The organism is Actinosynnema sp. ALI-1.44, from assembly GCF_001984155.1.
Classification (GTDB): Bacteria; Actinomycetota; Actinomycetes; order Mycobacteriales; family Pseudonocardiaceae; genus Kibdelosporangium.
Window position 1 is genome coordinate 1 of record NZ_MTQO01000028.1, and the last position, 56,127, is coordinate 56,127.

Below are 56,127 nucleotides of genomic sequence, written 5' to 3' on the forward strand. Positions count from 1 at the left end.
GGACTCTCGGCCAGCACACAACGGGCTGGTACGTAACCAACACAGTGCACCCAGCGCCGGAAACCGAACCCCCGGCCGGAAACCGCACTCCAACGCAACCAACAGCGCTAAAGCAATCAGACATTATCCGTTAAACCCAGCCCCAGCGACAAGCAGGCCACAAGTAGGCAGACCGTAACTCAACCGTGGCCACCGCTGGAAAAAAAGCACTGTTTCCGATAAACTGGACCTATGCCCGAACAGCTCGCTGTTCCATTCCGTCCAGTGGGTCAACCACCACACATCCCGCTCACCGACATGACACGGGATCAAGTTCTCGACTTTTTGGTGGATCGTCACCGGCGACGTAACCAGATCGACGGCGAAATCGTGCAAGCGTACGCCCGGTTCGCGGAACTGACCCCGCCACAACGCAGCGGAATCACCATCGGCGACGGCGCGGCAGAAGAGATCGCGGTGGAACTGGCGGTCAGCCCCCACACCACCGCCAAACATTTGCACGAGGCCCAGGAGTTGGTGACTCGTCTGCCCGGGACGGTGTCAGCGCTGACGGCGGGCGAGATCGACGTCATGCGAGCCAAGGCCGTGCGGGAGTACACCGCCGAATTGGACGACGACCAGGCCGCACAGGTGGAGAAGCGGGTGTTGGCGGGCGGGAAGCAAGAGAACCTGACCCGGTTCAAGCACGTCCTGCGGCGCGAAGTCATCCGGGCGGATCCGCAGGGTGCCGAACAGCGTCGGTTGGCGGTGAAAGCCCAGCGGGATGTGACCCGGTGGCATCGGGCCGACGGGACCTCGAGTCTTACTGTCCATTTGCAGCCGCATGAGGCGGAGTTGGCGTATCAGCACATTAACCTGCTCGCCGGACACGCCACAGGCGCAGGCCGGAATCTCGCGACGGCGCGGGCGGATGTGTTCATGGACTTGATCGGCGGCAAACAGGTCGACCGGCCGCCGGTGAGTGTGAACGTGGTCGTGCCGATGACCACGTTGATGGGATTGAACCAGGAACCCGGAGAGATCAGTGGGGTCGGGCCGATCACCGCTGAGTACGCGCGGGAGTTGGCGCGGAACGCGACCTGGCGGCGGGTGATCACCGACCCCACCGGGCAGGTGCTGGAAGTGTCTCGGCGACGGTTCGCCTCACCCGGGTTGACCCGGTTCGTCCAGGCCCGCGACCGGGTGTGTCGGCAGCCTGGGTGCGCGGTGGTGGCACAGCGGTGCGAGGTCGATCATTCGGTCCCCTACGCCGAGGGTGGCGTGACCGGGGTGGGGAATGTCGCGATGTTGTGTAAGCGCCACAACTTGATGCGGCAGCGCACTACCTGGCGGATGGATCAGGTGATGCCCGGGGTGCTGGCTTTTACCACTCCAGGCCGTAGGACTGTGCTTACCACGCCCGTTGGGTATGACGTTCCGCCGTTTTAGCTGCCTGCTTTCCAGCGGTGGCCACGGTTGAGTTACGGTCTGCCTACTTGTGGCCTGCTTGTCGCCGGGGCTGGGTTTAACGGATAATGTCTGATTGCTTTGCGCTGTTGGTTGCGTTGGAGTGCGGTTTCCAGCCCGGGGTTCGGTTTCCGGCGCTGGGTGCACTGTGTTGGTTACGTACCAGCCCGTTGTTTGCTGGCCGAGAGTCCCTGACAGAAGATTTTGACGTGTCGGTAGCCGAGGAACGCCTCGTGGGTGTCGGCTCGGCGATCACGTGGTGCTTGATCCTGGCCGGGTGCGATCGACTGGACTCGGCTCACGATCATGAGCCTTCAGGCACCGCAAGTGATTAGCTTGTTAGCAACTCTTAGCGGTTGCTCAGGCTCAGGGCGAGTTTGGGGCACAGCGTGACCGCTTTGCGCGCGTGCTTGCGCAGTTCCCGCGGCACCGGGGCGTTGGCGAGCACGGGATAGCCCCACTCGTCCAGGCCGATCAGCTCGGGCACCAGTTCGGCGCACACGCCGTGGCCGTCACAGGCGATCATGTCGACTTTCAGCTGCTCGGTCATCGCCAGTCCTCGCTTTCCGCTGGCAACTCGGGAATGGGCAGGACACGGGGGCCGCCGGGGCACGGCTGGCCGGACAGGTGCCGTCGGATGTCCAGCGCGAACGTCTTCAGCGCCGAGTCGACGAACTTCACCACGCCGTCGGGATGCGCGCACGCTCCCCTGCCGTTGACCACACCGAGCCGGAAGCGCAGCCGCTCGTAGGCCGCGCGGGAACAGTCACGGGCGATCATCGCGAAGTCGTCGGCGATCGCGGGCAAGCCCTTGAAACACGGGCCGCACTGGTTGGCTGTCTGCGCCGCCATCCACGAGGCGACCCGGACAGTCTCGAACAGCCCGCACGTCCGCGCGGGCAGCGCCACCACGATCCCCGCGCCGAGCGAGGCACCCAGTGGCGCCAGGCCCTCCGGGGAGAACGGGCGGTGCAGCTGGGTCGGCGGGATCCACGCGCCGCCGTAACCACCGACCAGCAGCGCGGAGATCGGTTCACGGCACCCGTTGGCCACCCGCAGGATCGTCTCGCCGCTGACACCCACCGGCAGTTCGTACACGCCCGGGTTGCGCACCGCGCCGCTGACGGTGAACAGGGCGGTGCCGGGCGCGTCCGCGGTTCCGGCCTGGCGGAACCAGTTCGGGCCGTAGCGGGCGATCAACGCGATGTGCGCAAACGTTTCCACATTGGATACGAGGGTCGGCCGCCCGTCGACCCCGGACACCCTGGCCGAGTCCGCCTTCGGCCGCGCCTCACCGCCGCCGACGAAACCGGCTACGGCGGTCGACTCGCTGGAGACGTACCGGCTCGGCGGCTCGGACACGTCGATCTCGACCTCACCCCACCCGGCCGCGACCCGGTCGGCGATCGCGCTCAGCACGTGACCGGCGAGCCCGGTGCCGCGGTGGACGGCGACCGTGATCCGGTCGGCGCCGACGGCGAGCGCGGCGAGTTCCGCGCCGTCGAGCACCAGGTGCGGAGCCAGGCGCAGCAGCAACTTGTCCTTGCCGGAGGCCGGTTCGCCCTCCATCCCGTTCACCACGACGTACCGGTTGTCCCGGCCGAAGACGGACGCCATCTTGCGCCCGCTGGGAAACCACCCGCCGCCGCGGCCGCGCAGGCCGGACGCGGTGACCAGGTCGATCAGCTGCGGCACGACACTCTTGGGCAGCGGTCCGACAGCACGCATGTGTTCGGCGATGGACGCGGCCTGTCTGCTCAGCAGGCGTGGCCGTCCGTCGTACCGTTGTTGGGGTGCGCTCACAGCGATCGCCGCCGTACCGACACGACGCGCAAGCTGCCGCACCCGAGCACCACCGCGACGCTGGCACCGATGGTGATCAACGCCCAGAGTTGATCCGTGCCGATCCCGATGGTGTGCACGACGGCCACCGGCCAGCTGACGTACGCCGCCCAGTGGATGAACCGCCAGACGCGGTACGGCATCCTCGTGCGCAGGACACCGGTCAGCACCAGGACCAGGATCAGGTCGAGTGCGATCGCGCCGAGCCCGAGGTAGAGCGGCGAGTAGCCGCCGATGAACGGCACGAACACCTCGACGAGGCCGATGGACACGTAGGTGTCGAGCACAACCGAGCCGACGTGGATGGCCAGGAAGATCAGCGAGGCCATGGAGATGTTGCGGTGCAACGACTCGGTCACGAACCGGGGCCACTGCCGCGAGCTCACGCGCCCGGCCGTCAGCAGTCCGAGCGAGACCGCGACGGTGAACAGCACGAGCGAGACGATCCCGCTCCCCCTCGCCAGGTACCAGTAGGTGCTCTCGCCAAGGAACGTCATCACTCCTCCTCAGGCCATTCGGCCACAGTGGTGACGGCACCACCCGTCGCCACGAGGCGCGCGGGGAGCCTGCGCGCGGCAAGCCAGTTCGGTGCGCGGTCGCCGAGCACGAGCGCGGCGGTCGATGCAGTGTTGGCCGCGACGCACGAGGCCGCGGAAACGCTTGCGTACTGCCAGAACCGGGCGGCCGGAAATCCGGTCGCCGGGTCGAGGACGTGGTGCAGCCGCCGGTCACCCCGCTGCCAGGAGCGCACGCTCACGCTCGACGTGGCCAGGCCGCCGGAGTCGATCGCCACCACCTGGCCGCCTTGGTCGCTGGCGTGGTCGGCGGTGACCCGCACGCTCCAGCCGCCGTCCGGCGCTGCACCGGCGACCGCGACGTCGCCGCCGAGGTTCACCAGCACACCGGCACCGGTCTCACCGGCGATCCGCCGGGCGGCGACGTCGGCGGCCCACGCCTTCGCGGTGGCCCCGAGGTCCACTTTGACTCCGCGAGGGACAGTCACAGTGTCGCCGGTGACCGTGATGTCCCGCCACACCTGCCGGGCGGGCGGCGCGTCGATGTCCACAGTGGTCGGTCCGCGTCTCGGGACCTCGGCGAAAGTGCGGTCGTAGCCGAGAGTGATCATGTACGACCCCAGCGCGGGATCGACGAGCCCGCCGGTGTCCTCGGCCGCGCGCAGCGCCACGCCGACCGCCTGGGCCAGCAGCGGATGCGTCGCCGACCCCGTGCGGTTCAACAGGCTCAACGCCGAGTCGGCGCGAAACCGGCTGCACGCCAGGTCGAGTTCGTCGAGCACCCAGCGCGACATCGTTTCCGCGACCGGCAGCGTGTCCGGTCTGGTGACCAGCACGTGCGCGGTGGTGCCGATGGCGTCGAACCGCACCCCGCTGATCATGGCGGTGGTCATGGCAGTTCCGCCTCTCCGAGATTTCGACGCTTGGTCACCTTGGGCTGGCGCCGTTCAGTTCGGTGCGTACCGGTTGGGCCTGGGGGTTGACACAAAGGGGGTCATGACCCACCTGACGACGTGACCGGTGGTTTGGTGGTCGGCTTCGGCTTCGGTTTGGGTGTCTGCTTGCCCTGGGTTCCCGGGTACGACGGCTGGCCGGTCTGCTTCGGCGGCACCTGCCCTTGGGGGACCGTGCCCTGCTGCGATCCGGTGTCCTGCTGCGGATCCGGGGCCTCCGCCGCCTGTTGCGCCTTCGCCTTCTCGGCCTTGACCATGTCGGCGATGCCGTAGCCGAGGCCGATCGTCCCGGCGAGGCTGAGCGAGACGACGCCGGTCGTGATGAGCGTGACCCGGCTGGCCGCCGCGTCCCGTGCGGCCGCGTTCAGTCGCTGCGCCATCGTGTGTCCGCCTCCCCGGTGATCCAACTCGTGTCAGGAGCCCAACTCGCTCCTCACACGTAACCGGGTGGCGCCGGGTTCAAAATTCCTTCGAACAGGTGCCTTGATCAGGGGTCGAGCGGTCCGGTGGCGTAATAGGTCTTGCACACCCCCCGGTCGTAGTCGGTGGTCACCTCCAGCACCGACTTGCCGTCGGTGGACGGCAGCAGTCCGGGACTGAAGTTGCGGCAGCCCTCGTTGTCGACGCCCGCGACGTGGATCGGCGCCGGGATCTCGTACCAGGGCCCCGCACCGGCGTTGTCGTTGGCCAGGATCGTGCCTCCGTTGCCCTCGGCGAGCGCGCCGCCGTTGTGCACCAGCATCTCGGTGATCAGCAGGACCGTGCCCCTCGGGCCGGGGCCGGGACTCCACGCGGGCACCGGGGTGTGCCGTCCCTGTTTGCCGTCGGCCGTCTTCACCAGCGTGCCGAGGTCGCGGGGATCGCCGTAGTCCCAGCCGTCGGACGAGCGGCGGAAGTACGCGCTGCACAGGTGGAGCTTGTCGTTGTTGCAGACCTCGTAGGTCATGAAGTACGTGCCGTCGGGCAGCCGGATCGTGTTGATCATGCCGGGGCGGACGTTCCACTCGTCGCTGACCACGGTCTCCTTGTAGTGCGTCCAGGTGACCCCGTCGACCGACCTGACCTGGACCAGTTTCTGGTCGTGGTTGACCTTGTCGGTCTCGTCGGAGAAGAACGCGACGAGTGCGCCGTCCCCAGCCACCGACAGGCTGGGTTCCCACGTGTTGTGCTCGTTGGGCGCGACCGCGATGTCGGAGAGGAACCGCCAGGTGCGGCCACGGTCGGCGCTGGCCCACAGCCGCTGCTTGGCCCGCTTGGTCTCCCGCGGCGCGGCGTACTCGGCGGTGTTGGCCCACAGCACGGTTCCCTTGGCCAACGAGCCGAGCGGCGACGGCATCTCGAACAGGGTCGAGCAGCAGATCCCACGGCCTGCCGCGGCGGCGGGATCCCGAATGGCGGCGATCTGCGTGAACGAATGCCCGCCGTCGTCGCTCGCCATGATGACGCCCACGCCCTGTGCGCCGTCATTGGTGGTGACACTGGCCAGGATCCGGCCGTTGTCCAGGCGGATGACTCGGGGGTAACTGCTGCCACCGTCGTACAGCACGTGTCTTTGCTGGTCAGCCGTTCCGGGGAGTGCCATCAGCACCAGGGTGATCATCAGGACGGCCAGGCGGCGCACGGCATCCTCCGATCACACCGGGTAACGGCGGAATCGTAGCCCGGCTCAGGCGTCCCGCATCTAGTGTGAACCACAATGCGCACGAACGGGTTATCCCCAGAGGTCGCCTGCGATGAGTCCGGCTCGGAAGGCAGCAATCTCATCGACGGGATAACTGACGTGTTCGCCCACGCGAGCGTGTTGCTCCCGACCGAGGCGGCTGAGGCGTGCGTTCTCGAACTGCGGGCGCGAATTCGTTCACCGGCACTCGAGTACAAAGCCAATCACCTGCTGCGGGAAAAACACCGCGCGGTGCTGCTGTGGCTGCTCGGCCCGGCCGGTCCGATGCTCGGGCACGCCGCGGTGCACCTGACCGAGAAGGCGTTCTTCGTCGCGGGCAAGATCGTCGAGTTGCTGACACCGGGCGAAGAGGTGCTGTCGATCTACCACGCCGACCGTTCGGTGCTGCGTACTTACACCGATGTACTTCGCGCCGGGCACCGGGATCAACTGGATCTGCTCATCCCGGCCATTGTGCGCGCGGTGGACAGGTGGGGCGGCGGCGAGCCGGTCAGCGTCGTGCACGACCGGCAGAACCTGTTGACCGACGACCGGATCGCGCAGTTGCGGCGGATCCTGGGTGCCCGGCTGGCCGGGCTGCGGTTCGTGGATTCCCGCGACGACGCCCGTGTGCAGATCGCCGACTTCCTCGCGGGCGTCGCCCGGCGGATCGCGTCCGACGAACTCAACGGCCACGGCGACGGCGAACTCGTGGACGCGCTGCGGCCCTATGTGGATCCGTTGTCGATCTGGGGAGACACGCGCGGTCGACTGCTATGAGGCTGCCGGGAGCATCATCCGGATGCCCTCGGTCAACTCGTCCGCGCCGCCCCACCGCCGGGCCTCGTTCTCCAAGGGGCGCAGGCGATCCCGCACTCGCACGGACTTGATCGACCGGCTGTGCCGCAGGGCCTCGCGGCCGACGTCCACCGCTCTGTCGACGTCGTGCAGCAGCAGCCGGCCGATCGCCAGGGAGATCAGGCAGAACGTGCGGCTGCGCGCCATCCCGTCACCGTATGAGCCGACAGCGGCTTCGAGCGCGGGCACGGCGTGCTTGGCGTAGCGGTGATCGACGAACCGGGCGAGATCGATGTGGACGGACCCGATCATGGCGACCACGTCGGTCTCGGTGAAGAACGCCGCCCAGCCGGGGACGTGGAACCCGTTCGCGGCCTCGAACTCGGTGCGGGAGGTCGCCAGCCCCTCGATCGCCTCCTCGGCCCGCCCGAGTCTGGCGTAGGCCCATGCCTGGTTGGCCGCCAGGATGGCGGCCGCGATCGTGCAGTTGGACGCCATCGCGGCGGCCCGGCCCCGGTCGAACTCCGCGAGCGCGCGTCCTGCGGCGTTGTAGTGCAGGTGCACCCGGCCCATCCGGTAACGGATGTTGGCGATCATCGCCTTGTCCCCGGCCCGGGTGGCGAGGTCCAGCGCGGCGGTGAAGTGGTGCAGCGCCGCCGTGGCGTCGCCGTTGTCGAACAACGTCCAACCGGCCACGTTGTGCATGTCCGCGACCGCCGCGTCGAGCCTGCGTGTCAGCCGCACGGGGACTGTGCCGGCGAGCATGGCTCGCGTGTTGGGCAGTTTCGACAGCACGGTGCCGTGACAGCTGCCGCCGCCGTACTGGTAGTCCAACGCTCGCAGATCCCGCACGGCCTGCTCGACCCGCTCGACGTCCGCGATCCCGATCCGCGCCGGTGCGCCAGCTGGACGGCTCCGGTACATGGCACCTCCAAGGGTCGTCCCCCTATCGGGTTGCCACGGCGCGGGGGTCTAAACGGCGGGCGAAAGCCACCGGTAAAGTCCATGGTGGACGGTGACACGCCGAGGAGAAACGCATCTGGGCCTATCGCTGTCATTGCGACAGGGCTACCGTGGATCGCGGCAGTTCCGGCCACCGTTCGGTGGCCATGTTCGGGAGGCTCTCTTGACAGCTACCTCGGCCACAAGGCGCGCGGTGGCCGTTCCGGCGCAGCAGTCGTCGCCCGTGCGGCACCGGCCCCGTGTCACGATCGGAACAGACGGCTCCACTTGGGGTGACGCGGCGCTGGAGTGGGCGCTGCGACACGCATGGCTGGTGAACGCGGGGTTGAAGGTCTATTCGGCGAAGACCAGCGACGACCAGGCGATAGCCAAACGACTGGACGTCTACCGGTGGCTGCACGCCTCGGTGACGACCTCGGAGGAAACCCCGGAGCACACCCTGCTGACCGCGAGCGCGGACACGGACCTGCTGGTGTTGGGGCACCACGGGCACAGCCACCACAATCTGGGAATCGGGCACCTGGTGCTGCCGGTGGTGACCGGAAGCCGATGCGACACCGTGGTCGTGCGCGGAGAGCCACGAGCAGTCAGAGCAGAACACGGATGGGTGACAGCGGCGGTCGGCGGACGCCACGATGAGTCAATCATCCGGCGGGCAACGGAAATCGCGACGCGATACCGGGACGGCCTGCGGATCGTGCACGCTTGGCCGCTTCCCGGGCCGCGGGCGGTGGCCGCGGACGGCCAGCCGAACGAGGTCCTGGATTGGGCTCGGCGGTTGGTGACGAAGGTGTCCCCTACGCTCACGCCCAGTTTGCACCTGGTCAGGAGTCGGCCTCATGAGGCCGTGGAGACGTGTGCGCGGAGCGATTTGCTGGTGATGGGGCCGGGTAGTCATCCCGGTCGGCTTTCTCCTGTCACCCGGACCGCTCTGCACCTTTCTCCTTGTCCGGTTCTGGTTGTCCGTCCCACCTGAGTTGGGTTGCAACCAATGTGGCCTTTGTTGCGTTTTTCGCACCGAATGCCACATTGGTTGCCAAGCAGCTACCGAACCCCGGCGGGCCGGAACTGAACGCTGATCCGAGGCCCGACAACGCGACTGCTCTTGGGCACGGCATGCTCCCACGTCCGCTGACAGGATCCACCCATCACCAGCAGATCCCCATGCCCCACCGAGAATCGCAGAGTCTCGCCACCCCCACGAGGCCGCAGCCACAGACCCCGGGCAGCGCCGACGGAAAGGATCGCGACCATCGTGTCCTCTGTGGCGCCCCGACCGATGCGATCACCGTGCCAAGCGACGCTGTCGTTGGCATCGCGGTAGTAGCACAGGCCCGCCGTACGGAACGGCTCTCGCAGTTCCGGCTCGTAGTGCGAAGTCAGCGCGGCACGAGCCTCGTTCAGCACCGGGTGCGGTAAGGCGTCGGTCTCCCGGTAGAAGCACAGCAGTCTGGGGACCGCCACCACTCGGTCGTACATCTGGCGTTTCTCCGCGTACCAAGGCACGTCCCGCGCCAGGTCCTCGTAGAGCTCGTCCGCTCCGCTGAGCCAGCCTGGCAGGAGATCGACCCATGCTCCGTGCGCCAGCGGGGTCCTCCGCAGGCCGGTCAGCGGGCGGAGGCTGACGGTGTCCGCCATGTCGAACAGTGATCCCTGCACACCCGTCAGCCTACACCCTCGTCGAACACCCGTTCGAGTCATTCGATCGGCAGGACCAGGACCTTTCCTGTTCGCGGGCCGTTCGTCAGCCGGTCCAGGTTCTCCGCGACGCCTTCGGCCATCCGCCATTCCGCGGTCAGGATGAACAGGTTTCCGCCGCCGATCGCCATGGCGAACGGGGCACGGTCCTCGTCGAGCGTCACCCGGTCGAGGACTTCGCCTCCTTCCGCCACTCGGACCACCTCGTTGGCACCCGTCGACGTCCAGACCGCGCCTGCCCCGTCCAGGCATATCCCGTCGGGGCCCAGGCCGTCGGCGAAGACCCTCCGGTTCGACAGGCCGCCGTCCGGGTCGATGTCGAACGCGGTCAGCCGTCCGGCGAACGACTCGGCGATGATCAGCGTCCTGCCGTCGGGTGTGATGACCATGCCGTTGGGGAACTGGATGTCGTCGGCGACCTGGCGGATCTCCCCGTCCGGCCGGACCAGCCTGATCCACCCGGGCCGGGGTGCCTCGCCACCGGCGAAGTCGAAGTCCGCGCCGTTCAGGTAGATGGCGCCGCTGCCGCTGTGCACGACGATCTCGTTGGCGCCCTGGTCGGTCATCACCGCCGTCGACCCGTCCGGCTCGACGCGGCGGAGTTTGTCCCCTGTCGTGAGCAGCGTGCCGTCCGGCAGCCAGTCGATGGACCAGCCCATCAGGCGGTCCACCGGAGCCGGGACGACTTCCGTCGCCCCGGTCGGGTCCACGGCCACGATCCGTTGCGCGATCCAGTCGCAGAACCACAGCCTCCCGTCACGCCACCGGCCCGACTCGGGGATTCCCAGACCACTCAGCAGGACCTTCGGTTCGGACATCAGGACACCTCGTTCGTCGAAGTCGGCTCTTGGCACCTCCTACACGAACGAGGATCCGTCAGATCGACACCGGCGGCCTGCGGATCACCTCGATCAACGACGACACGCTGTCGTCCTTGTACCCGGCCGCCACCGCGCGCCGCAGCACCTCGTGCATCCCCTCCTGCCAGGAGGTGTCCAGGCCGAACTCCGCCGCCACGGACGCGTCGTGGTCGATTCCCGCCTCGAACAGGCCGACCGCGGACGCCGGGTCGCCGTACCGGCCCGAGTCGATCTCCTCCGCGAGGCTCGGCAGCACCGACGCGATCATCTCCAGCCACTTCACCGTGAACCGCACCATGCTCGCGGCGGGCAACCCGCGCGCGGTGACCACGGCAGCGCCCTGGAAGAAACCGAGCAGTGCGGGCAACAGCGTCCCGCCGACCGCGTATTCGTACAAGGCGGCGAGGTCCGGTTCCGGCCCGAGATAGACCGTGTCGCCGCCCAGTACTCGCAGAACCGGGAAATACTGGTCGTACACGGCTCGGGAACCGCTGTAGTACAGCAGTGTGTCCGGTGCTCCCACCGCGGCGGGCACATTCTTCACCGCGCCGTCCAGGAAAGCCGCTCCTCGCTCCGCCGCCCAGGCAGCCATTTCCCGCGCACCGGCCGGGTCGCCGGAGTTCAGGGTGACCAGCGTACGGCCCGCCAGGTCCGCGGGGGCGAGGGCGGACATCGTGGCGTCATAGGTGGTCAGGCAGGCGATGACCAGCGGGCCGGCCGCGACGGCCGAGGAAACGTCGGCGGCCTCGTGGTCGCGCAGCCCGGGGACTTTGCCCGCCGTGCGATTCCACACCGTTGTGGGGTGTCCTGCTTTGATGTACGCCTCCGCCAGCGCCCTTCCCATTGAGCCGAGGCCGATCACCGTCACCGGTGTGTGTTGATCCATGCCGTGAATCTCCACCTTTACAGACATTCTCTCAAGTACCTACAATTTTGTTGGGTACTGACATTTTTGTAAGGGGGTCCGGTGCTGAAGAGGCGCACGTACACGTGCGGGCTGGATGCCGCGCTGGACGTGATGGGCGGCAAGTGGAAGGCGCTGATCCTGTGGGAGCTGACGGACGGCGCGCTGCGGTTCGGTGAGCTGCGCCGCCGGGTCGACGGCATCTCCGAGCGCGTGCTCATCCTGCAGCTGAAGGAACTCCAGGCGTGCGGGCTCGTGCATCGCGAGCTGTACCACCAGGTTCCGCCGAAGGTCGAGTACACGCTCACCGGACTCGGCGAGTCGCTGATCACGGCGATGACGCCGCTCGGCGCGTGGGGTGAGCGGCACATGTCGACCATCGAGGCGCTGGATCGGGGCGACTGATGCGGTTCGGCATCCTCGGCGGCGTCGAAATCCGCTCGGCCCAGGGGGAATCCCTGCCCGTCGGCGGGCCGAGGCAACGTGCCCTGCTCGCCATGCTGCTGCTCGACGCCGGGCGGGTCGTGCCCGTCGAGCGGTTGCTGGACGGCCTGTACGGCGACCAGCCGCCGAACGGCGCGACAGCCGCGTTGCAGTCCCAGGTCTCGCGGCTGCGCCGGACCCTGCCGGACGGGCTGATCGAGTTCCACCCCGCCGGGTACCGGATCGCCGTCGACAGGGAAACCGTTGACGTGCACCAGTTCGAGCGCCTGGCCGAAGACGGCGCACGAGCGCTGGCCCAGGGCGACCCGGCGACGGCCGCCAGCGTGCTCGGCGAAGCGCTGGCGTTGTGGCGCGGGCCGGTGGTCGCGGTGGGCGACGCGGTCGCGGCGCGGCTGGCCGAGCTGAAGCACGCCGCCACCGAGGACCTGTTCGAAGCCCGGCTCGCGCTGGGACAGCACTCGGCTGTGATCCCCGAACTGCGGGCCCACATCGAGCGGCACCCGTTGCGTGAACGCCCACGCGGCCAGCTCATGTTGGCGCTGCGAGCCGCGGGCCGCCCGGCCGAAGCGCTCGCCGAGTTCGACAACACGCGGCGCACACTGGCCGACGAGCTGGGCGCGGACCCGTCCGCCGAACTGGCGGGCATCCACTTGGCGGTGCTCAAGGGCGAACAACGGCCGGGCTCGACCATTCCGGCCCAGTTGACCAGTTTCGTCGGCCGGACAGCGGAACTCGACCGGATCGCCGAGCTGTTCACCGGCACGAGGCTGGTCACGGTCACCGGCCCCGGCGGCGCGGGCAAGACCCGGCTGGCCATCGAGGTCGCCGCCCACCAGGCCGGGGAAACGTGCTTCATCGACCTCGCGGCGTTGACACACGGCGCCGACATCCCCCAGGCGGTGCTGACCGCGTTGGGCGCACGCGACACGGGCCTGCTGACCGCGGCGGGCCAGGACCCGGTGAACCGCGTGATCGCGGCGCTCGCGGACCGGCACGTGCTGCTGATCATGGACAACTGCGAGCACGTGATCGCCGACGCGGCCGCGTTCGTCCACCGGCTGCTCGGTGCCTGCCCGGACGCGCGCGTACTCGCCACCAGCAGGGAAGCGCTCGCCATCACCGGCGAACACCTGTGCCCGCTGCCGTCACTGCCGGACCAGGCGGCCATGCAGCTGTTCGCCGAACGCGCGGTGGCGATCTCCCCCGGTTTCCACGTCACGGACCAGAACGCCGACACGGTACGGCGGATCTGCGCCGCGCTGGACGGTATCCCGCTGGCGATCGAACTGGCCGCGGCCCGGCTGCGCGCGCTGGAGATCACCGAGATCGCCGCCCGCCTGGACGACCGGTTCGCGTTGCTGTCACGGGGAGAGCGCACGGCCGCGCCGAGGCACCGCACGCTGCGGGCGGCCGTGGAGTGGAGCTGGGATCTGCTGGACCCGGCGGAGCGACTGCTGGCCGCGCGGCTCACGGTGTTCACCGGCGGTGCGACGCTGGCCGCCGCCGAACGGGTCTGCCAGGTCCCCGGCACCGCGGACCTCCTGGCCGGCCTGGTGGACAAGTCGTTGGTGGAGAACGCGGGCGGCCGCTACCGGATGCTGGACACGATCCACGCGTTCTGCGCCGAGCACCTCACCGAGCCCCTGGCAGCCGCGCACGCCCGGTACTTCCACGACCTGGCCGAGCAGGCCAACCCGCACCTGCGCCGCGGCGAGCAACTGGAATGGCTCGACCGGCTGGACGCCGACCGCGGCAACCTCCACGCCGCGCTGCGCTGGGCCGTCGCCAACGACACGACGCTGGCCCTGCGCATGTTCGGCGCGTTCTCGTTGTACTGGTACCTGCGGGGGCTACGCGGCCTCGCCGCGCCGCTGGCCGTGGACCTGCTCGCCGTGATCGGCACGCACCCGCCCGCGGACCTCGACGAGGAATACGTGCTGTGCGTGCTGCAGGCGGCGTGGGGCAGGCTCGACGCGGCCGAGTGGCAGGACCACCTCAAGCACGCCGAGGAGTTCATGACGTCGCCGCGTGGCGCGCTCCGGCGGGCGCACAGCGCGTTCCTGTGGGCGGCGGCGACCGGGCCGCCGAAGGGCGCGCCGGCGAGGCCCCTGCTGGACGACGACCTCTGGGCGGAGGCGTTCACCCGGCTCGGTGCCGCGATACTGCACTTCGTCGACGGCGAGGTCGACCACGCGGAGGCCAAGACGCGCCAGGCGCTGGCCGAGTTCCGGGAGCTCGGCGACCGGTTCGGCATGGTGCTGGCGTTGGACGCCCTGGCGAACGTGGCCGACAGCCGGGGCGACGGGCAGGCGTTCGTCGAGGTGCTGACCGAGGCCATGGACCTGGTCGGCCAGCTCGGGTCGATCGACGACGAGGTGTCGTTGTTGTGCAGTCGCGCGGAACACCTGGCGCGCGGCGGTGACCTGGATCTGGCGCGGGCCGACTACGAGCGGGCGCTGACACTGGCCCGGCGCAACGGCACGCTCGAGAACCTGGCGTTGGCGTACAGCGGGCTGGGGGAGATCGCGCGGTTCGAAGGCGATCTCACCACCGCGCGCCGCCTCCAGGAGCTCGCGCTGAGCAAATGCACGACCGGCCCGTTCGGTCTGCACGAGTACCGGGCCCGTGCGCTGATCGCGCTGGCGCGGCTGGCGGAGCTGCGGGACGACGTCCCGGCGGCAAGGCGGCACTACGACGACGCGATCAGGGCCGCCATCGCCTGCCGGTCGCTGCCGTTCGTGGCCAGGGCGGCTGCCGGGTTCGCGGGGCTGGCGCTGCGCGACGGCGACGGCTGGCTGGCCGCGTTGCTGCTGGGTGCGGGCGTCGCGCTCAAGGGCATGCCGTTCGCCGGTGACCCGGAGATCGCCGCGCTGATCGCCGACGTCCGCGCGTTGGCAGGCGCTGAGGCGTTCGACGACGCGTTCGGCCGCGGCACACGGATGACGCAGGCCGAGGCACTGGACGTGGTCGGCGCACGCCGTCAGCGAGATCGCCAGGGGACCGTCAGCGTTCGGTGAGTGGACGGTAAGCGAGCGGCGTCACCCTCATGACCTGGAGGGAAGCCATGACAAACGTGCTCGACGAGACCATCAGTCCCAGCCCGACGCCCGGCCGCAAGTGGTGGCGCAAGCCCTGGATCGTGCCACTGGGCTTCGTCGCGGTGGCGTTCATCGCGTTCTCGCTGCCGAGGTACCTGACCTTCGACCGCGCCCAGTCCCAGGTACAGCAGCCGGAGTTCGCCTGGCACTACCCGCTGCTGGTGATCCACGTGATCTTCGCGTCCATCGCCATGCTCACCTGCGTGCTGCAGGTGTGGCCGTGGTTGCGCGCCCGCTACCGGCACATCCACCGGCTCGCCGGGCGGGTCTACGTGTTCGCGGGCGTGCTGCCCGCCGGTGTGACCGCGCTCGCGATCGGTGCCATCACGCCGTTCGGCCCGGCCGCGTTGTCCAGTGGCCTGGTGATGGCCCCGCTGTGGCTGTTGTTCACCTACAAGGGTTACCGCACAGCGCGGGAACGGCTGTTCGTCGATCACCGCAAGTGGATGATCCGCAGCTTCGCGCTGACCATGTCGATCATCACCAACCGGATCTGGGCCGCCGTGCTCGCGGTCTGGCTCGGGCCGCAGTTCGACACCACGTTCATGGGCAGCGAGAAGCTGTTCACGTATTCGCTCTCCGGGGCGACGACGTGGCTGGGCTGGGTGATCCCGCTGCTGATCGCCGAGTGGTGGCTGCAGCGCGACGAGGTGGCGCGGCGCAGGCGCAAAGCGCGAGTATAAATAGTCGGCGTGAGCGGTAGAGATGTGTCAGCACCCGGCAGAGTCGCGGAAGCCACCGACGCGCTGGAGGACGTGGAACTGCTGTTGCCCGCGCTGGCCGCCGAGGAGCCGCTCGAGACGGCCTTGCAACGCCTGGTCGAGACAGCGCTGAAGGTGGTCGGCGGTGCCGACGCGGTGAGCGTGACCGCCCTTTCCGGAGCCGGACCGCGGACCGTGGCGTCGACGCACGAGTGGGCGGTCACAGTGGACGACAACCAGTACGCGGCCGGTGACGGCCCCTGCCTCGAGGCAGCACGGCAGCGGGAACCCGTTCTGGTGGCCGGTGCCGAGGCGTTCGAGCGGTGGCCGCGGTTCGCCGCGGACGCGGCCGAGTTCGGCGTGCTCGCCTACCTGTCCGCTCCGCTGGCGTTGGCGGGCACGGGCGACACGGATCTGATCGGGGCGCTGAACGTCTACGGCTTCCGCCTCGACTCGTTCGACCGGTTGGACGAGGCGTTGCTGCGGCTGGTCGCCACGACCGCCACGATCACCATCAACAACGCGCAGCGCTACACGAAGATGCGGGACCTGGCCGACAACATGCGGATCGCGATGGCGTCCCGCGCCGAGATCGAGCAGGCCAAAGGAGTCCTGATGGCCGTGCACGGGATCAGTGCGGAAGAGGCGTTCACCCGGCTGGTCGGCCAGTCGCAGCAGACCAACACCAAGCTCGCGGTCGTCGCCCGCGAGCTGCTGGCGTCGTTGCGTCAAACGTGAGCACGACCTGCGGATATACCCACCTCAGAGCGTGTGGATACCCCCAACCGACCAGTTCTAACCACTTCGTCTCCCCCAGTTGTGCCCAGGTCACGGCCTCCGTACGGTTGAAGGATCACCACGGTTGAACACACAGCCGCGCTGACGTGTTGCACAACCGGAAGGATCCCCGTGAGCACCTCAGACCCACGTCCCAGCATCGAGCCGGGCGCGTTGCTCACCGTCGACGTCCAGCCGCACCCCCGCGGGGTCCCGCTGATGCGGGTGCTCGGTGACGTGGACCTCGCGACAGCGCCGGTGTTCCAGAAAGCAGTGCTGGACCAGCTGGCTCAGCGGCAGAAGTTCGTCGTGGACATGGACGGCGTCGACTTCCTGTCGTCAGCGGGCCTCGCCGTGCTCGTGGACCTGCGCCAGCAGATGGCCGACCAGAACCTCAAATGGGCCGTGGTGGCCGCTCGGCAGACAGTGACCAGACCGCTGGAGATCACCGGCCTGCTGACCATCCTGCCGATCTTCGAGACCGTGCCGGCCGCGGTCGACGCGATCGCGAGCTGATCGACCGCTAGTCGGGCCTGTCGGACCCGCCTCGGTGTGCCGAGGCGAGGTCACCGAGCCAGCGCGGCCTCGGCACGTCGTGATCGTCACACCAGTCGATCATGCCGATCGTCCACAGCAGAACGTGCGCGAGCACCTCGATGGTCGCCTTCAGCTCGGTGTCCCGCAACGCGAGCTCCACCTGGAACCGCGCCTCGTCGGCGTGGGTGTTGAGCTTGGCGAGCAACGCCCGCACAGCGGCGCGCACCGGCGGGCTTGTCTCGTCGATGTTCAACTGCGTGTCGTCGTCACCGGTCAGCTCAAGCCCGTAGGTGTTGTCCTCCTCGGACGAGCCGGACGCGGTGAGCATCATCGTGGCCAGTGCCGAGATCAGCTCGGTCACGATCACGTGTGATTCGCGGCCCCCGTTGGCCCGGTCGGCGGTGAGCCTGGCCATCTCCAGGACGAGGCTCTCGTCGTCGCCGACACGCATCACGCCGATCAGGTGCCTGATCCGTGATCGTGGTGTGCTGTCAGTCATCGGTCTTGGCTCACCCCTGTGTTCGCAGCCCCAGCGTTGGTCAACTCATGCGGCGGTGGTCGCCTCGGGACTCGACCCGGACCGCAGCGCGGCGACGAACTCGGCCACCGCTGCGGGTGGCGGCGTCGTCTCGCCGTCCAGCCTGGCCACCACGTCGAGGTCCCGGCCCATGTCCGGTTCCGTCGCGATCGACCAGCCGGTCGCGGCGTCCCATAACAACGCGACGTCACGCCCGGATAACCGCCAGTCCAGGGCCACATAGCCCCACGCGGGCGCCTCCGAGCCCCAGCAGCACGATTCCAGTCCGATACCGAGTTCCGCGCTGACCGCGGCGAGATAGTCCCTGAGCTCATCGATCACAGCTGCAGGATGGACAGTTCCATGGGTGGTCAAACCTCGCATCCGTGTTACGTCAGGCTCACGCGGGTAGTCGGGAGGCATGACCAACGCACTCACAGGGCGTCGGGTCGCCGTGCTCGCGGCGGACGGCGTCGAACAAGTCGAACTCGTCGAACCCGTCAAGGCAGTACGCGCGGCAGGCGCGACGACGGAGCTGCTGTCCATCGACGACGGCTCGATCCAGGCGATGAACCACGACGTCGAGAAGGCGGACACGTTCCCGGTGGACAAGAAGGTCGCCGAGGCGGCCGTCGACGACTACGACGCGCTCATCCTGCCCGGCGGCACCACCAACCCCGACAAACTGCGCATGGACGCCGATGCCGTGGCCTTCGTGAGGGCGTTCGTGGAGTCGGGCAAGCCCGTCGGCGTGATCTGCCACGGCCCGTGGACCCTGGTCGAGGCCGACGTGGTCCGCGGCCGCACGCTCACCTCGTGGCCGAGCGTCCGCACCGACATCCGCAACGCTGGTGGCCGGGTGGTGGACAGGGAAGTGGTCGTGGACGGCAACCTCACGTCCAGCCGCAACCCGGACGACCTGCCCGCCTTCTGCCGCGAGGTGGTCACCCAGTTCGCCCAGGGCCGGCTGCACGCCGCGACCTGACCCCGCCATGACAGCCAACACCATGGCGACGCAGCGCTACCGGCGCGCCTGCGACTACCTCGCGGCGAGCATGATCTACCTGCGCGACAACGTCCTGCTGCGGGAACCCCTGAAACCCGAGCACATCAAGCCGCGTCTGCTCGGCCATTGGGGAACCTGTCCCGGCATCACGTACGTGTACGCCGGGTTGAACGGCATGATCACGCGGACGAGCCAGCGGACGCTGCTGGTGACCGGACCAGGCCACGGCGCTCCGGCCGTGCACGCGAACCTGTGGATGGAAGGCACGCACGCGCTGCACGACCCGTCGTTGTCGCTCGACGAAGCCGGAATGACGGAGTTGGTGAAGCGGTTCTCCTGGCCTGGCGGGTTTCCCAGCCACCTCTCGCCGCACGTTCCCGGCGTCATCCATGAGGGCGGCGAACTGGGGTACGCGCTGCCGACGGCGGTCGGAGCCGCTCTGGACGACCCTGATCTGCTGGTCGCCTGCGTGATCGGCGACGGCGAGGCCGAGACGGGCGCCACCGCGGCGGCATGGCACGCCAACAAGTTCCTCAACCCACGTACCGACGGCCGGGTGCTGCCGATCCTGCACCTGAACGGGTACAAGATCTCCTCGCCGACCATCTACGGGTCGATGAGCGACGAGGAGCTGATCTCCTACTTCCTCGGCGCGGGCTGGTCACCGACCATTGTGGACGTCCGGCGGGACGCGGACCCCGATCTCGAACTGGCGGAGGCGTTCGACCTCGCGCTCGCGACGCCCCGGCCGATGCTGGTCGTGCGGTCGCCGAAGGGGTGGGGCCTGCCGAGCCAGGACGCGCACGGCACCCCGCTGGCGGGGACTTTCCACGCGCACCAGGTTCCGCTCGAAGACGTGGCCGACGACCCGGAGCAACTCGCGGTGCTGGAAAGGTGGCTGCGGTCCTACCGGCCGCAGGAGCTGTTCGACGACAACGGCCGCCCCCGCGACGACCTGCTCGGTGTGTTACCGCCGGAGAAGCTGCGGATGGGCCGGGTTCCGCAGGCCAACGGCGGCGCTGTGCGGCGTGACCTGCCGTTGCCGCCGTTGACCGGGCACCGTGTGGAGGTCCGCGAACCCGGCGGCGACGACGCGAGCGCGAACGCGGTGCTCGCGGGCTGGCTCGCGGAGCTGTTCGGCACCACCGAGGATCGCAGGGACTTCCGGATCGTCTGCCCGGACGAGCTGGAATCCAACAAGCTCGGTGCCGTGCTCGACGTGACCGACCGCCAGTTCACCTGGCCGGTCAACGGGTACGCCGAGCACGTCAGCCCCGGCGGTCGCGTGATCGAGGTGCTCTCCGAGCACCTGTGCCAGGGTTTCCTGCAGGGCTATCTGCTCACCGGCAGGCACGGGCTGTTCCCGTGCTACGAGGCGTTCGCCTCCATTGTGGACTCGATGGTCAACCAGTACGCCAAGTTCCTCAAGATGTCGGCCGAGGTGCCGTGGCGCGCACCGGTCGCGAGCCTGAACTACCTGCTGACCAGCGAGGGCTGGCGGCAGGAGCACAACGGCTACAGCCACCAGGGTCCCGGCTTCATCAACAACATCCTGACCAGGAAGGCGTCGGTGGCGCGGGTCTACCTGCCGCCGGACGCGAACACGCTGCTGCACACCATGCGGCACTGCCTCGCCGGGACCGACCGGATCAACCTGGTCGTCGCGGGCAAGCAGGAGTATCCGCAGTGGCTGGACTTCGACGCCGCCGGGGCGCACTGCCGTGCGGGCACCGGGGTCTGGGAATGGGCCGCCGACGACGACCAGCCCGAGGTCGTGCTGGCGTCCGCGGGAACCGTGCCGACAGTCGAGGCACTGGCTGCGGTGTCGTTGCTCCGGCAGCACGCGCCGGATCTGCGGATCCGGATGGTCAACATCGTCGACCTGCTGTCGCTGGCGCCGCCCGACCGGCACCCGCACGGACTGGGCAGCGACGCGTTCACCCGCTGTTTCGGCACTGACATCCCGGTCGTGGTGGCGTTCCACGGTTACCCGTCGGCGGTGCACGAAACTCTGCACGGCCGCCGCACACCGCAGCGGTTCCACGTGCACGGGTACCACGAGGAAGGCACGACGACGACTCCGTTCGACTTGCTGGTGGCCAATGGGATGAGCCGGTACGACCTCGCGGCGGACGCCCTTCGGCGTGCGTGGCACAGCAGCGGTGAGCCGCTTGCCACCAAGCTGATCGGTCAACGGGACACCCTGCTGCGGGCGGCGCGGCGCGACAGCGTCGACCCGCCCGAGATCACCGAATGGCGTTGGACGCCATGACCACCGTCCTCACCGTCAACCCCGGTTCGCACAGCTTGCGGCTGCACGTGATCGATTCCGACACTGACGAAGTCCTCGCCGCGACGACCAGCACGGACAAGCCGGACGCCCAATCCGCGGCCAAGGCGTTGCGCGAGTTGCTCGACGACTTCGACAAACCCGTCGCCGCGGTCGGCCACCGGCTCGTCCACGGTGGACCACACCTGCGCTCCCCCACCGTGGTCGACGACTCCGCCGTCGAGCAGGCGCGGACAGCCGCCGAACTGGCGCCCTCGCACGTCCCGATCACCCTGGACATCCTGTCCGTCGCGTGCGAACAACTCCCGGACACACCGCACGTGCTGTGCCCGGACACCGCGTTCCACGCCGGCCTGCCGGATGTGGCGACGACGTACGCGATCCCGGAGCAATGGCGACAGGACTACGGCATCCGCCGGTACGGGTTCCACGGGTTGTCCTACGCCTGGGCGACAGCACGCGCGGCGGAACTGCTCAACCGCCCGGCGGACTCGGTGAACCTCCTGCTCGCGCACCTCGGCGGCGGCTGCTCGGTCTGCGCGGTCCGTGACGGGTCCAGTGTGGACACGTCGATGGGGTTCACGCCGTTGGACGGTGTGCCGATGAGCACACGCTCCGGCGGCGTCGATCCCGGCATGCTGTTGTGGCTACTCGACCGGCTGCCCGCCGGGGAGGTCGCCGACGGCCTGTACCACCGGTCCGGCCTGCTCGGCCTGTCCGGGAGTTCGAGTGACACGAGGGATCTCGTACGAGCCGCGACAGACGGCGACGACCGTGCCCGGCTCGCCATGGACGTGTTCACACGGCGGGTCAGCCAGGCGCTCGCCGCGATGGCGGTGACGTTGCCGCGACTGGACGCGCTGGTGTTCACCGGCGAGATCGGCTGGGACCAACCGGAAGTGCGCCAGGCGGTCTGCCAGGACCTGGCCAGGATCGGTGTGCCCACCACCCTCCCCGTCGGCAACCCGACGGTCGACCGCGTGCTGTCGTCCCCGTTCGCCCCGGTCCTGGTGCTGGCGGTGGAGCCCCGCGAGGAGCTCCAGATCGCGCGGGAAACGTCACGCGCGCTGGTGGTGTGAGCGGGCCACAGCAGGGTAGCCGATGCAAGAAGGGATAACACGAACACTGGAGGCACTCGAGTGACGACCATTCAGGAATCGATCGACGTGCGCGTCCCCGTTTCCACGGCCTACAACCAGTGGACGCAGTTCGAGTCGTTCCCGTACTTCATGGACGGCGTCGAGCGCGTAGTCCAGGTGACCGACACGATGACGCACTGGGAGACCAACATCGGTGGTGTCCACAGGGAGTTCGACGCGGAGATCACCGAGCAGCACCCGGAGGAGCGCGTCGCGTGGCACGCGGTCGACGGGCAGAAGCAGGGCGGTGTGGTGACGTTCCACCGCATCGACGCCGACAACACCCGGGTGAACGTGCAGATGGAGTACGACCCCGACTCGTTCACCGAGAAGGTGGGCGCCGGACTCGGCGTGATCGACCGCAAGGTCAAGGGCGACCTGAAACGGTTCAAGGAGTTCATCGAGAACCGCGGTCAGGAAACAGGAGCATGGCGCGGCGACGTCAACCGCGCACCCCAACACGGCGAATGACCCCAGCCCGAACCTCGTGAGTGTTTGGCCGGTTCCCACCGGCCGAACACTCACGAGGTGTTTCCAAGCTCAGCAAGTGAAGTCCTCACTGGTCGCCGAGCCGATCAGGCGGAACTTGCGCTGGGTGCGTTGGTAGAACGTGGTCCGCCCGAGCCGGACCACCCGCGCCGCGCCCGGCAACGCGGTCAGGTCGATCATCGTCCCGGGCTGGACCCGGCCGATCAGCCGCCCGTCGGCCTCCAGCGCCACCTCGCTGCTGCCCGCCGCCACCTCCAGCGCGAGCTTCTCGGTCGTCGAGAGGAACAACGCGCGGTTGAACGCCGAGTGCGGGGCCGCGGGCGTCACCAGGAGACCTTCGGCGCGCGGGGACACGATCGGTCCCCCCGCCGCGAAGTTGTACGCCGTCGAGCCCGTGGGGGTGGCGACGACGACCGCGTCCGCCGCGTACTCCACGAACGGGTGACCTTCGACGTGCAGCATCACTTCCGTCATGCCGAAGCCGGGCACCCTGACCAGCGCGATGTCGTTGAACGCGACGATGTTCCGCTCCCCCATGGTCGCGCAGAGGGCTGATCTCGTCTCGACCGTGTAGCGGTGGTCGTCGATCGCGTTCAGCGCGCTGCCCAGCTCCGGGACGTCGACTTCGGCCAGGAAGCCGAGCCTGCCGAGGTTCACCCCGAGCACCGGGATCCGGTTGCCGATGCGGAACGCGCGGAGCATGGTGCCGTCGCCGCCGAGGCTGACGATAAGATCCGCCCGCTCGGGGAGTTCGTCCTCGGTCACCGGCTTCACCAAGCCGTTGGCTCTGACGACCTCCTCGGTCAGACCGAACACATCGGTCTGCCGGGCCTGTGCCCAAGCCGTGATTGTCTCGATGACCGGGACGCAGTCCCGGCGAGGGTGAAGGACCAGACCTATGGCGCGGATCAAACGGATCACCTCGGCAAGAATTGGATAACCCTGGCTACCGCAACGCGAGTTGTAATTGGCAAGATACGGCCGTTCGGGTGACGCGCGCGAGGAGGCAGCAGGGTGAACCCGCAGACGACGCAGGTCGATGACCTGCGATTGGTCGCGTTACCAACCGCCGTGAACTGCGCGGACATGTTCGTGAGGTTCGCGCTGACGGAGTGGTCGCTGCGGCAGATGCAGGACGAGGCCAGCGGCGTGGCGTGCGAGCTGGTGCGCGCGGTGGTGCGCGCGAGCGACACGAAAGTGCCAGGTTTCATCACATTGCGGTTACGACTGCACGGTGACGTCCTCGTGATCGAGGTCGAGGACGCCGCCTCGCAGCCGCCTGTGGTGCCGGAGACCCTGGCCGGCCGGAAAAGCGGGGTGATGTCGCTGCAGGGCGGCGGAAACCTGATCTGGTGCGAGGTGGGCCTCCCGGTCGGGATGAACGCCTCAGCGGTGCCGCTACCCCGCCGGGAGCGCCGCAAGCCGCCGCAGAGCGCGGCGTCCGCCGAACCGGAGCCCGCGGACGTGGACGACGAGTTCTTCGAGCGCCTGTTGTCGAAGCTCAACCGCCCTGGAGAGCCACCCAGGGACAACGGCCCGCACGGGCTGCGGTAGAACACCCGTGTGACCAAAGGTTCGACGTCCGACGACCCGTTGCGAGTGGACCGGCGGGTGCTAGGCCCTGCGGTCGTGCTGCACGTGGCCGGCGAGATCGACATGAGCACCGCGCCGATCCTGGCCGAAGCGTGCGACCAGGTGATCGACTCGTCGGCCGACCGGCTGGTCGTCGACCTGACCGACGTGACGTTCTTCGGATCGGCCGGGCTCGCCGTGCTGCTGGACGCCCGCAGGCGCGGCGAGCAGGCAGGCGTCCAGGTCAGGCTGGTCGCGGGCAACCGCCCGGTGCTGCGCTCGATCGAGATCGCGGGTGTGCAGGAGATGCTGCCGGTCTATCCGGACGTGGACGGCGCGTTGGCCTGACCCCCGCCCAGCCACCCCCGTTCTGTGCAACCAATGTGGCCTTCGTTGCGGTTTCCGCTACCAATGTGGCATTGGTAGCCATATTCGTTGCGCTCAGCGCGGATCGGTGGACAGCAGGCCGAACAACAGGTCGTCGGTCCACTCGCCCTTGATCCACGTGTTGCGGCGCAGCAGCCCCTCCCGCTGAAACCCGACTTTCCGGAGCAATCGGGCGGACGCCTCGTTGCGGGCGTCGCATTCGGCGGAGATCCGGTGCAGGCCCCGGTCGGCGAACAGGTGCTCCACGACGCGCCGAACGGCCTCGGTGCCGTAGCCCTTGCCCTGGTGCCCGGCGTCGAGGGTGAAGCCGATCTCGCCCTGCATCAGGTTGTCGTGCACGTTCACGCCGATGTCACCGATGAGCAGGCCGCCGAGGTCGACCGCCCACTGGTACCACCCGCTCGCCACCGGGTCGCCCGCGCCGTACGCCACGACCGTCTCGGCAGCCTGCTCAGGCGTGAGCGGGGTGTCCCACGACTGGTACCTGGCCACCACGGGATCCGAGCGGTACGCGGCGAAAGCCGCCGCGTCCTCCGCCCGGAACGCCCGAATGGCCAGGCGCCCAGTCGTCAGCACAGTCGTCGGCACGTCAGCCGCCCGGCATCACGATCACGTTGGACGGCACCGTGGTGTCGTTGCGCAGCGCCTCGAACAGGGCCTTGGACTTGGCCTCGTCCCACAGGATCACCGACCCGATCTTCGACACGGTCTTGGTACCGCTGAACGGCACGCTCGTGCTCACGGTGGACCCGCTGCTGGCGCCCGCGATGGCGAACCCGAGGCTGGGCAGGTTGTGCAGGTGGTCGCCCTCGCCGAGGGTGATCGCGTCCGGCGCGTCGGCCAGCAGCGGCACCAGCCGGAACGGGTTGAGCACCGTGCCGGGACTGGCGACCTTGTCCATCAGCGCCGAGATGAACTGGCGTTGCCGGATGACGCGGTCGAGATCGGCGCGCGGCCCGACTCGCGTCCGGACGTAGCCCAGCGCGTTGGCCCCGTCGAGCTCCTGGCACCCGGCTGGCAGGTCGATCCCGGCCAGCGGGTCCTTGAGCGGCTTGTCCAGGCACATCTCCACGCCGCCGACCGCGTCGACGACGCTGGCGAACCCGCCGAAGCCGATCTCGATGTAGTGGTCCAGCCGCAGGTTGGTGTTCTTCTCCACGGTCTGCGCCAACAGCTTCGGGCCGCCGAACGCGTACGCGGCGTTCAGCTTGTTCTTGCCCTTGCCCGGGATGTCCACATAGGAGTCCCGCAGCAGGCTGACCATCGTCGGCTTCTCGTTGTTGTCCGGCATGTGCAGCAGCAGCATCGTGTCGGTGCGCTGGCCCTTGGCGTCCCCTGTGGCCAGTCGCTCCTGTTCCTCGACGTCGAGGCCCTGCCTGCTGTCCGAGCCGACGATCAGCCAGTTCGTGCCCTTGCCCGCGGCCGGGCGGCCGGGGTAGTCCTCCAGCGCGTTGACCCGGTTGAAGGACGATTCGAGGTAGATCCACGTCGCCGCGATCAGCACGACGATCGCGAGCAGGATGATCAGCAGGATCCGGCCGACCCGGCGCTTGCGCCGCGGTGGCCGCCCGCTCGACCCGTACTGGGGTACCTGCTGGCCAGGGTCCTGCGGTGGTGGCGGCGGCTGGCGGTAGCCGCCTTGCGGCCGCCGGTCATAGCCCTGGTCCTGCCGACCGTAGCCCTGGTTGTGGCGGTTGTGGTCCTGGCCGCGCTGCGGAGCACCTCCCGGTATGCGGAAGGTTCCTGCCTGGCCGTCCCTCGGACCGTGCGGCTGACTCATCCTCGTCCTCATGTGTGTCCCCCGACTTTTCAAGGATGTTCACAGGACGTGACACCACATGCCGAGGTTGCGTGCACACACCCTACGGAGTCACCTCATCACGCCTCGCGTGAGTGCGCGAGCTGACCCGTGACGAACTCCCGTACCAGGTCACGCCACACCCGGGGCTTGCGCAGCAGGGCGTGCGTCTCGCCGTCGACCCACCGCAGATCCACCCGATCGGTCACCCCTTCGGCCCGCCGCGCGTAATCCCGCGTCTTGCGAGGATCGGTGACCCGGTCGAGCGTGCCGTGTGCGACGAACACAGCCCGCCCGGCCAGCTGCTGAACCGGATCGCTGGGCTCACACCACGGGGCCAACGCGCACACACCGGTGACAGCGGGGTGGTCGGCGACCCGGAAGGCGACCCGCCCGCCCATCGAGTGACCGATGACGACCACGGGAACCCCGGGGAACCTGCCCTGGACCTCGTCGAGGGCCCACCGCGCGTCCACAACGGGGTCGAGCCGCGGCGCGTTCCACCCACGGAGCCGGTTGACCAGCTGGAACACAGCGACGCCGTCGATCCGCGCGAGATCACGGCCGAACAGCGCCATACGCAGGTAGGCCAGCCCGTAGCGGGGCATCGGCTGTTCTCCGTGCTCACGACCGCCGTGCAGCAGGAGGGTGACCACCCGTGGGTCGTTGGAACCGAGCTGGTGCAGATGAGGGCCGGACATATTAGCCACCCTAACCATTCGGCGCCCGGCCCCAGCCGGATTGCGGCGATCCCGGGGGGATACTCGACGAGTGATCGAGCACATCGGGATCAGCACAGACCAGGGCCGCTTCGACGCGTTGGCGGCGGGCCCGGACGACGGACGGGGCGTGCTCCTGCTGCACGGGTTCCCCCAGGCGTCGACGGAATGGGAGCACCAGCTGGCGACCCTGTCGGCGGCGGGCCACCGGGCGATCGCACCGGACCAACGCGGCTACTCCCCCGACGTCCGCCCGGAGCGGCCGGAGGACTACAGCATCGAGGACCTGGCCGCGGACGTGATCAGCATGGCCGACGAACTGGGCTGGACGAAGTTCGACCTGGTCGGCCACGACTGGGGCGGACACGTCGCATGGCACACGGCGGCCGGGCACCCGGACCGGATCCGAACACTGACGGCGGTCTCGATCCCCCACCCGGGTGCCTACGCCCACGCGCTGAAGACCGACGAGGACCAGCGTCAACGCTCCTCCTACATCCCGACACTGCAGAACGTCCGAGGAGCGGAGAAACAACTGCTGGCCAACAACGCGGCGGCACTGAAACAGCTCTACGAAGGCGCAGTCCCCCGCGACCACGTCAGGGAGTACGTCGAACGCCTCTCGGAACCAGGAGCACTGGCAGCGGCCCTGAACTGGTACCGAGGCATCAAGTACAGCGGGAAAACCGACAAGGTGAAGGTCCCGACCCTCTACGTGTGGGGAACGGAGGACGTCGCCTTCGGATCGACGGCGGCACTGGCGACCGAGGACTGGGTGGAAGGCCCCTACCGCTTCGAGATGTTCCAGGACATCGGCCACTGGCTGCCGGAACAGGCGGACGAAGGCCTGAGCCGACTCCTGCTGGAACACCTGTCCCAGCATGGCTGAAACACGGGTGGCGGGCCTGGTCCTGGCGGCCGGAGCGGGCAGTAGATACGGAATGCCCAAGGCAAGAGTCCACTTCCAGGGCGAACTCCTCGTCCAACGAGCGGTCCGAGTGCTGACGGGGGGTGGCTGCTGCCCCGTCCTCGCGGTACTGGGCGCGGACAGCGAGGTGGTCCGCGAAGAAGCACCAGACCTCAACGCCGTCGACAATCCCGACTGGCAACAGGGAATGGGATCGTCACTGAGAGTCGGCTTGAAAACCCTGGGAGAAGCGGACGCGGTGATCATCCTCCCGGTGGACACCCCGGGAATCAGCGCGGAGGCGATCACCCGGCTGCAAAAGCTGGCGAGCCCCGACGCCTTGCTGCGAGCCAGCTACCACGGCGAACCGGGCCACCCGGTCCTGATCGGAAGACAACACTGGGAAGGCGTGTACGAACTGGCAACGGGAGACGCGGGAGCGCGAGAGTACCTGCGCAGGCACAAGCCGGACCTGATCCCCTGCGAGGACGTGGCAGAGGGCTCCGATGTGGACACCCCAGACCAGCTGCCGATGACTCTTGACGCCCACCCCCGAGTGGTATAGACCATTGCGAGGTCGACCGAGGAGGAACCCGAGCATGGCCGTATTCGGCAACCTGGTCAGAGATCACCTGACCCAGGTCGAAAAGCACAACGCCGACGCGTTGAACAACGTCGCCGAACTGTTCCTCGGCAGCATCAGGGCCGGCGGTCTGGTGCTGACCGGCGGTGCCGGTCACTCGCTGGCGGTCGTCGCCGAGACGTTCTACCGCGCGGGCGGCCTGGCCTGCGTGTACCCGCTGTACCACCCCCAGATCCAACCGCTGCACGGCGCCCGCGCGTCCACCAGCGCGGAGCGGATCAGCGGCCTCGCCGACGACGTTTTCGGCAAGGTCGGGCTCAGCGGCCACGACGTGCTGGTGGTCTTCTCCACCTCCGGCGTGAACCCGTACCCGGTCGAACTGGCGATCGCCGCGCAGAACGCGGGCATGCCGGTCGTCGCGGTCACGTCCTCGCATGCCAACGCGGCGGCGCCGCGCCGGGCGGACACCACGCTCGCCGAGAACGCCTCCATCGTGCTGGACACGCTCGTGGCGCCCGGCGACTCCAGCTACCCGCCGGAGGCACCGGTCACCTCGGCGCTGTCCACTGTGGCCAACGCCTTCCTGTGGGGCGAGATCCTCGCCCGCCTGGTCGACAAGGCCACGGCCGCCGGTGTGGAGATCCCGCTGTGGCGCAGCTCCAACGTGCCCGGCGGCGACGAGGCCAACCAGCGCTACCTCGACCTGTACGGGCCCCGCGTCCCGCAGCTCTGACCAGGACGGACATCGGGGTCCCTCATCGAGCAGGGGCCTCGATGCCCGCCCTGGGCCGGGCGAACTGCGTGGTGTGCAGTTCGGCGTACCGGCCGTCGCGGTCGAGCAGTTCGGCGTGGGTGCCGCGCTCGACGATCCGGCCGCCTTCCACCACCAGGATCTGGTCGGCCGCGCGGATGGTGGACAGCCGGTGCGCGATCACGATCGCCGTCCGGCCGTCCAGCGCGTGCACGAGCGCCTCCTGCACCGCCGCCTCCGATTCGGAGTCCAGGTGCGCGGTGGCCTCGTCGAGGATCACCACGCGCTGGTCGGCCAGCAGCAGCCGGGCGATCGTCAGGCGTTGCCTTTCCCCGCCGGACAGCCGGTACCCGCGTTCGCCGACGACCGTGTCCAGGCCGTCCGGCAGTGCGGCGATCAACTCGGTGAGCCTGGCGCGGTCGAGCGCCGAGGCGATCTCCTCGTCGGTGGCTCCCGGGCGGGCGTAGGCCACGTTGGCGCGGATGGTGTCGTGGAACAGGTGCCCGTCCTGGGTCACCACGCCGACGGTGTCCCGCAGCGAGTCGAACGAGAGGTCTCTGACGTCCACACCGGACAGACGAACCGCTCCGCTGTCCACATCGTACAATCGGGGCACCAGCGACGCGATCGTCGACTTGCCTGCGCCCGATGATCCGACGAGTGCGACCATCTGACCGGGCTCGGCGCGGAAGTCGATGCCGTGCAACACTTCCCTGCCACCGCGGGTGTCGAGCGCCGCGACCTCCTCCAGCGACGCCAGCGAGACCTTCTCGGCCGCCGGGTAGGCGAACCGCACAACGTCGAACTCGACCGCGACGCCGCCACCGGCGGGCACCGCGCGGGCGTCCGGCTTCTCGGCGATCATCGGTTCCAGGTCGAGCACCTCGAAGACCCGTTCGAACGACACGAGCGCGGTCATAACGTCGACCCGCACGTTGGCCAGCGCCGTCAACGGCGAGTACAGCCGCGTCAGCAGCAATGCCAGCGCGACGACGGTGCCGGGCGCGAGTTCGCCGCGGATCGCCAGCCACCCCCCGAGGCCGTAGACCAACGCCTGCGCCAATGCGGAAACCAGTGTCAGGCTGGTCATGAACCAGCGGGTCGCCATCGCGTTCTTGATGCCGATGTCCCGGACCCTGCCCGCTTTCGACCCGAATTCCTCCGCCTCCGCCTTCGGGTGGCCGAAAAGCTTGACCAATGTCGCGCCCGGCGCGGAAAAACGTTCGGTCATCTGCGTTGTCATCGACGCGTTCAACCCGGACGCCTCGCGCTGCAGATCGGCGAGCCTGCGCCCGACGCGCTTCGCGGGCAGTACGAACACCGGCAGCAGGACCAGCGCCAAGGCCGTCACCTGCCAGGACAGCGTGAGCATCACGGCGAGGGAGAGCGCGAGCTGGATCACGTTGGCGACAAGCCCCGACAGGGTGGACGTGAACGCGCGTTGCGCACCCATCACGTCGTTGTTGAGCCGCGACACCAGCGCGCCCGTCCTCGTCCTGGTGAAGAACGCGACCGGCATCCGCTGCACGTGTCCGAAAACCGAACGGCGCAGATCGAAGATCACTCCTTCGCCGATTCGCGCGGACTGCCAGCGCTCGACCAATCCGAGTCCCGCGTCGAGTACCGCGAGTGCCGCAATCAGCACGGCGAGCCAAATCACCAAAGACGCGTCACGACCACCGACAATCGCGTCGACGACCCGTCCGGCAAGCAATGGTGTCGTCACTGCCAGCACCGCCGACGCGACCGTGAGTATCAGAAACGCAATCAGCATCTTCCGATGGGGTTTGGCAAAACGCAGTACCCGCCGAACTGTGCCTTTCCGAACGCCCTTTGGGGCGTCGGCACCGCGCGCCGCCCCCATCAACAGACTCCAGGTTCCGTCCACCCCAGCACTCCCTCTCTCCGCTGGAGACAACACCCCTGAACTGCTGTCCCTTCCCCATCGGTACAGTTTTCGCTGTGGGCGATCGGCGCAGGGCTCTGGGGTTGGACATCGCCATCTACGCGGCGTGCGCTGTGTTCGCCATCGTCACCGCGCTGTGGTCGGAGTTCTACGGCTACCGGATCTGGGGCAACTTCGCGTCGTTCGCGTACGTGTTCGGCGCGCTGCACGCGGTCTGGCTGCTGACCACGACCGGCACCGGGTGGCTGCGGTCACGCTGGATCCCGGTCGGGCTGGTCGGCGGCGTCGGCATGCTCGCCCCGCTGCTCGTGCTGATCTTCCGCAGGCTGACCGGCTCGGACTGGGTGATCAAACCGTTCCAGTGGTCCGCCCAGCCGGAGGTCTGGGTGATCGAGCGCTCGGCGAGCCTGCTGTTCGACACCGGGACGCCCTACGTGGACATCGCCGCGCTGCCGCGCCCGCCGGAGGTCAACGACTACACCCCCTACGGCCCGGCGATGACGATCTTCGGCATGCCGCGGGCGTTGCTGGGCGGCGCGATCACCGACGCGCGGATCGTGTTCGCGCTCACCGCGATCGCCACCGTGCTGCTCAGCCTGAAACTCCTCGGCTGGCCGAAGCCGCCGGTCCGTGCCGCGCACCTGGCGCTGGTGAGCCCGCTGACCGCGCTGACGTTCGCCGTCGCCGGTCCGGACCTGGCCATCATCGGCCTGATCATCCTCGCGGGCGCGCTCGCCGCGCGGCGCAAGGTGGTGTGGTGCGCGCTCGTGCTGGCCCTGGTGGTCAGCATGAAGCTGAGCGCGCTCCCAGCCGTGGTGGTGATCGTGTTCCACGTCGTCACCACCAGGGCCGGTCGCGCGTCACTGCTCAGGTTCGCCACCGCGGTCATCGGGGTCACCGCGCTGCTGAACATCCCGGTGTTGATCGTCCACCCGGGAGCCTTCATCGAACACGTGATCAAGTTCCCGTCCGGGACGGGCCTGATCACCTCACCAGCGGCAAGCCCACTGCCTGGTCATTTGATCTCGAGTGCCGGCCAGGTGGGGCATGCAGTCGCACTCGTTCTGCTCGGGCTCACCGCTCTGGCGCTGACCGTCTGGCTGTTCGTCCGCCCACCGGCGACCGGCTCGGACACGATGCTCAAGGCCGCGATCGGACTCGGCGCCGCGATCCTGATGGTGCCCGCCAGCCGATACGGCTACCTCGTGTACCCACTCGTGCTGTGGGGGGCCGCGATGACGTTCGCGGTGGCCGAGCGGGCCGCTCCCCGGCCGGCCGAACCGCAAGATCTGTCGGTGTCACAGGCCCGGTAGAACACGGGTATGCAGCGAGAACAGCCCAGACAGCCGCTACTTCTTCTTGGTACGCGTGGCACCGCCACGGCCACGCAGCTGCACCCCGGACTCCGACAGAACCCGGTGCACGAAACCGTACGACCGGCCCGTCGACTCAGCCAAAGCGCGGATGCTGGCACCCTTTTCGTACTTCTTCTTCAGATCAGCGGCTAGCTTGTCGCGCGTACTTCCAGTAATGCGCGCGCCTTTCTTGAGGTCAGCCACGTCTCCGCCTTCCGTAGCGAGTAACTAGGGTCACATGCGACCCCTGCGCCCGCAATGATCGAACACGGAAGCGCGGAACGCCAGGCGAGTTGCAAAAATCATCATGAAGTCGCCCACTCGCACTACTCCATCCGAGTGGATCACCGATGATCGAGGCGCATCCGTGCGGGATTCAGGCCAACTGGACCAACTCAAGATAGTCTGGGGACCAATGATCCTCTGTGCCGTCCGGCAGCAGGATCACGCGCTCCGGCTCCAGCGCCTCGACCGCACCGGGGTCGTGGGTGACGAGCACGACCGCGCCCGTGTAGCGGCGCAACGCGTCCAGAACCTGTTCGCGGCTGGCCGGGTCGAGGTTGTTGGTCGGCTCGTCGAGCAGCAACACGTTGGCCGCACTGGAGACCAGGCCGGCCAGCGCGAGCCGGGTCTTCTCGCCGCCGGACAGCGTTCCCGCGGGCTGGTCCAACTGCTCCCCGGTGAACAGGAACGTGCCGAGCAGCGTGCGAAGTTGCTGCTCAGGCGTGTCCGGGGCGGCGTGCCGGATGTTCTGCCACACGCTGGCCGCGTGGTCGAGCGTCTCGTGTTCCTGCGCGTAGTAGCCCAGCCGCATGCCATGTCCGGGTAGGACAGTGCCGGCGTCGGCGGGCTCCATCCCGCCGAGCAGCCGCAGCAACGTGGTCTTGCCCGCGCCGTTGAGGCCGAGCACGACGACCTTGGAGCCGCGGTCGATGGCCAGGTCGACCCCGGTGAACACCTCGAGCGAGCCGTAGACCTTGGTCAGGCCCTCCGCGGTCAACGGGGTACGGCCGCACGGCGCCGGATCGGGGAACTTGATCCTGGCGACCTTGTCGGACTGGCGCTCCGCCTCGAGTCCGGACAGCAGCTTCTGCGCGCGCTTGGCCATGTTCTGCGCGGCAACGGCCTTCGTGGCCTTGGCGCGCATCTTGTCGGCCTGCGCCATCAGCGCGCCTGCCTTCTTCTCCGCGTTCGCGCGTTCGCGGCGGCGGCGCTTCTCGTCGGTGGCACGGGCTTCGAGGTACTTCTTCCAGCCCATGTTGTACAGATCGAGTTCGCCGCGGTTGGCGTCGAGGAACCAGACCTTGTTCACGACCGCGTCGAGCAGTTCGACGTCGTGGCTGATCACGACCAGTCCGCCGTCGTGCGACTTGAGGAAGGTGCGCAGCCAGTTGATCGAGTCCGCGTCCAGGTGGTTGGTCGGCTCGTCGAGCAGCAGGATCGTGCTGGACTTGCCGCCGGCGCCCGCGTCGGACGCGGCGAACAGGATCCGGGAGAGCTCGACCCGGCGGCGCTGGCCACCGGAGAGCGTGCCCATCGGCTGGGCGAGCACCCGGTCGGCCAGACCGAGGTTGCTGCAGATCCGCGCGGCCTCGCTTTCCGCGGCGTAGCCGCCGAGCGCGGCGAAGCGCTCCTCCAGCTTGCCGTACTTCTCGACCGCCTTCTCCCTGGCGCGCTCGTCGACCAGCTCGGCCATGGCCGTCTGCGCCTTCTCCATCTCGCGCAGCAGATGGTCGAGACCACGCGCGGACAGCACGCGGTCCTTGGCCGTGACCGACAGGTCGCCTTCGCGCGGGTCCTGCGGGAGGTAGCCGACCTCGCTGGTGCGCCGCACGGCGCCCGCGTACGGCTGACCCTCGCCTGCGAGCACCTTCAGCGAGGTGGTCTTGCCCGCGCCGTTGCGGCCGACCAGGCCGATGCGGTCGCCCGGCTGGACACGCAGTGTCGTTTCCGAGAGCAGGATGCGCGAGCCAGCGCGCAGCTCCAGATCGATAGCAGTGATCACCAGTAGGGCTCCGTAGACAAGTGGCACGCGGTGGCGACCACGGTTCTCTAGTTTACAGGCCCCCGGCGAACGGTTTTTGCCGCGCCGGGCGACTCAGTGTCCACAATAGACGGGACGGGCCGGGCACTTCGCGCGTTCCGCCGGGTGCGTGTCACCATCTTGACCATGAGCAAGCCGCCCCCGAGCAAGTCCCGCGGCTCCCGGATGGAGCGGATCGCCGAGAGTTCCAGCGCGACCAACCTGGAACTGTTCTTCGACCTGGTCTTCGTGTTCGCGTTGACGCAGGTCACAGCCCTGATGGCGGAGAAGCCGGACGCTGAGGGGCTGCTGCGCGGAGCGCTGCTGCTCAGCGTGATCTGGTGGTCGTGGATCGGGTACTCCTGGTTGTCCAATTTGGTCAAGGCGGACGAGGGGCCTGCCCGCACCGCGATGCTCGCCGCGATGGGTGCGATGTTCCTGCTCGCGCTGGCCATCCCCGAGGCGTTCGACGACCTGCCAGGTGGCCTGGACGGGCCGCTGGTGCTGGCGTTCTGCTACCTGCTGGTGCGGGTGGTGCACGTCTGGCTGTTCTGGATCGCCGCCGAGGACGACGCCGGGCTGCGTGCCCAGATCCTCCGGTTCGTGCCGTCCATGGTCGGCGGGACGGCCCTGCTGGCGATCGCGTCGCAGCTCACGGGCACGGCGCAGACGTTGCTGTGGGCGGCCGCGGTGCTGGCCGACTACGGCGGCACGTACCTGATCGGCACGTCGGGCTGGCGGCTGAACTCGGCGAGGCACTTCGCCGAGCGCTACGGACTGATCATCATGATCGCGCTGGGCGAGTCGATCGTCGCGATCGGCGTCGGCGTCACCCACCTGGCGATCTCCTGGCCTATCGTGCTGGCGGCCGTGCTCGGCCTGGCCATCGCCGCGGCGCTGTGGTGGTCGTACTTCGACACGCACGTGATCATCTGTGAGCGCGCGCTGAGCGAGGCCAAGGGCGACGAACGGGTCAGCATGGGCCGGACGGCGTTCACCTACCTGCACCTGCCGCTGCTGATCGGCATCGTCCTGCTCGCTCTCGGCCTGAAGAAGGTCCTCGGCTACGTCGGCGGCGAGCACGGCCACACCCTGTCCGACCCGCTCTACGGCGCGCCGCTGTGGGCGATGTACGGCGGGGTGGCGCTGTTCATGTTCGGTTACGCCGCGGTGGCGTGGCGCTGCATCCGGAGCCTGAAGGTGCAGCGGGTGATCCTCGGCGCCGTCCTGCTCGGCCTGGTGCCGCTGGTGGCGAACCTGCCCGCGATGGCCAGCCTCGGCGTGCTGACCGCGCTGCTGATCGGCCTGGTCGTCTTCGAGTGGTTCAAGTACCACGACCTGCGGCACGAGATCCGGCACGCGGAGCACTGAGCGTGGGGCCGGGCACGTGGCCCGGCCCCACCTCACGATCAACTACCCGGGGTGACGAAACCCGACACGTGCAGTGAGAACGCGCGCAACGTGCCGGTGTCCCGGTTGGCGGTGTCCCGCACATGGAAGGTCCACGTGCCGTCCGCGGCACCGAGCGCACCTTCAAGCGGCTGGTACGGCCGCCAGGAGCCGGTGTACGGCGCGTTGTCGGACGTGGCACTGCTGATCGCCTGCGCGGCGGTGTCGTCGAAGACCGCCTTGCAGATGTTGTGCCCGTTGGCACCGTTGCCGGAGAACACCGTGACCGTGGCACCGGTCGGCGAGCGCAACGTGCCGACGAGGTCGCTCACGAACGTGTGGTCGATGCCGACAGTGGTGGCGCCCGTGTCCGTGGTGCATTGCGTGCCGTCGATCGAGAACGTCACGCGGCTGGCCGGGCCGATCCCGCTGACCTGGACCGGCACGGTCACGCCGGTCGGGTCGTTGTCCGGGATCGCCAGCGGTGCCCCGGTGTACGCGAAGTCGTGCACCACGGTCGACGGCTGGCCGACCTTGACGGGGAACCTGGCCGTGGTGGGCGACTGCGAACCGGCGAAGGTCACCTTGGCGTCCAGCAGGACCGGTGTGCCCAGCGGGTGGGTGGCCGGGACGGTGATCGTGTAGTTGTTGACCGCCGTCTGGCCCTTGTCGATCGAGCCGTAGGACTTCGAGCGCGGCGAGATCGTCACACCCGCGGTCGGCGACGTGAGCACGACGCTCGTGGACGCCGCCAAGCCGTCACCGCGGTTGGTCACAGGCAGGGTGACAGTCGCGGTGTCGCCCGGGTCGACGAAGGCTCCGCCGTCGTTGGCGCGCACGGTCGGCGCCTGCGCCTCGGCCAGCGGTTGCGGGCTCGCGCCCGTGTAGCCGAGAACCTTGTCGGCCAACAGGATTCCGGCGCCCGACCGGTTGTCGAACCCGGACTGTTCGATGTCGACGCTCGAGTTGACGAGCGCCTCGCGGACGTCCGCGGGCGAGATCCCCGGGTTGCCCGACAGCACGAGGCCCGCGATGGCCGCGGCGTGCGGCGCGGCGGCCGAGGTGCCGTAGAACGTCTCGAAGCCCGGTGCGGTCGTGCTCACGCCGTCGGCCGCGGTGATCTCGGGCTTCTGCCTGACCACGCCACCGGTCGACGAGACGTTGCCCGGCGTGACCGGGCTGCCGTCGGCGTTGTAGATGATCCGGCGCGGGCCGTCGGAGGTGAACCGCTCGACCTGGGACGCCGGCCCGAACGAGCCGGGGAACGGCCCCTTCGGGTTGGGCGGGTCACCCGGTTCGAGGTCGAACGGCAGCGGCGTCGCCGCCGGGGCGGCACCGACAGCGAAGGCGTCCTTGGCCGCCGCGTGCCCGAAGATCTGCCCCGGGGTGTTGTAGGCGGTCAGCACACCGGCGGTGTCCTTGAACCGCCCGCGCAGCGCGGACAACGACAGGTAACGGTTCTCGCCCTTGAACTTCACGATCGCCAGCCGCAGGCCCTGTCCACCGAAGCGGGGCGTCTGCACGCGCTCGTACGGATCCTGCGCGCCCTCCTGGACGTTCTGGCTCGCCGAGACGACGTTGCCGTTGCGGTCCACCAGGAACAGGTCGTAGTCGTTGCGCGACGCGCCGATCGGGTCCGACCAGTTCAGCAGGACGGGGACGTCCGCGGAGGACGCGTCGGAGATCGGCTGGTAGATCTGGACCCCGTTGGCACCGGCGAAGTTGTGCGCGGTACCCGCCCACTTGCCGATCGGCAGACCGGAGTCGACGAAGTCGCCTTCCCAGTGCGCGGCGGTGCCGTCGGTGACGTTGCCCTCGTTGCCCGCGGAGGAGAAGTACAACGCGCCCGCGGCGGTCACGTCGTTCACGGCCTGGGCGATGATCCAGTCCTGGAACACCGATTCCTTGAAGTACACGACGTCGTCGACGATGATGTCGCACTTGGCGTCGAAACGCAGTTTCCGGATGTTGTCGGCGAAACTGGCGTCGGACCGGAACGCGGTGGCGAAGCCGAGCCGGGCGTTGGGGATCAGGTCGTGGATGATCTCGAGCATCGCGGTGCCCTCGTCACCGGAGCCGCCCTCGCCCGGCAGCACGTCCACAGCGGGCAGTTCCCCGGCCGCCTGCGAAGCGCGCAGCGAGTCGATGCCGTCGGACAGTGCGCAGATCTTGACACCGACCCCGGTGACGCCGAACTGCTGACGGGCCTTGTCGGCGTTGTGCGCGCGGTCGCCCTCACTGACCACGGGCTCGGCCTTGACCGACAACGCGGTCGCCGCCCGGGCGGCGACCTCCTTGGCCTTGGCTTCCTTGCTGGGCTTGTCCTTGGCACCCTTCTGCCCGTTGGGTGCGGCCATCTGCCGCGCGGTCATCGCACCGACAGCGGGCTCGACGAACCTCACGTCCTTGCGCGCGGCGACACTCTCGACCGCGTCGACGGGGATCTCCGCCCGGACCGAGCCGTAACGCTCGGACACCGACCGGATGCCCGCGCCGACCTTGCGCAGGTGGTCGAGCAGATCGGCGGACGCCGTGCCCCGGATGTCCACAGTGACCCGGTCGGCGGCCACACCGGTCTGCAGTGCGGGCAGGGCGGCCCGCAGGCCGCGGCCCGCGGCCTCGGCGCCCCGCTTGGCGATGACCAGCGAGGTGTCCAGCTTGGATTCGGTCGGCGTCTGCGAGCGCTTGAGCTCCTGCAGCGCGGAAATCTGCTTGGCGGCGTTGGCGGTGGCGTCGGCAGGTGCCTTGCCCGCCGGATCAGGCCCGGCGTAAGCGGGTGTGACGATGCTGAGCGAAAGCAGAACTCCCAGTGACGCGGCTAAGAATCTTCGATTCAGCCGAATGGCTGCACGCACTAGTCCCCTCCCAGTACTCCGACGCGTGCCCCGACACACGCGGACGATCCCGGATGAACCCCGGATCGCGCAGACGTTATGTCGCGGGAACACTCAGGGAATAGCAGCCGTATGAGTGACACACGTGCCACCGGCGGTCACGCACCGAAACCTACTCAGGAGAACCACCGAACCTTCGGCGGGTACAGCACACACCCGACCAGGACTACGTTTCCGACATGGCAGCACAAAGGTGGCATTCGGTCACGCTGGCACTGATCGCGGCAGGCACCATCCCGCTCCCCGCGGCACAGACAGCGCAAGCGGCGCGACGGCCACCCTGTGCGGAGCTGGTGACGGGCACGGGAGACGAACTGCACCCCGAGGGGATCGCCTACGACCCCAACGAAAACCGGTTCCTGATCGGCTCGGTGACCCGCGGAACGGTCTCGACAGTACGACCGGACGGCTCAGCCCGAACGGTGGTGAAGGACCCGAAGCTGATCACCACCATGGGCCTCACAGTGGACGCGAGAAGAGGACGCCTCCTCGCGGTGAACGGCGACATAGGCATAGCCGACGGCTCGACACCGGAAACGAACGGAAAGACAGCAGGCCTGGGAATCTACGACCTGAGAACAGGCAGGCAAATCCGATACGTGGACCTCGGCGCCCTGGACCCCCAGCGCCCCCACTTCGGAAACGACGTGGCACTGGCCCCAGACGGAACAGCGTACGTGACGGACTCCAGAAGCGGAGCGATCTACCGCGTACCGGTCCACGGAAACCCGACAGTCCTGGTACGCGACGACAGGCTGATGCCAGCAGGAGCAGGAAACGGAGCGAACGGAATAGTCCTGCACCCCAAGGAATTCCTGCTCGTAGCCCACTCTTCCGGCCGCACCCTGTGGCGAATCCCGCTGCACAAGCCAGAAACCCTGGCCCAGGTGACGACGAACGAGTCTCCGGGAGCCCTGGACGGCCTCCTGCTGTCCAACCACAACACACTGGACGGCATAGACAACACCCGAACCAACACCCGCCTACTCCGCCTGACCACAACGGACGACTGGAAGACGGCAACGGTCAAAACCCAGATACCGTGGCCGGACCCAGCCCCGACAACCATGGCGCGAGGACGGTGCGGAACGTACGTACTGACCGGAAGACTGGACCTACTGCTCAGCGGAACAAGATCAAAAGAGTTCCGCCTACGAGCACTGCGGTTCTGACCAGAACCCCTAAGAGCCCAAACCCAAGAACGGCGCCGATTTTACATGGGTGGGGGTGGCCATAAGCTTTCCGGCGCGGAGAGCCCCGTCAGTGTGGCAAGGTCCGCGCCTTGACCTATGTCAAATCGGCGCCGCCCCGGCCCCGGACAGACCTGAAGAAGCCTCAAAGAACGAAAGCATCAGACCAAGGCTGAGCACTCCGACCAGACAGAGCATCCATAAGAGACACAGCCTGCTTGTCGGTCAAAGAAGAAACGAAATCCACAACAGCCCGCCCCCGAGCCAAACCGTGCACAGCATCAGGCCCCTGAGGAGCCTCCCCAGTAGCCCCAACCAGAACAGCGGGCTCCGACCGAGCCAGAGCCTCATATTCCGAAGTGGCCAACTCGACGAGATCATGCAGCCGACGAGGCAGCCGCCCAGCCTCGAACCGATCCCCCAACCACTGATCGAGAGCCTCGACGAGCTTGGTGATCAACCGAGCCTGCCCCCGCTGGTGCAAAGCCAGATCCGGCCGCAGCAACACGAACCGCCGGTGCAGGAACTTCAAAACCTGAACCTCGTGCCACTGCTCCCCACCGAGCATCACGTGCCCCGACCGCGTCGGCGGATCCGCGACAACGGACATCTCGTCGACCAACCGAGAAGTCCACCTCAGAGAGAACTGCGTAACAGCCTGCTCAGCCTCGACCGACCCGTCAAAAGGCGTCGACAGCAACTCGTCGACCAACTCGGACCGAACCCGAGCGACAGCAGCGTGAAAAGCCTCATCGCTGACGATCCACGAGTCCTTCTCGTGCATCCGCCGCCGCACCAGCTCCAACGACCGCCCAGGCATCCGGGCCTGCCGCCGGACCTCCTCATCGGACAGCCACGCCAGCGTCGCGGCATCGGCCTGCCACTGCCCCAGTTCGGCCGCGACGGGAGCGTGTTGCAGCACACCGATCCGGTGGAAGTCCGTGATGTCGTGGATGGCGTAGGCGATGTCGTCGGCCGTGTCCATCACGGACGCCTCGATGGTCTGCTGCCAGTCGGCCAGCCTGCCGTCGAAAGCCGACCGCGCCTGCTCGAGGTCATCGAGTTCGGTCACGTAGGCCGAGAACTTCGCGGACCCGGTCCCCGGGGCGTCCGACGGCTCGGATGCGCCGCGGGGCGGCTCGTCCATGAACCGGGGGTGCGGCTCGGGGTGGTGCAGCCGCGTCCACGGATACTTCAGCATCGCGGCACGCACGGCGGCGGTCAGATCCAGCCCCACCGCCGACGGTCCGCCGACATCCGTCGTCGTCACGATCCGGAACGTCTGCGCGTTGCCCTCGAATCCGTCGGCCAACGCGAAGCGATGCCTGGCCAGCCGGTCGAGCACCTGCTCACCCAGATGCCCGAACGGCGGATGCCCGAGGTCGTGGGCGAGCGCGGCGGCCTCGACGACGTCCGGGTCGCAGCCGCCGAGCGCGTCGATCAGCGCCGCGTACTCCGGCGCGGCGCGCAGTCGTTCCGCGATCGCCCGCGCCACCTGTGCGACCTTGACGCTGTGGGTCAGCCGGTTGTGCAGCAGGCCGGAGCCGCTCGCGCTGACCACCTGGGTGACACCGCCGAGACGCGCGAAGAACGGCGATCCCGCCACCCGGTCCCTGTCCACCCGGAACGGGCTGGCCGCCAGGTCGAACGCTGCCGCGGGCGCTGCGTGTGAGCGCCGCTCCTCTCTCGGATCACTCATGGCAGCACGGTACTAGGACCAGCTCACTGGACCTCCCGCGACGACGCTCCGACACGGCGTGGTCCAATCGGGATATGCCCGACGTCTTGATCGCGGGCGCCGGGCCGTCGGGGTGGGCGCTCGCCGCGCACTGTGCCCGGCTCGGGCTGGAGACCACGATCGTGGCGCCGCAGCCGCTGCGCAGGTGGCCCGCGACCTACGGCCTGTGGGGTGATGAGCTGGCGTTGCTGCCGCCGGACGTCACCGCGGCCGAGCCGAAGGTCGTCAAGGCGTACACCAGCAGGGAGCACGTGATTCCCCGGCGCTACGCCATCCTGGACAACGAGCGGCTGATGGCCGCGCTGAGCAAGAACGTCTCGGTGGTCAGCGGCCGCGTCGTCGACGCGGCAGACGGAACGCTCCAACTCGCGGACGGCAGGGTCCTCACCGCGAGAACCGTCGTGAACGCGATGGGTTCACGCGGCGGCACGGCCGAGCAGACCGCGTACGGGATCACCGTCCCCGAGGAGGTCGCCGCGCCCGTCGTCGCGCCGGGCGAGGCGATCTTCATGGACTGGCGGTCGGAACACAACACGTTCCTCTACGCGATGCCACTCGGCGGCGGCAAAGTGCTGCTCGAGGAGACGGCATTGGCCCGTCGCCCGGCAATGGATTTCCGAACGCTGCGACTCGCACTGGCCGAACGCCTCGCGTCGTACGGGATAAAGATCGACATGGCCGATGTCGAACGCGTGCGTTTCCCACTCGATGTGCCGAAGCCGAAACGCGAGCGAGTGCTCCCATTCGGCGCGGCCGCCGGATTCGTCCACCCCGCCGCCGGATACAGCGTGGGCGAGGCATTCCGGCTGGCGCCGATGATCGCCGCGGCGATCGCGGCAGGCGAAGACCCCTGGCCATCACTGTGGTCGCCCCGCGCGCGACTGGTGCATTTCCTCAGGCACTGCGGCCTCGAAACACTGTTGTCACTCTCCGCAGCCGAGACGCTACGTTTCTTCGAGTTATTTTTTGACCTACCACCCGATGCTCAGCGTGGCTATCTTTCCGGCCGGGACGACCCGGGCGCGACGATCGCCGCAATGCTGCGCATCTTCCGGAAAGCATCCGGTCGGACACGCATGGTGTGCGCCAAATCGGTGATTGTCCGAGTCAGGCACGTGAACACTCGGTGACGAATTCGTCGAAACGGGCACTCGTTCGGCAGTATGTGTTCCGTGTCCGCGACGCAAGAAGTGAACTTCGCGTTCCAGCCGTTGCTCAGCACACGTACTGGCCGCGTCATCGCCATCGAGGCGCTCCCCGTGCCGTCGTCCGGCAACATCCACGGCCTGCTCAAGGCCGCGGGCCGGGCGGGACAGCTGACAAAAACCGACATCGCCCTCGCCGGGCACGCGCTGCTCGCCGCCGATGGCCAGGACCCGGCGATTCCGCTGCACGTCAACATCCTGGCGTCGACGGCGGCCCGCACCGACGAGCTGCTGCACCAGCTGCTGCCGGTGCTGCGGCACACCAAGCGGCACAGCAGGGACGTCGTCTTCGAGATCGGCACACCGTTCTGCCAGGCGCGCCGGGCCGACCTGCTCGCGGGCATCGTGAAGCTGCGAGCCGAGGGCTTCCGGATCGCGCTGGACGGCATCGGCGACGGTGACGTACCGCTGGCGCTGCTCGCCGAGGCCGCGCCGGACATGGTCAAGATCCAGTCGAAGCTGCTGGCCAACCCCGACGACGCGGCCACCATGGCGATGCTCGACGCGCTCGTGCGCCTCGCGGCGCGCACCGAATCACGCCTCGCCGCGGTCAACGTGACCAACGACAGCCAGCTGGCCACGTTGAGCAGGCTCGGCGTGCGGGTGGCGCAAGGCGAGTACCTCGCCGACTCGATCGACGACCCGAAACGCACCCAGGCGCTCGCCGAGGCCGCGGAGCGGCGGGTCACCGCCGTGCAGCCGCCGAAGGTCACCGACTTCCTGCACCCCGCGCTGATGTTGCCGGTGACCGCGACCGCCGAGGAGGTCCGCGCCACGCTCGCCGAGCGCCCGGACGTCAACGGCATCGTCCTGGTCGACGAGGCGTGGCGGCCGCAGTGGTCCATCGACCGCAGCCGGTTCCTGCTGATCGTCGCCGGACCGTACGGACACGCGCTGCACGCCAAGCGCGCCGCGGCCAGGCACGCGGACCGGCCGCTGCTGATCGACCGCGAGGCGACCGGCATGGAGTTGCTCGAACTGGTCGGCGACACCGACTGGGAACGCACCGGCGACGACGTCGTGGTCACCGACGAGGGCGGCCGGTGCGTCGGCATCGTCCGGGCGAGCGACGTCATCCGCGGTGTCGCGGACATGAAGGTGGAGCAGGCCGTCTCGCTCAACCCGCTGACCAGGCTGCCGGGCACGGACGCGATCGCGCGCGAGGTCGACCGGCGGATCTCCGACGGCGAGATGTTCGTCATCGCGTGGCTGGACGTGGACGCGTTCAAGACCGTCAACGACTCGCTCGGCTTCGCCGCCGGTGACGACCTGATCAGGATGTTCGGCCGCACAGTCACCGACGCGTCGTCGACCATGCCCAACGTGCTCGTCGGCCACGTCGGCGGTGACGACTTCCTGCTGGTCACCGACCTCGACGAGATCTCCACGCTCGCCGGGGTGCTGCTGGACAACGAGTGGTCAGCCGAGGGCATGCCGGTCACGGTGTCGATCGCGTCCCTGTTGTGCGCCGTGAACAGCGTTACCTCCTACCGTGAGGCGTCGGCACTGCTCGCGCCGCTGAAGAAGCAGGCGAAGTCCGTCCCCGGGGCGAGCTGGGTGCTGGGACGGCCGGGATCCGACCGGGTGGACGTGCTGCGCGGCCGTGCCGCACGGGGGCAGGTGGCGCAGCCCGTGGCGTAGCGATCTTCGGCGCGACCACAACTTTCGAAACTTCCCGTCAGGTGCTAACGAACCCACCAGAAAACCGATCAGTGTGGAAAAGGTTGGCACGAGCAGAGGGAGTTGTGGCCCTGGATCGCGGGCCATTCAGGGGGAGCAATGGACCGTTTGACCGACGGCTCCGATCTCGTCGAGGTTCTCGGCGACTGGACGAGCACGTCTGCCGGGCGGGCGCCGCTGTACCGGAGGTTGGCCGAGGCTGTGCGCCGGGCCATCCACGCAGGTGATCTGCATGCCGGTGAACGGTTGCCGTCCGAGCGTGATCTGGCGCGAGCTCTTGCGGTGAGCCGCGCGACCGTGGTGTCTGCGTACGACGAGCTGCGCTCCATCGGCCTGGTCGACAGCAGACGTGGCAGTGGGACGCGGGTGGTCAGACCGCCCGGGTTCCGGCCGAGTGTGGAGGGGCGGGTCCTCGGCCGGGCGACACCGATCATCAACCGCGCCACCGAAGGGCCAGGCGAGATCATCTCGCTGGCCAGAGCCTACGACCCCGGCGCGCCGCACCTGCGCGGAGCGCTGCTCGACCTGGTGCACGCGGATCTGCCCGCGCTGCTCAACGGGTCGGGCTACCACCCCGCCGGGCTGCCGGAGCTGCGTTCGGCCGTCGCGGCCCACCTGACCAGCACCGGGCTGGCCACCGAACCCAAACAGGTGGTCGTCACCACCGGCGCCCAGCAGGCGATCGGCCTGATCACCCAGATGTACCTGCGGCGCGGCTGGACGGCTGTGGTGGAGACACCGAGCTGGCCCGGCTGTCTGGACGTGCTCAGGGCGACCGGTGTCCGCCTGGTCGGCGTGGACCTGGACAGCGAGGGCATCCGCGCGGACGTGCTGAGCCGTGTGATGGCCGAGCACCAGCCGGACCTGTTGTACGTCATGCCGACGTACCACAACCCGACCGGTGTGCTGATGTCCACGAGCAGGCGCAGGCGGATCGTGGAACTGGCCGCGCGGTACGCCGTACCGGTCGTGGAGGACCACGCGTACACCATCGGCGCCGCCGAGGGCGCTCCACCGCCGATCGCCGCTTTCGCGGGAACCAACGCGGAAGTGCTCACGATCGGGTCGCTGGCCAAGTCGGTGTGGGCGGGTCTGCGGGTCGGCTGGGTGCGGTCGTCCATCGAGACCGCTGAGCGACTGGCCCGGCACAAGGCGCTGGCCGACCTCGGCAGCCCGGTGCTCGACCAGGCACTGGCGGCGCGGCTGTTGCCGCAACTGCCCGACCTGGCCAGCGCCAGGATCAGCCAGCTGCGCGAACGGCTCGGCCGGGTGCGTGAGCTGTTGACCCACAACCTGCCCGAATGGCGGTGGCGCACACCGGACGGCGGATCCGCGCTGTGGATCGAACTGCCCGGCACCGACGCCCGGATCTTCGCGCAGACCGCGCTGCGGCACGGGGTCGAAGTGGTGCCCGGCGCGGCCACGGACCCGTCCGGCGCGCACGACAACTTCATCCGTTTCCCGTTCGCGTTCCCCGACGACGTGCTCACCGAACTGGTCAACCGCCTCAGCAAGGCGTGGGCGGAGGGCAGACGCGGCTAGGTCGTGTCCCAGCTACCCGAGTTCTAGCTGGGAGTCACGAACCCCGATTCGTAGGCGGTGATCACGGCCTGGGTCCGGTCGCGGGCGTGCAGCTTCGACAGCACGTTGCCCACATGCGTTTTCACCGTCTGCACACTGACGAACAACCGGTCCGATATCTCCACATTGGACAACCCGGTGGCCATCAGCCTGAGCACCTCGGCCTCCCGGTCGGTCAGACCTGCCTCCCGCAGGCCTGACCGACCGGGTTCCAGTCCGCGCTGCCCGGCCAGCAGCCGGATCTTGTCGGGGAACAGCAGCGAATCACCGGCCACGACCACCCTGACCGCCCGCACGATCTCCGCCGGACGGGCCCGTTTGAGCAGGAAACCGTTGGCTCCGGCGCGAAGGGCGTCGTAGACGTAGTCGTCGTTCTCGAACGTCGTCACGACGATGATCTTCGGCGGCTCGGCCACCCGGTCGATGAGGTGCCGGGTCGCCTGGATCCCGTCCACCGCGGGCATCCGCACGTCCATCAGCACCACGTCCGGCGCGAGCCTGGTGACCAGCGGCAGCACGTCGGCACCGTCGTCGGCCTCACCGACGACCTCGAGGTCCGGCTCGGCGTCGATGATCGCCCGCAGGCCCGCCCTGATCAGCTCCTCGTCGTCGACGAGCAGCACCTTGACGCTCACAGTACCTTCCTCACAGCCCCGTCCTCACAGCAACGATCACAGGGGAATCCTCGCTCTCACCCGCCACGTCCCGTCGTCGGGACCGGCCTCGATCTGTCCACGTAGGACGGCAACGCGCTCGCGCATGCCCGGGATGCCCCGCCCGCCCCGGCCCGTGGGCGGCCGTCCGGTCAGCGGGTTGGCCGCCTCCACCCGCAACGCTTCCGGACTCGCTGCCAGGCTCAGCGTCACGGTGACGGCACCCTCGACCCTTCCCGCGTGCTTCAACGCGTTCGTCAGGCACTCCTGCACGATCCGGTACGCCTCGGTCGACACCGCGAAGGGCACCCCGGCCAGGTCACCGGTGATCCTCGTCTCGACCGCCACCCCGGACAACCGCATTGTCTCAAGCAGCTGCTCCAGATCCGCCAGCGTGTGCTGCGGCTGCGTGCCCGGCTGGTCCTCCCTGAGCAGGCCGAGCACGTGGTCGAGATCGGCGAGCGCGCCGCGGGCGGACTCCTCGATCGCCGACAGCGCGCGCTTGGCGAACCGCGGATCGGCGTCCAGCACCCGGCCCGCGGCGCTGGCCTGGATGGTGACCACGCTCAGCGCGTGCCCGACCGAGTCGTGCAGTTCCCTGGCCAGGCGGTTGCGTTCGGCGAGTTGTTCGGCGCGCCGGGTCAGCTCGGCGAGGTGGTCGGCGGGCGTCGGGCCGAGCAGCACCTGCGAGAGCTTGGTCATCCCCACTCCGGCCAGGTTCACCAGGTGCACCAGCAGGACCGTCACGACCACGGAGACGGCCGGGATCCACGCCGACTGCCACCCGACCGGCACCCGGACCGGCGTGTTCTGCACGATCAGCCATTCCCCGGTGAACGGCGCGAGGAACGACTGCAGCATGCCGATCGGGACGAACAGCGTGCAGCCGCCGACGACCGCGCCGACGACGATGTGCACCAGGAACCACTGGCACGTCTTCCACCGGGCCTCCAGGTTGGTGGCACGCAGGGACGCCTGCGCCGGAACCCCCGGGCCGAGCAGTTCACGCGCGGCGGTTCCCTCGACGACCCGCACGGCGGGGATGAACGACGTACCGGCCGCCCACACGACGATGGCGAGCGCCATGGTCACGGCGACGACCAGTGGTTGCTCCGCGGTGTCGGTGGGCAGCAGCATGCCGAGCACCGGCGGCACGATCGCGAAGCCCGCGAGCGCGAACGGGACGATGAGGGTCGCGCCCAGCACGAAATAGGTCCAGCGCCGATACGTCAGCCGCCTGCCGACCGGCCCGAAGACCGCCCTGATCACTCCCGCCACGACCAGATCCTCACATGCCCGCGGACGAGGCGACTCACTCCCAGGCGTGAACCGGGTCCACCCCGGGATGTGATTGGGTCTGCGGCATGCAGGTCGTGTTCTACTTGATCGCGGGCGCCACGACACTGGTGCTGTCCGCGTGGATCCTGGTCGCCGGGGCCCGCAAGGTCCTCGGTGTCCGCGTCGGCACGATCCGGGCGGTGATCGCGGCCTTCGCGGCGTGGAGCGTCGCCGGGTTCGTCGCCGCGCGGGTACCGAAGTACTACTCGGAAGGCAACGAGGAAGCCTTCCTGCTGTTCATCATCCCGCTGTTCGGCGGCACGCTCCTCATCGCGGTCGCGATCCTGTTCGTGCTCGAGGTGATGAAGCCGAGTGGTACCGGGATGTGGTTCGTCGGCGGGCTGCGCGCCATCCCCGGCCGGATCAGCCGGGCCAGGCGGTACTCCAGGATCACCCGCGTCGCGATCAAGCACGGCCTCGGCCCGGCGCTGCGCGGCAGGCTGCGCACCAACGACCCGGTGAAACGCGCCCAGGTCGCCCGGTCGTTGCGCAAGGCGCTCGAGGAAGCGGGCGTCACGTTCGTCAAGCTCGGCCAGGTCCTGTCCACCAGGGCCGACCTGCTGCCCGCCGAGTTCGTCGAGGAGCTGAGCAGGCTGCAGGACCAGGTCTCCCCCGCCCCGCGCGAGCAGATCGACGCCGTGCTGCGCGAGGAACTCGGCGACCCGGATCAGGTGTTCCGCGAGATCGGCACCGCTCCCCTGGCCAGCGCGTCGGTGGCGCAGGTCTACAAGGCGACGCTGGCTGACGGCACGGACGCGGTGGTGAAGGTGCAGCGGCCGGGCATCCGCTCGATCGTGGAACGCGACCTCGACATCATGTACCGCCTGGCGAACACGCTGGAGGAGCGCACGCAGTGGGCGCGCAGGCTCGGCGTGCTCGCCCTCGCCGACGGGTTCGCCAAGGCGCTGCTGGAGGAACTCGACTTCCGGGGCGAGGCCAAGAACATCCAGGCCGTCGCGGCCGACACCACAGTCCGCGTGCCCGTCGTGCACCGCGCGACGACCCGCGTGCTGATCATGGACAGGCTGGCGGGCACGCCGTTGGGTTCGGCGGGCGCGCAGATCGACGCGCGCGGGCTCGACCGCGACGAACTGGCCCGGTCGCTGCTGCACTGCTTGCTGCGCCAGGTGATGCGCAACGGCGTGTTCCACGCGGACCCGCACCCCGGCAACGTGATGCTGCTGGACAACGGGCAACTCGGCCTGCTGGACTTCGGCTCGGTCGGCAGGCTGGACGGTTCGCTGCGCACCGGCCTGCAGAACCTGCTGGTCGCCATCGACCGCGGCGACCCGGCCGCGCTGCGCGACGGGCTGCTCGAAGTGGTGTCCCGGCCGGACGACATCGACGAGCTGAAGCTGGAACGGGCACTGGGCCAGTTCATCGCCCGGCACTTCACCGGCGGCGCCGCCCCGGACGTGGAGATGTTCACCGACCTGTTCCGCCTGGTGACGGCGTACGGCCTGAGCGTGCCGCCGGAGATCGCCGCGGTGTTCCGCGCACTGGCCACAATGGAGGGAACGCTCGCCGGGCTCGCGCCGGGGTTCAACATCGTCGTCGAGTCCCGCTCGTACGCCTCGATCCGGCTGACCGAGCAGATGGACCCGGCGTCGCTGCGCAAGACCGCGACCGAGGAACTGCTGACGCTGCTGCCGGTGCTGCGGCGGTTGCCGCGCAGGATCGACCGGATCGGTGGCGCGCTGGAGGAAGGCAGGCTGTCGGTCAACGTGCGGCTGTTCGCCGACGAACGGGACCGCAAGATGATCACCAGCATCGTGCACCAGGTGCTGCTGGCTTTCATCGGCGCGACAACGGGAATCATGGCAGTCCTGCTGCTGGGCACGACCGGCGGGCCACGGCTGGCCAACGACATCACGTTGTACCAGGTGTTCGGCTACAACCTCCTGGTGATCAGCATCCTCATCGGACTCCGCCTCCTCTTCACCGTCTTCCGCAACCAGCGCTGAAAGGGTCGTGAGTGGTTGGCCGTGTTAGCTTGTCGATGATCTACATAAGTCGGATAAGAACGGCGACGTGTGCTGGACCATCCCTTTCGGACGTTCCCCCCGTTACCGACCGTGCGGAACGTTTCATCCGGCCGTGCGTCCACGCCATGCTCGCGGTGGGTGTCGCGTCCGTCGGCCAGTGCCCGACGATGGATGTTGTTGGCCCACATCCGAACAGGGAGTTGTCCTCATGCGTCGATTCATCCTGACGGTCATGCTCGTGCTGGGCGTGGCGGTCAGCGCACCCGGTTTCGCGGCGGCCAGCCCACCGCCCGCTGTCTCGCCGTCGCACGGCGGTCATGTCCGCGACGATGGGCAGGTTCAGGGCTGGATCCAGGCACCGATCTTCTTCGACACGGAAGCGGAATGCGCGGCGCATGGCAAGCGGGGCGTCCCGCAGTCGTGGGAGAACTACGACTGCCGCTACCGGAACGGCGAATGGGAGTTGTGGGTCTACAACTCCAGCGGGGTCACCGACGGCGGGTGGAGGTTCCTCGCCGCGTACCACACATACACACGCTGCCTGCGCGAGGGATTCGTTCTCGTGAACACCGGTGCCATGGAGTTCAAGTGCACGCGCGAGCACGGCACGCACCGGTGGCACTTGTGGGGCTTGTACCCGCGCTGACCGAAACCCAAGAAGGATGCCGGGCATGACGCAGGGTCAGATGAAGATCACGAAGGTTACGTGGCGGACCTGAGCTTGTCCTTCAAGGCCCAGCAGGGGTTTCAAGCACCGCATTTGATCATGAACGGTCCGGCACTCACGAGGTTGACCAGCGCTGGGTGAACAGGTCCATTGTGGGCTCTTCACCGGGTAGGGGCTGGTCGCCGGGGCGCAGGCCCGCGACCGCGATGGCGACCACTCGCCTCTGTGCGTTGCGGGCCGCGTCCAACATGTCCGCACGGCCCTGTTGCTGCAGGTGTTCGATCAGCGGGGACTTGCTGAGCTGTTCGACCAGCAGCAGCACGTCGACCGCGGTGACGTCCCGGCGCAGCACACCGGCTCGGTGCGCGCGGTCGATCAGTGCCTCGAACGCCTTGTCGGATCGGGTGTTCTTCTCGGTCATCTCATCGGTGAACGTCACCATCCCGGCCAGCGGCGCCAGTGACCCGGTCCGGACCGAGGTGCTGATGTAGTGCACGAGCCCGTTCCACGGATCCTCGTCGGCGAGGCCCTGTTCGGCGATCTCGGTCCACTCGTCCAGCGCGAGTTCGACCAGGTGCTGGAACAGCGCGGTTTTCGAGCTGTAGCGCCGGTACAGGCTGCCGATGCCGACGCCTGCCCTGGCCGCGATCGACGCGACGGACGTGTGCGCGCCGTCGACGGCGATGACTTCCCGCGCCGCTTCGAGCAGGGCGCGGTCGTTGCGTTCGGCTTCTGCGCGTCTGGCCATGGGTGTGATCGTAGTCGCTTGCGGAGCGATACGCTCCGGTCGTAACCTAACGGAGCGAAACACTCCGTTTGAAAGGGAACGATCATGGAAGACGTGAAGCAGGTCGTGCGGGACAGCGACAGGCACCAGGACAACCCGGACGGCTTCGCCGACCTCCTCGCCGATGACGCGAACCTGGTCAACATCGCCGGACGCAGGCTGCGCGGCCGGGAAGTCATCCGCGCCACCTACCGCAAGGCGATGGCCACGCCGCTCGGCCAGGTCCGGACCAGAATCGAGATCCATGACGCGTGGCTGGTGCTCCCCGACACCGCTGTCGTCGTGGCGACCAAACACGTCTCGGACGAGCGCGACGGCACGAACGTCCCGCTCCCCGAGCAGGGTGCCGTCACGTTCGTGCTGACCAAGCAGAACGGCACGTGGCTGATCGCCTCGATTCAGACGACGCCCATCAAGTAGCCGATCCGTTCGATGGTGCGGCGCGTGACCTGAGGGTCGCCGCACCCGTCCACCATCAGGATGTAGTGACCGATGCCGGACGCTCCTTCACGCAGGCGGTCAAGGCACTGCTCGGCCGTGCCGATCGGGCTGATCCGGATCAGGTGCTCGGTGTACTCGACCGGGTCGTGCGGCTTGCGCGGCCGATCATCCACCGCCACATAACCTTTCAGTCCCGGCTCCAGCCAGGTCGGCATGGCGGCCCGTAGTTCCGCCTCCGCCTGCTCACGACTGTCTGCGACGTGCGCGAGCACGGCGCCGATGTGGTTGTCCGCGCGGCCGCCCGCCCGCTCGTAGGCCTCGATCATCGCGGCCTTACCGGCTTCGTCGAGATCCATGCCCAGCAGCATCGGCAGGTCGCGGTCGGCGGCGATCCCGATCGTGCCCGGTGAGGTGCAAGCGACCGTCACCCGTGGCCGCCGCTCAGGCCTCGGCACCATCGGGACCGCGCGGAAGTCGAACCGGCCAGTACCCGCCACGGTCGGTTCGGACAAGCATTCGAGCAACAGGTCGAGGCTTTCGGCGAAGCCGTTCTCCCAGCGGTCCACGCCGGTGCCGAACACTTCGAGGTCACGCCACGGCCCGCCGCGGCCGACCCCGAGATGCAGCCTGCCACCGGACATCTGGTCCAGCATCGTCACCTGCTCGGCCAGCATGACCGGGTGCGTCGTGGACAACACGCTGACGGCCGTACCGACCGTGATCCTTTCCGTACGCCCCAACGCGTGCGCCGTGAAGGTGATCGCGGACGGGCACACGCCGTACGACATGAAGTGGTGCTCGGCGATCCACACGTCGTCGAACCCGGCCCGCTCGGCCCACACGACCGCGTCGCTCGCCCGGCCGAGCGCGTCGCGGTCGTCTTGTCCAGGGAACCGGCCAGCGAGGAGGAACACGCCCAGTCTCATGATGAGGCATACTGTCCCCCAAGACATCCGATGTCTCATGAGGGGTAATGGTGGCGGTAACCGACGACGCGATCCTGCGGGTCCGGGAAATGATCATGTCCGGCGAGCTGAAGCCGGGCGACCGGCTGCCGCGGGAAGCCGACCTCGCCGATCGCCTCGGCCTGTCGAGGAACTCGCTGCGTGAGGCCGTGCGGGCGTTGTCGCTGGTCAGGGTGCTCGACGTGCGCCAGGGCGACGGCACGTACGTCTCCAGCCTGCGCGCGGGCGAACTGCTCGGCGCGCTGTCGTTCGTGCTGGACCTGCACCGCAGCGAGGAGTCGGTGCTGGAGATGCTGGAGGTCCGCCGGATCCTCGAACCGGCCGCCACCGCGAGCGCCGCGCTGTCGGTGAGCCAGGAGGACATCGAGGAACTGCGCAAGCTCTGCGACGCCACCGAGCAGGCCGCGTCGGTCGAAGAACTCGTCGAGCACGACCTGCAGTTCCACCGTCGGATCGTGACCGCCGCGGGCAACAACTACCTCGCGCAACTGATGGACACCCTCGCCGGGCCGACGGTCCGCGTCCGGATCTGGCGCGGGATCTCACAGGGCGGCGCGGTCGACCGCACGGTCGCCGAGCACCGCGCGATCGTCGCCGCGCTGGAGGCGCGTCAGCCCGATCTTGCCCGCTCGTGGGCCACCGTGCACGTCGCCGGGGTCGAGCAGTGGCTGCGCGACTTGGGTTAATGGTCTGTCCGGTGGACTGAACCGTTCCAGGCTGGTTTCCCGGGGAATCGCGAGTTACTTTCGGGTAACCCTGCTCCCGACCGGAAAGAGCTGGCGATGAGGAAATTAGTCGTCTTAGCCATCACCGGATTCACAGTGGCCGCGCTCAGCACCCCCGCCGCACAGGCGAAGAGCGTGGCCACTACGCATTTCGCGGCAACGACAACCGAAGCAGCGAGGACCGTGACGGCGTTCTGGACGCCCGAGCGGATGCGTTCGGCCAAGCCGCTCGACCTGCTCGACGTCGCGCCCGGCGCGATCAAGGACGTGGCCCGCGGACTGCCGACCGTGGTCCCCGGCGCGGCGATCCAGTCCTTCCCGAACGGCGGCGCCGCGTGGACCAGCGGCGGCGCGGTCGTCAAGACAGCCGGCCGCGTGTTCTTCACTTACCAGAACAGGACCGCGTCGTGTAGCGGCGACGCCGTCACCAGCGCCAACAAGAGCACGGTGATGACCGCGGGCCACTGCGTGAAGCTCGGCGGCGCGTTCCACACCAACTGGGCGTTCGTCCCCGGTTACGACAACGGCAGCACGCCCTACGGCACGTGGACCGCGAAGAGCACACACGCCACTCCACAGTGGGTGGCCAGTGAGGACATCAACTACGACATCGGCGCGGCCGTGGTGAACCAGCTCAACGGCCAGAACCTGACGGACGTCGTCGGCGCCCAGGGCATCGCGTTCAACCAGGCCCGCGGGCAGAACATGTACGCGTTCGGCTACCCGGCCGCGGCGCCGTACGACGGGACGAAGCTGATCTACTGCAGCGGCAAGGTGTTCAACGACTTCCTGCTGTCACAGGGCATCGGCATGACATGCGACCAGACCGGCGGCGCCAGCGGCGGCCCCTGGTTCCTGTCGTTCGACGAAGGCGCCGGTACCGGCATCCAGAACTCGGTGAACAGCTTCAAGTACAACTTCTTCCCGAACTGGATGTTCGGCCCGTACTTCGGCGCCGACGCGCAGAACCTGTACAACACGGCCCAGGCCGGTTAAGTCCCAGCCCGGGCCAGTCGCGAAAGAGAGCCCTGCCAGCCCTCGTCCCTGCCACGAGGGCTGGCAGAGGCCACCAACCTACCGCGTGCCTCCGCCAGCCCGCATGGGGCCCACCTCAACAGTGACGGGCGCCATAACTCACGTGCCGTACACCTCGAACTCCCACAGCGAATAACCCCATGCCGTGGCTCTCGCGGTGCCGTGGACACGCACGTACCTGGCGTTCGTCGCGGTGAAGGCGATGTCGTCGGTGCCGCCGTCACTCGCTGACTGGGTGTTCACGGTGGACCAGGTGGCGTTGTCGGCCGAGGTCTCGATCCGGTACGCCCGGCCGTACGCGGCCTCCCACTGCAACCGGACCCGCGACACCGAGCGGGTCTGGCCGAGGTCGACCGAGATCCACTGCGGGTCGGCGAACTGCGACGACCACCGGGTGCCTGCGTTGCCGTCGACCGCGTTGACCGCGCTGTAGGTCGCGTTCTCGACCGAGGACGCGGTTGCCGGACGGCCACGGGACACCAGTGTCGGCCCCGGTTGCGTGTCCGGTGCGCAGTCGCCGGGGACCATGCCCGCCACCCACCGGATCCCGCCGAGCAGCATGGTCCGGAAGTTCGCCTCGCCGTAGGAAGCCTGTGTGTGGCCAAGACCCGAGTACCACGAGCGGCCGCCGCGGTAGTTCTGACACCACACGATCGGGTGATCCGCGCCCATGTTGCCGCCGCTGTAGGTCGATTCGTCGAGCCGAGCCAGGACCTTCGCCGCACCGCGCGGGTTGGTGCGGTAGTTGTACAGCTCGTCCGTACGGACCCACGCCGCGGGCAGGTGCGCGGTCGACGGGTGCACATGGTCGTCCACGCGCACAGTCACCTGCTGGATCGCCGGGTGCGAGTGGAAGTACGCACCGACGAGTCCACCGTAGAACGGCCAGTCGTACTCCGTGTCCGCCGCGGCGTGCACGCCGACGTACCCGCCACCACCGGCGATGTACTGCTCGAAGGCGGTCTGCTGGGCCGCGTTCAACACGTCACCGGTCGTGTTCAGGAAGACGACCACTTTGTACTGCGCCAGGTTCGCTGTGCTGAACCGGGTCGAGTCCTCTGTGGCGTCGACGGTGAAGGTGTTGGCACTGCCCAGATCGCGCAGTGCCTGAATACCGGCGGGGATGGCGTCGTGCCGGAAGCCCGCGGTCTTGGAGAAGACCATGATCCGGTACGGCGGGTCGACCGCCTGGCTGGTACCCGTCACGAGTGAGACC

The 56,127-nt window shown here is 68.5% G+C and carries 54 protein-coding genes (1 of these 54 only partly in view); 28 read left to right on the top strand and 26 right to left on the bottom strand.

What is annotated here, in order from left to right:
* The first annotated feature begins 297 nt into the window (after positions 1-297).
* Entirely contained in the window at positions 298-1,428 is a 1,131-nt protein-coding gene (locus tag ALI144C_RS03780; protein WP_076985591.1) for an HNH endonuclease signature motif containing protein, read from the top strand.
* A 367-nt stretch (positions 1,429-1,795) separates the two neighbouring features.
* On the opposite strand, the gene ALI144C_RS03785 is transcribed toward ALI144C_RS03780, so the two are convergent.
* The 6 genes from ALI144C_RS03785 to ALI144C_RS03810 all read right to left on the bottom strand — a co-directional run bounded on the left by ALI144C_RS03785 (position 1,796) and on the right by ALI144C_RS03810 (position 6,377).
* On the bottom strand, positions 1,796-1,996 hold the full coding sequence (locus ALI144C_RS03785; RefSeq protein ID WP_076985592.1) for a ferredoxin: 201 nt from the start codon (positions 1,994-1,996) through the stop codon (positions 1,796-1,798).
* Positions 1,993-3,291, bottom strand: a complete 1,299-nt coding sequence (locus ALI144C_RS03790) for an NADH-ubiquinone oxidoreductase-F iron-sulfur binding region domain-containing protein (RefSeq protein ID WP_083752685.1) — start codon at positions 3,289-3,291, stop codon at positions 1,993-1,995. The genes ALI144C_RS03785 and ALI144C_RS03790 overlap by 4 nt, the downstream gene beginning before the upstream one ends.
* Complete coding sequence (locus ALI144C_RS03795) at positions 3,246-3,785, bottom strand: ferric reductase-like transmembrane domain-containing protein (RefSeq protein ID WP_076985593.1); 540 nt, start codon at positions 3,783-3,785, stop codon at positions 3,246-3,248. Before ALI144C_RS03795 ends, ALI144C_RS03790 begins: the two co-directional genes overlap by 46 nt.
* Positions 3,785-4,696, bottom strand: coding sequence for an FAD:protein FMN transferase (locus ALI144C_RS03800; protein WP_076985594.1), 912 nt, complete (start codon positions 4,694-4,696; stop codon positions 3,785-3,787). The genes ALI144C_RS03795 and ALI144C_RS03800 overlap by 1 nt, the downstream gene beginning before the upstream one ends.
* A gap of 101 nt (positions 4,697-4,797) precedes the next feature.
* Positions 4,798-5,136 (bottom strand): hypothetical protein, encoded by a 339-nt coding sequence (locus ALI144C_RS03805; RefSeq protein ID WP_076985595.1) that lies wholly within the window; start codon positions 5,134-5,136, stop codon positions 4,798-4,800.
* A gap of 107 nt (positions 5,137-5,243) precedes the next feature.
* Positions 5,244-6,377 (bottom strand): sialidase family protein, encoded by a 1,134-nt coding sequence (locus ALI144C_RS03810; protein ID WP_076985596.1) that lies wholly within the window; start codon positions 6,375-6,377, stop codon positions 5,244-5,246.
* Positions 6,378-6,452: 75 nt separating this feature from the next.
* Here ALI144C_RS03810 and ALI144C_RS03815 point away from each other — a divergent pair, with 75 nt between their 5' ends.
* Entirely contained in the window at positions 6,453-7,196 is a 744-nt protein-coding gene (locus ALI144C_RS03815; protein WP_076985597.1) for a DUF3800 domain-containing protein, read from the top strand.
* On the opposite strand, the gene ALI144C_RS03820 is transcribed toward ALI144C_RS03815, so the two are convergent.
* Positions 7,191-8,138, bottom strand: a complete 948-nt coding sequence (locus tag ALI144C_RS03820; protein ID WP_076985598.1) for a hypothetical protein — start codon at positions 8,136-8,138, stop codon at positions 7,191-7,193. The genes ALI144C_RS03815 and ALI144C_RS03820 overlap by 6 nt on opposite strands.
* A gap of 202 nt (positions 8,139-8,340) precedes the next feature.
* On the opposite strand from ALI144C_RS03820, the gene ALI144C_RS03825 reads away from it, so the two are divergent.
* Complete coding sequence (locus ALI144C_RS03825; protein WP_168211163.1) at positions 8,341-9,153, top strand: universal stress protein; 813 nt, start codon at positions 8,341-8,343, stop codon at positions 9,151-9,153.
* Positions 9,154-9,221: 68 nt separating this feature from the next.
* Here ALI144C_RS03825 and ALI144C_RS03830 read toward each other — a convergent pair whose 3' ends face one another.
* The 3 genes from ALI144C_RS03830 to ALI144C_RS03840 are packed head-to-tail and all read right to left on the bottom strand — an operon-like array spanning position 9,222 to position 11,621.
* On the bottom strand, positions 9,222-9,878 hold the full coding sequence (locus ALI144C_RS03830; protein WP_076985600.1) for an alpha-ketoglutarate-dependent dioxygenase AlkB: 657 nt from the start codon (positions 9,876-9,878) through the stop codon (positions 9,222-9,224).
* A complete protein-coding gene (locus ALI144C_RS03835) occupies positions 9,875-10,693 on the bottom strand; it encodes an SMP-30/gluconolactonase/LRE family protein (RefSeq protein ID WP_076985674.1) in 819 nt (272 codons plus the stop codon). The genes ALI144C_RS03830 and ALI144C_RS03835 overlap by 4 nt, the downstream gene beginning before the upstream one ends.
* 58 nt (positions 10,694-10,751) lie before the next feature.
* Positions 10,752-11,621 (bottom strand): NAD(P)-dependent oxidoreductase, encoded by an 870-nt coding sequence (locus ALI144C_RS03840; RefSeq protein WP_076985601.1) that lies wholly within the window; start codon positions 11,619-11,621, stop codon positions 10,752-10,754.
* A gap of 81 nt (positions 11,622-11,702) precedes the next feature.
* Here ALI144C_RS03840 and ALI144C_RS03845 point away from each other — a divergent pair, with 81 nt between their 5' ends.
* The 5 genes from ALI144C_RS03845 (at position 11,703) to ALI144C_RS03865 (ending at position 17,175) form a co-directional block, all read left to right on the top strand.
* The gene (locus tag ALI144C_RS03845) at positions 11,703-12,044 is read left to right on the top strand and encodes a winged helix-turn-helix transcriptional regulator (RefSeq protein ID WP_237773958.1); all 342 of its coding nucleotides are present in this window, start codon (positions 11,703-11,705) and stop codon (positions 12,042-12,044) included.
* Positions 12,044-15,100: a BTAD domain-containing putative transcriptional regulator gene (locus ALI144C_RS03850; protein ID WP_076985602.1), complete on the top strand. Its 3,057-nt coding sequence runs from the start codon at positions 12,044-12,046 to the stop codon at positions 15,098-15,100. Before ALI144C_RS03845 ends, ALI144C_RS03850 begins: the two co-directional genes overlap by 1 nt.
* A gap of 47 nt (positions 15,101-15,147) precedes the next feature.
* Complete coding sequence (locus ALI144C_RS03855; protein WP_076985603.1) at positions 15,148-15,864, top strand: DUF2306 domain-containing protein; 717 nt, start codon at positions 15,148-15,150, stop codon at positions 15,862-15,864.
* A 9-nt stretch (positions 15,865-15,873) separates the two neighbouring features.
* On the top strand, positions 15,874-16,620 hold the full coding sequence (locus ALI144C_RS03860) for an ANTAR domain-containing response regulator (RefSeq protein WP_076985604.1): 747 nt from the start codon (positions 15,874-15,876) through the stop codon (positions 16,618-16,620).
* A gap of 171 nt (positions 16,621-16,791) precedes the next feature.
* Positions 16,792-17,175: an anti-sigma factor antagonist gene (locus ALI144C_RS03865; protein WP_083752687.1), complete on the top strand. Its 384-nt coding sequence runs from the start codon at positions 16,792-16,794 to the stop codon at positions 17,173-17,175.
* Between the two features lie 7 nt (positions 17,176-17,182).
* On the opposite strand, the gene ALI144C_RS03870 is transcribed toward ALI144C_RS03865, so the two are convergent.
* Complete coding sequence (locus tag ALI144C_RS03870; protein WP_076985605.1) at positions 17,183-17,695, bottom strand: hypothetical protein; 513 nt, start codon at positions 17,693-17,695, stop codon at positions 17,183-17,185.
* 45 nt (positions 17,696-17,740) lie between these two features.
* A complete protein-coding gene (locus tag ALI144C_RS03875; RefSeq protein WP_076985606.1) occupies positions 17,741-18,055 on the bottom strand; it encodes a DUF6292 family protein in 315 nt (104 codons plus the stop codon).
* 79 nt (positions 18,056-18,134) lie between these two features.
* On the opposite strand from ALI144C_RS03875, the gene ALI144C_RS03880 reads away from it, so the two are divergent.
* The 4 genes from ALI144C_RS03880 to ALI144C_RS03895 are packed head-to-tail and all read left to right on the top strand — an operon-like array spanning position 18,135 to position 22,619.
* On the top strand, positions 18,135-18,698 hold the full coding sequence (locus ALI144C_RS03880) for a type 1 glutamine amidotransferase domain-containing protein (RefSeq protein WP_076985607.1): 564 nt from the start codon (positions 18,135-18,137) through the stop codon (positions 18,696-18,698).
* A gap of 7 nt (positions 18,699-18,705) precedes the next feature.
* Entirely contained in the window at positions 18,706-20,991 is a 2,286-nt protein-coding gene (locus ALI144C_RS03885) for a phosphoketolase family protein (protein WP_076985608.1), read from the top strand.
* Positions 20,988-22,088: an acetate/propionate family kinase gene (locus tag ALI144C_RS03890; protein ID WP_076985677.1), complete on the top strand. Its 1,101-nt coding sequence runs from the start codon at positions 20,988-20,990 to the stop codon at positions 22,086-22,088. Before ALI144C_RS03885 ends, ALI144C_RS03890 begins: the two co-directional genes overlap by 4 nt.
* Before the next feature lie 60 nt (positions 22,089-22,148).
* On the top strand, positions 22,149-22,619 hold the full coding sequence (locus ALI144C_RS03895; protein ID WP_076985609.1) for an SRPBCC family protein: 471 nt from the start codon (positions 22,149-22,151) through the stop codon (positions 22,617-22,619).
* Between the two features lie 69 nt (positions 22,620-22,688).
* Here the strand turns inward: ALI144C_RS03895 and ALI144C_RS03900 are convergent, their stop codons facing one another.
* Complete coding sequence (locus ALI144C_RS03900) at positions 22,689-23,558, bottom strand: NAD(+)/NADH kinase (protein ID WP_237773959.1); 870 nt, start codon at positions 23,556-23,558, stop codon at positions 22,689-22,691.
* Between the two features lie 93 nt (positions 23,559-23,651).
* Between ALI144C_RS03900 and ALI144C_RS03905 the strand changes: the two genes are divergently transcribed.
* Entirely contained in the window at positions 23,652-24,191 is a 540-nt protein-coding gene (locus tag ALI144C_RS03905) for a hypothetical protein (protein ID WP_076985610.1), read from the top strand.
* 9 nt (positions 24,192-24,200) lie between these two features.
* Positions 24,201-24,557 carry an STAS domain-containing protein gene (locus ALI144C_RS03910; protein ID WP_083752689.1) on the top strand — a complete coding sequence of 119 codons (357 nt, stop codon included), beginning with the start codon at positions 24,201-24,203 and terminating at the stop codon, positions 24,555-24,557.
* A gap of 93 nt (positions 24,558-24,650) precedes the next feature.
* Here ALI144C_RS03910 and ALI144C_RS03915 read toward each other — a convergent pair whose 3' ends face one another.
* The 3 genes from ALI144C_RS03915 to ALI144C_RS03925 form a co-directional block, all read right to left on the bottom strand.
* The gene (locus ALI144C_RS03915; protein WP_237773960.1) at positions 24,651-25,184 is read right to left on the bottom strand and encodes a GNAT family N-acetyltransferase; all 534 of its coding nucleotides are present in this window, start codon (positions 25,182-25,184) and stop codon (positions 24,651-24,653) included.
* A gap of 1 nt (position 25,185) precedes the next feature.
* Complete coding sequence (locus ALI144C_RS03920; protein ID WP_076985611.1) at positions 25,186-26,376, bottom strand: LCP family protein; 1,191 nt, start codon at positions 26,374-26,376, stop codon at positions 25,186-25,188.
* A 98-nt stretch (positions 26,377-26,474) separates the two neighbouring features.
* On the bottom strand, positions 26,475-27,095 hold the full coding sequence (locus tag ALI144C_RS03925; RefSeq protein WP_076985612.1) for an alpha/beta hydrolase: 621 nt from the start codon (positions 27,093-27,095) through the stop codon (positions 26,475-26,477).
* A gap of 70 nt (positions 27,096-27,165) precedes the next feature.
* On the opposite strand from ALI144C_RS03925, the gene ALI144C_RS03930 reads away from it, so the two are divergent.
* Genes ALI144C_RS03930 through ALI144C_RS03940 form a run of 3 tightly spaced genes read left to right on the top strand, consistent with a single transcriptional unit; the run spans position 27,166 to position 29,336 of the window.
* Entirely contained in the window at positions 27,166-28,002 is an 837-nt protein-coding gene (locus tag ALI144C_RS03930; RefSeq protein WP_076985613.1) for an alpha/beta fold hydrolase, read from the top strand.
* A complete protein-coding gene (locus ALI144C_RS03935) occupies positions 27,995-28,585 on the top strand; it encodes a nucleotidyltransferase family protein (RefSeq protein WP_076985614.1) in 591 nt (196 codons plus the stop codon). Before ALI144C_RS03930 ends, ALI144C_RS03935 begins: the two co-directional genes overlap by 8 nt.
* A gap of 34 nt (positions 28,586-28,619) precedes the next feature.
* A complete protein-coding gene (locus tag ALI144C_RS03940) occupies positions 28,620-29,336 on the top strand; it encodes a sugar isomerase domain-containing protein (RefSeq protein ID WP_076985615.1) in 717 nt (238 codons plus the stop codon).
* Between the two features lie 22 nt (positions 29,337-29,358).
* On the opposite strand, the gene ALI144C_RS03945 is transcribed toward ALI144C_RS03940, so the two are convergent.
* Entirely contained in the window at positions 29,359-31,218 is a 1,860-nt protein-coding gene (locus tag ALI144C_RS03945) for an ABC transporter ATP-binding protein (RefSeq protein WP_143230387.1), read from the bottom strand.
* Between the two features lie 98 nt (positions 31,219-31,316).
* On the opposite strand from ALI144C_RS03945, the gene ALI144C_RS03950 reads away from it, so the two are divergent.
* A complete protein-coding gene (locus tag ALI144C_RS03950) occupies positions 31,317-32,573 on the top strand; it encodes a glycosyltransferase 87 family protein (RefSeq protein ID WP_193441149.1) in 1,257 nt (418 codons plus the stop codon).
* 36 nt (positions 32,574-32,609) lie between these two features.
* Here the strand turns inward: ALI144C_RS03950 and ALI144C_RS03955 are convergent, their stop codons facing one another.
* Both ALI144C_RS03955 and ALI144C_RS03960 read right to left on the bottom strand, forming a co-directional pair.
* Positions 32,610-32,819: a helix-turn-helix domain-containing protein gene (locus ALI144C_RS03955; protein WP_033391619.1), complete on the bottom strand. Its 210-nt coding sequence runs from the start codon at positions 32,817-32,819 to the stop codon at positions 32,610-32,612.
* 172 nt (positions 32,820-32,991) lie between these two features.
* On the bottom strand, positions 32,992-34,620 hold the full coding sequence (locus ALI144C_RS03960) for an ABC-F family ATP-binding cassette domain-containing protein (protein ID WP_076985617.1): 1,629 nt from the start codon (positions 34,618-34,620) through the stop codon (positions 32,992-32,994).
* A 165-nt stretch (positions 34,621-34,785) separates the two neighbouring features.
* Here ALI144C_RS03960 and ALI144C_RS03965 point away from each other — a divergent pair, with 165 nt between their 5' ends.
* Entirely contained in the window at positions 34,786-36,009 is a 1,224-nt protein-coding gene (locus ALI144C_RS03965; protein ID WP_237773962.1) for a low temperature requirement protein A, read from the top strand.
* 38 nt (positions 36,010-36,047) lie between these two features.
* Here the strand turns inward: ALI144C_RS03965 and ALI144C_RS03970 are convergent, their stop codons facing one another.
* Complete coding sequence (locus ALI144C_RS03970) at positions 36,048-38,882, bottom strand: S8 family serine peptidase (protein ID WP_076985619.1); 2,835 nt, start codon at positions 38,880-38,882, stop codon at positions 36,048-36,050.
* A gap of 218 nt (positions 38,883-39,100) precedes the next feature.
* Between ALI144C_RS03970 and ALI144C_RS03975 the strand changes: the two genes are divergently transcribed.
* Positions 39,101-40,093: an SMP-30/gluconolactonase/LRE family protein gene (locus ALI144C_RS03975; protein WP_076985620.1), complete on the top strand. Its 993-nt coding sequence runs from the start codon at positions 39,101-39,103 to the stop codon at positions 40,091-40,093.
* A gap of 163 nt (positions 40,094-40,256) precedes the next feature.
* Here ALI144C_RS03975 and ALI144C_RS03980 read toward each other — a convergent pair whose 3' ends face one another.
* Positions 40,257-41,810: a deoxyguanosinetriphosphate triphosphohydrolase family protein gene (locus ALI144C_RS03980; RefSeq protein WP_076985621.1), complete on the bottom strand. Its 1,554-nt coding sequence runs from the start codon at positions 41,808-41,810 to the stop codon at positions 40,257-40,259.
* A 74-nt stretch (positions 41,811-41,884) separates the two neighbouring features.
* On the opposite strand from ALI144C_RS03980, the gene ALI144C_RS03985 reads away from it, so the two are divergent.
* The 3 genes from ALI144C_RS03985 (at position 41,885) to yczR (ending at position 46,276) form a co-directional block, all read left to right on the top strand.
* Positions 41,885-42,979, top strand: a complete 1,095-nt coding sequence (locus tag ALI144C_RS03985; protein ID WP_076985622.1) for a lycopene cyclase family protein — start codon at positions 41,885-41,887, stop codon at positions 42,977-42,979.
* 42 nt (positions 42,980-43,021) lie between these two features.
* The gene (locus ALI144C_RS03990; protein WP_237773963.1) at positions 43,022-44,695 is read left to right on the top strand and encodes an EAL domain-containing protein; all 1,674 of its coding nucleotides are present in this window, start codon (positions 43,022-43,024) and stop codon (positions 44,693-44,695) included.
* 138 nt (positions 44,696-44,833) lie between these two features.
* Positions 44,834-46,276 carry a MocR-like transcription factor YczR gene (yczR, locus tag ALI144C_RS03995; RefSeq protein ID WP_076985624.1) on the top strand — a complete coding sequence of 481 codons (1,443 nt, stop codon included), beginning with the start codon at positions 44,834-44,836 and terminating at the stop codon, positions 46,274-46,276.
* 23 nt (positions 46,277-46,299) lie between these two features.
* Here yczR and ALI144C_RS04000 read toward each other — a convergent pair whose 3' ends face one another.
* Positions 46,300-46,950 (bottom strand): response regulator transcription factor, encoded by a 651-nt coding sequence (locus ALI144C_RS04000; protein ID WP_076985625.1) that lies wholly within the window; start codon positions 46,948-46,950, stop codon positions 46,300-46,302.
* A 36-nt stretch (positions 46,951-46,986) separates the two neighbouring features.
* Positions 46,987-48,246 (bottom strand): sensor histidine kinase, encoded by a 1,260-nt coding sequence (locus ALI144C_RS04005; RefSeq protein WP_237773964.1) that lies wholly within the window; start codon positions 48,244-48,246, stop codon positions 46,987-46,989.
* Positions 48,247-48,332: 86 nt separating this feature from the next.
* Between ALI144C_RS04005 and ALI144C_RS04010 the strand changes: the two genes are divergently transcribed.
* Both ALI144C_RS04010 and ALI144C_RS04015 read left to right on the top strand, forming a co-directional pair.
* Positions 48,333-50,270, top strand: coding sequence for an ABC1 kinase family protein (locus ALI144C_RS04010; protein WP_076985626.1), 1,938 nt, complete (start codon positions 48,333-48,335; stop codon positions 50,268-50,270).
* Between the two features lie 229 nt (positions 50,271-50,499).
* Complete coding sequence (locus tag ALI144C_RS04015; protein ID WP_076985627.1) at positions 50,500-50,937, top strand: hypothetical protein; 438 nt, start codon at positions 50,500-50,502, stop codon at positions 50,935-50,937.
* A 136-nt stretch (positions 50,938-51,073) separates the two neighbouring features.
* On the opposite strand, the gene ALI144C_RS04020 is transcribed toward ALI144C_RS04015, so the two are convergent.
* The gene (locus ALI144C_RS04020; protein WP_076985628.1) at positions 51,074-51,706 is read right to left on the bottom strand and encodes a TetR/AcrR family transcriptional regulator; all 633 of its coding nucleotides are present in this window, start codon (positions 51,704-51,706) and stop codon (positions 51,074-51,076) included.
* 84 nt (positions 51,707-51,790) lie between these two features.
* Between ALI144C_RS04020 and ALI144C_RS04025 the strand changes: the two genes are divergently transcribed.
* Complete coding sequence (locus tag ALI144C_RS04025) at positions 51,791-52,165, top strand: SgcJ/EcaC family oxidoreductase (protein ID WP_076985629.1); 375 nt, start codon at positions 51,791-51,793, stop codon at positions 52,163-52,165.
* Here the strand turns inward: ALI144C_RS04025 and ALI144C_RS04030 are convergent.
* Positions 52,144-53,112: an LLM class flavin-dependent oxidoreductase gene (locus ALI144C_RS04030; protein WP_083752691.1), complete on the bottom strand. Its 969-nt coding sequence runs from the start codon at positions 53,110-53,112 to the stop codon at positions 52,144-52,146. The two genes, ALI144C_RS04025 and ALI144C_RS04030, sit on opposite strands and share 22 nt — an antisense overlap.
* 50 nt (positions 53,113-53,162) lie before the next feature.
* Between ALI144C_RS04030 and ALI144C_RS04035 the strand changes: the two genes are divergently transcribed.
* Positions 53,163-53,837 (top strand): FadR/GntR family transcriptional regulator, encoded by a 675-nt coding sequence (locus ALI144C_RS04035; RefSeq protein WP_076985683.1) that lies wholly within the window; start codon positions 53,163-53,165, stop codon positions 53,835-53,837.
* A gap of 96 nt (positions 53,838-53,933) precedes the next feature.
* A complete protein-coding gene (locus ALI144C_RS04040; RefSeq protein ID WP_076985631.1) occupies positions 53,934-54,872 on the top strand; it encodes a trypsin-like serine peptidase in 939 nt (312 codons plus the stop codon).
* 138 nt (positions 54,873-55,010) lie between these two features.
* On the opposite strand, the gene ALI144C_RS58625 is transcribed toward ALI144C_RS04040, so the two are convergent.
* A protein-coding gene (locus ALI144C_RS58625) for a ThuA domain-containing protein (protein WP_143230388.1) crosses the window boundary here: on the bottom strand, positions 55,011-56,127 show its 3' portion. 56 nt of this gene lie beyond the right edge of the window; only the last 1,117 of its 1,173 coding nucleotides appear in the window; the start codon falls outside the window, past its right edge — the gene reads right to left on this strand; it ends in the stop codon at positions 55,011-55,013.

What these genes read in the sequence shown, in the direction of transcription:
- ALI144C_RS03800 (WP_076985594.1), bottom strand. Translation starts at nt 4,696, where the DNA reads ATGACCACCGCCATGATCAGCGGGGTGCGGTTCGACGCCATCGGCACC.
- ALI144C_RS03815 (WP_076985597.1), top strand. Translation starts at nt 6,453, where the DNA reads ATGCGCACGAACGGGTTATCCCCAGAGGTCGCCTGCGATGAGTCCGGC.
- ALI144C_RS04015 (WP_076985627.1), top strand. Translation starts at nt 50,500, where the DNA reads ATGCGTCGATTCATCCTGACGGTCATGCTCGTGCTGGGCGTGGCGGTC.
- ALI144C_RS03920 (WP_076985611.1), bottom strand. Translation starts at nt 26,376, where the DNA reads ATGAGTCAGCCGCACGGTCCGAGGGACGGCCAGGCAGGAACCTTCCGC.
- ALI144C_RS03985 (WP_076985622.1), top strand. Translation starts at nt 41,885, where the DNA reads ATGCCCGACGTCTTGATCGCGGGCGCCGGGCCGTCGGGGTGGGCGCTC.
- ALI144C_RS03785 (WP_076985592.1), bottom strand. Translation starts at nt 1,996, where the DNA reads ATGACCGAGCAGCTGAAAGTCGACATGATCGCCTGTGACGGCCACGGC.
- ALI144C_RS04040 (WP_076985631.1), top strand. Translation starts at nt 53,934, where the DNA reads ATGAGGAAATTAGTCGTCTTAGCCATCACCGGATTCACAGTGGCCGCG.
- ALI144C_RS03805 (WP_076985595.1), bottom strand. Translation starts at nt 5,136, where the DNA reads ATGGCGCAGCGACTGAACGCGGCCGCACGGGACGCGGCGGCCAGCCGG.
- ALI144C_RS03980 (WP_076985621.1), bottom strand. Translation starts at nt 41,810, where the DNA reads ATGAGTGATCCGAGAGAGGAGCGGCGCTCACACGCAGCGCCCGCGGCA.
- ALI144C_RS03935 (WP_076985614.1), top strand. Translation starts at nt 27,995, where the DNA reads ATGGCTGAAACACGGGTGGCGGGCCTGGTCCTGGCGGCCGGAGCGGGC.
- ALI144C_RS03975 (WP_076985620.1), top strand. Translation starts at nt 39,101, where the DNA reads ATGGCAGCACAAAGGTGGCATTCGGTCACGCTGGCACTGATCGCGGCA.
- ALI144C_RS03925 (WP_076985612.1), bottom strand. Translation starts at nt 27,095, where the DNA reads ATGTCCGGCCCTCATCTGCACCAGCTCGGTTCCAACGACCCACGGGTG.
- ALI144C_RS03870 (WP_076985605.1), bottom strand. Translation starts at nt 17,695, where the DNA reads ATGACTGACAGCACACCACGATCACGGATCAGGCACCTGATCGGCGTG.
- ALI144C_RS04020 (WP_076985628.1), bottom strand. Translation starts at nt 51,706, where the DNA reads ATGGCCAGACGCGCAGAAGCCGAACGCAACGACCGCGCCCTGCTCGAA.
- ALI144C_RS03945 (WP_143230387.1), bottom strand. Translation starts at nt 31,218, where the DNA reads ATGGGGGCGGCGCGCGGTGCCGACGCCCCAAAGGGCGTTCGGAAAGGC.
- ALI144C_RS04025 (WP_076985629.1), top strand. Translation starts at nt 51,791, where the DNA reads ATGGAAGACGTGAAGCAGGTCGTGCGGGACAGCGACAGGCACCAGGAC.
- ALI144C_RS03835 (WP_076985674.1), bottom strand. Translation starts at nt 10,693, where the DNA reads ATGTCCGAACCGAAGGTCCTGCTGAGTGGTCTGGGAATCCCCGAGTCG.
- ALI144C_RS03880 (WP_076985607.1), top strand. Translation starts at nt 18,135, where the DNA reads ATGACCAACGCACTCACAGGGCGTCGGGTCGCCGTGCTCGCGGCGGAC.
- ALI144C_RS03965 (WP_237773962.1), top strand. Translation starts at nt 34,786, where the DNA reads ATGAGCAAGCCGCCCCCGAGCAAGTCCCGCGGCTCCCGGATGGAGCGG.
- ALI144C_RS03795 (WP_076985593.1), bottom strand. Translation starts at nt 3,785, where the DNA reads ATGACGTTCCTTGGCGAGAGCACCTACTGGTACCTGGCGAGGGGGAGC.
- ALI144C_RS03780 (WP_076985591.1), top strand. Translation starts at nt 298, where the DNA reads ATGACACGGGATCAAGTTCTCGACTTTTTGGTGGATCGTCACCGGCGA.
- ALI144C_RS03890 (WP_076985677.1), top strand. Translation starts at nt 20,988, where the DNA reads ATGACCACCGTCCTCACCGTCAACCCCGGTTCGCACAGCTTGCGGCTG.
- ALI144C_RS03885 (WP_076985608.1), top strand. Translation starts at nt 18,706, where the DNA reads ATGACAGCCAACACCATGGCGACGCAGCGCTACCGGCGCGCCTGCGAC.
- ALI144C_RS04030 (WP_083752691.1), bottom strand. Translation starts at nt 53,112, where the DNA reads ATGAGACTGGGCGTGTTCCTCCTCGCTGGCCGGTTCCCTGGACAAGAC.
- ALI144C_RS03850 (WP_076985602.1), top strand. Translation starts at nt 12,044, where the DNA reads ATGCGGTTCGGCATCCTCGGCGGCGTCGAAATCCGCTCGGCCCAGGGG.
- ALI144C_RS03855 (WP_076985603.1), top strand. Translation starts at nt 15,148, where the DNA reads ATGACAAACGTGCTCGACGAGACCATCAGTCCCAGCCCGACGCCCGGC.
- ALI144C_RS03840 (WP_076985601.1), bottom strand. Translation starts at nt 11,621, where the DNA reads ATGGATCAACACACACCGGTGACGGTGATCGGCCTCGGCTCAATGGGA.
- ALI144C_RS03820 (WP_076985598.1), bottom strand. Translation starts at nt 8,138, where the DNA reads ATGTACCGGAGCCGTCCAGCTGGCGCACCGGCGCGGATCGGGATCGCG.
- yczR (WP_076985624.1), top strand. Translation starts at nt 44,834, where the DNA reads ATGGACCGTTTGACCGACGGCTCCGATCTCGTCGAGGTTCTCGGCGAC.
- ALI144C_RS03940 (WP_076985615.1), top strand. Translation starts at nt 28,620, where the DNA reads ATGGCCGTATTCGGCAACCTGGTCAGAGATCACCTGACCCAGGTCGAA.
- ALI144C_RS04010 (WP_076985626.1), top strand. Translation starts at nt 48,333, where the DNA reads ATGCAGGTCGTGTTCTACTTGATCGCGGGCGCCACGACACTGGTGCTG.
- ALI144C_RS03830 (WP_076985600.1), bottom strand. Translation starts at nt 9,878, where the DNA reads ATGACTCGAACGGGTGTTCGACGAGGGTGTAGGCTGACGGGTGTGCAG.